Origin of the sequence: Pseudomonas sp. BF-RE-21, assembly GCF_019947305.1 — a bacterium.
Classification (GTDB): Bacteria; Pseudomonadota; Gammaproteobacteria; order Pseudomonadales; family Pseudomonadaceae; genus Aquipseudomonas; species Aquipseudomonas migulae.
The window spans coordinates 1-46960 of sequence record NZ_JAGYGF010000052.1; the positions used below are offsets into that span (position 1 = coordinate 1).

The 46960-nt window shown below is 61.9% G+C and carries 41 protein-coding genes; 18 read left to right on the forward strand and 23 right to left on the reverse strand.

Going from position 1 to position 46960, the window contains the following annotated elements; genetic code table 11:
* The 5 genes from KGB25_RS24615 to KGB25_RS24635 all read right to left on the reverse strand — a co-directional run.
* Positions 1-659, reverse strand: a 659-nt coding sequence (locus KGB25_RS24615) for a DUF2300 domain-containing protein (RefSeq protein ID WP_223437087.1), incomplete at its 3' end; no start/stop codon positions are given.
* A 1-nt stretch (position 660) separates the two neighbouring features.
* The gene (locus KGB25_RS24620; protein WP_223437089.1) at positions 661-5226 is read right to left on the reverse strand and encodes an alpha-2-macroglobulin family protein; all 4566 of its coding nucleotides are present in this window, start codon (positions 5224-5226) and stop codon (positions 661-663) included.
* The gene (locus KGB25_RS24625) at positions 5223-5873 is read right to left on the reverse strand and encodes a DUF1175 family protein (RefSeq protein WP_207285473.1); all 651 of its coding nucleotides are present in this window, start codon (positions 5871-5873) and stop codon (positions 5223-5225) included. The genes KGB25_RS24620 and KGB25_RS24625 overlap by 4 nt, the downstream gene beginning before the upstream one ends.
* The gene (locus tag KGB25_RS24630) at positions 5858-7570 is read right to left on the reverse strand and encodes a DUF2138 domain-containing protein (protein WP_223437091.1); all 1713 of its coding nucleotides are present in this window, start codon (positions 7568-7570) and stop codon (positions 5858-5860) included. The genes KGB25_RS24625 and KGB25_RS24630 overlap by 16 nt, the downstream gene beginning before the upstream one ends.
* A gap of 36 nt (positions 7571-7606) precedes the next feature.
* Positions 7607-8398, reverse strand: a complete 792-nt coding sequence (locus KGB25_RS24635) for a YfaP family protein (RefSeq protein ID WP_223437093.1) — start codon at positions 8396-8398, stop codon at positions 7607-7609.
* 1307 nt (positions 8399-9705) lie between these two features.
* On the opposite strand from KGB25_RS24635, the gene KGB25_RS24640 reads away from it, so the two are divergent.
* The 4 genes from KGB25_RS24640 (at position 9706) to KGB25_RS24655 (ending at position 14834) form a co-directional block, all read left to right on the forward strand.
* Positions 9706-9948, forward strand: a complete 243-nt coding sequence (locus tag KGB25_RS24640; RefSeq protein WP_007894317.1) for an exodeoxyribonuclease VII small subunit — start codon at positions 9706-9708, stop codon at positions 9946-9948.
* Positions 9945-10832, forward strand: a complete 888-nt coding sequence (ispA, locus tag KGB25_RS24645; RefSeq protein WP_008042967.1) for a (2E,6E)-farnesyl diphosphate synthase — start codon at positions 9945-9947, stop codon at positions 10830-10832. The genes KGB25_RS24640 and ispA overlap by 4 nt, the downstream gene beginning before the upstream one ends.
* 91 nt (positions 10833-10923) lie before the next feature.
* Entirely contained in the window at positions 10924-12822 is a 1899-nt protein-coding gene (gene dxs, locus KGB25_RS24650) for a 1-deoxy-D-xylulose-5-phosphate synthase (protein ID WP_008042966.1), read from the forward strand.
* 128 nt (positions 12823-12950) lie between these two features.
* Complete coding sequence (locus KGB25_RS24655; protein ID WP_223437095.1) at positions 12951-14834, forward strand: TonB-dependent receptor domain-containing protein; 1884 nt, start codon at positions 12951-12953, stop codon at positions 14832-14834.
* A gap of 111 nt (positions 14835-14945) precedes the next feature.
* Here the strand turns inward: KGB25_RS24655 and KGB25_RS24660 are convergent, their stop codons facing one another.
* The 12 genes from KGB25_RS24660 to nrdR form a co-directional block, all read right to left on the reverse strand.
* A complete protein-coding gene (locus KGB25_RS24660) occupies positions 14946-15746 on the reverse strand; it encodes a cobalamin-binding protein (protein ID WP_223437097.1) in 801 nt (266 codons plus the stop codon).
* Positions 15746-16165 carry a hypothetical protein gene (locus tag KGB25_RS24665; RefSeq protein ID WP_008033728.1) on the reverse strand — a complete coding sequence of 140 codons (420 nt, stop codon included), beginning with the start codon at positions 16163-16165 and terminating at the stop codon, positions 15746-15748. Before KGB25_RS24665 ends, KGB25_RS24660 begins: the two co-directional genes overlap by 1 nt.
* Positions 16162-16779: a GTP cyclohydrolase II gene (gene ribA / locus KGB25_RS24670; protein WP_008033730.1), complete on the reverse strand. Its 618-nt coding sequence runs from the start codon at positions 16777-16779 to the stop codon at positions 16162-16164. Before ribA ends, KGB25_RS24665 begins: the two co-directional genes overlap by 4 nt.
* 232 nt (positions 16780-17011) lie before the next feature.
* Complete coding sequence (locus tag KGB25_RS24675) at positions 17012-17749, reverse strand: substrate-binding periplasmic protein (protein ID WP_192228072.1); 738 nt, start codon at positions 17747-17749, stop codon at positions 17012-17014.
* A 21-nt stretch (positions 17750-17770) separates the two neighbouring features.
* Positions 17771-18274 carry a phosphatidylglycerophosphatase A gene (locus KGB25_RS24680; RefSeq protein WP_008033735.1) on the reverse strand — a complete coding sequence of 168 codons (504 nt, stop codon included), beginning with the start codon at positions 18272-18274 and terminating at the stop codon, positions 17771-17773.
* A complete protein-coding gene (gene thiL, locus KGB25_RS24685) occupies positions 18271-19236 on the reverse strand; it encodes a thiamine-phosphate kinase (RefSeq protein WP_223437099.1) in 966 nt (321 codons plus the stop codon). The genes KGB25_RS24680 and thiL overlap by 4 nt, the downstream gene beginning before the upstream one ends.
* A 27-nt stretch (positions 19237-19263) precedes the next feature.
* On the reverse strand, positions 19264-19764 hold the full coding sequence (gene nusB / locus KGB25_RS24690) for a transcription antitermination factor NusB (protein WP_008042952.1): 501 nt from the start codon (positions 19762-19764) through the stop codon (positions 19264-19266).
* Complete coding sequence (gene ribE, locus KGB25_RS24695) at positions 19761-20237, reverse strand: 6,7-dimethyl-8-ribityllumazine synthase (RefSeq protein WP_003228649.1); 477 nt, start codon at positions 20235-20237, stop codon at positions 19761-19763. The genes nusB and ribE overlap by 4 nt, the downstream gene beginning before the upstream one ends.
* A gap of 91 nt (positions 20238-20328) precedes the next feature.
* Complete coding sequence (gene ribBA / locus KGB25_RS24700) at positions 20329-21420, reverse strand: bifunctional 3,4-dihydroxy-2-butanone-4-phosphate synthase/GTP cyclohydrolase II (protein ID WP_008033745.1); 1092 nt, start codon at positions 21418-21420, stop codon at positions 20329-20331.
* A 16-nt stretch (positions 21421-21436) separates the two neighbouring features.
* A complete protein-coding gene (locus KGB25_RS24705) occupies positions 21437-22102 on the reverse strand; it encodes a riboflavin synthase (RefSeq protein ID WP_096514815.1) in 666 nt (221 codons plus the stop codon).
* Between the two features lie 46 nt (positions 22103-22148).
* Positions 22149-23282 carry a bifunctional diaminohydroxyphosphoribosylaminopyrimidine deaminase/5-amino-6-(5-phosphoribosylamino)uracil reductase RibD gene (gene ribD / locus KGB25_RS24710; RefSeq protein WP_008042947.1) on the reverse strand — a complete coding sequence of 378 codons (1134 nt, stop codon included), beginning with the start codon at positions 23280-23282 and terminating at the stop codon, positions 22149-22151.
* Entirely contained in the window at positions 23279-23743 is a 465-nt protein-coding gene (gene nrdR / locus KGB25_RS24715; protein WP_003228656.1) for a transcriptional regulator NrdR, read from the reverse strand. Before nrdR ends, ribD begins: the two co-directional genes overlap by 4 nt.
* A gap of 128 nt (positions 23744-23871) precedes the next feature.
* On the opposite strand from nrdR, the gene KGB25_RS24720 reads away from it, so the two are divergent.
* The 3 genes from KGB25_RS24720 to trxA all read left to right on the forward strand — a co-directional run bounded on the left by KGB25_RS24720 (position 23872) and on the right by trxA (position 26033).
* On the forward strand, positions 23872-24336 hold the full coding sequence (locus KGB25_RS24720) for a YbaY family lipoprotein (protein ID WP_032832770.1): 465 nt from the start codon (positions 23872-23874) through the stop codon (positions 24334-24336).
* The gene (locus tag KGB25_RS24725; protein WP_008042945.1) at positions 24333-24989 is read left to right on the forward strand and encodes a class I SAM-dependent methyltransferase; all 657 of its coding nucleotides are present in this window, start codon (positions 24333-24335) and stop codon (positions 24987-24989) included. Before KGB25_RS24720 ends, KGB25_RS24725 begins: the two co-directional genes overlap by 4 nt.
* A gap of 171 nt (positions 24990-25160) precedes the next feature.
* Positions 25161-26033: a thioredoxin gene (gene trxA, locus KGB25_RS24730; protein ID WP_223415638.1), complete on the forward strand. Its 873-nt coding sequence runs from the start codon at positions 25161-25163 to the stop codon at positions 26031-26033.
* Between the two features lie 105 nt (positions 26034-26138).
* Here the strand turns inward: trxA and KGB25_RS24735 are convergent, their stop codons facing one another.
* Positions 26139-26477 carry a hypothetical protein gene (locus KGB25_RS24735; RefSeq protein ID WP_008033753.1) on the reverse strand — a complete coding sequence of 113 codons (339 nt, stop codon included), beginning with the start codon at positions 26475-26477 and terminating at the stop codon, positions 26139-26141.
* 135 nt (positions 26478-26612) lie between these two features.
* Between KGB25_RS24735 and KGB25_RS24740 the strand changes: the two genes are divergently transcribed.
* The 5 genes from KGB25_RS24740 to KGB25_RS24760 all read left to right on the forward strand — a co-directional run bounded on the left by KGB25_RS24740 (position 26613) and on the right by KGB25_RS24760 (position 30783).
* Positions 26613-27197 (forward strand): DUF2796 domain-containing protein, encoded by a 585-nt coding sequence (locus tag KGB25_RS24740; protein ID WP_223437101.1) that lies wholly within the window; start codon positions 26613-26615, stop codon positions 27195-27197.
* A 157-nt stretch (positions 27198-27354) separates the two neighbouring features.
* Positions 27355-28065: an ABC transporter ATP-binding protein gene (locus KGB25_RS24745; RefSeq protein ID WP_008033756.1), complete on the forward strand. Its 711-nt coding sequence runs from the start codon at positions 27355-27357 to the stop codon at positions 28063-28065.
* Between the two features lies 1 nt (position 28066).
* Positions 28067-29332 carry an ABC transporter permease gene (locus KGB25_RS24750; protein WP_008033758.1) on the forward strand — a complete coding sequence of 422 codons (1266 nt, stop codon included), beginning with the start codon at positions 28067-28069 and terminating at the stop codon, positions 29330-29332.
* 11 nt (positions 29333-29343) lie between these two features.
* On the forward strand, positions 29344-29862 hold the full coding sequence (locus KGB25_RS24755) for a DUF3299 domain-containing protein (protein ID WP_032829112.1): 519 nt from the start codon (positions 29344-29346) through the stop codon (positions 29860-29862).
* A gap of 222 nt (positions 29863-30084) precedes the next feature.
* Positions 30085-30783, forward strand: a complete 699-nt coding sequence (locus KGB25_RS24760) for an OmpW/AlkL family protein (RefSeq protein ID WP_008042936.1) — start codon at positions 30085-30087, stop codon at positions 30781-30783.
* 74 nt (positions 30784-30857) lie between these two features.
* Here KGB25_RS24760 and KGB25_RS24765 read toward each other — a convergent pair whose 3' ends face one another.
* Together KGB25_RS24765 and KGB25_RS24770 are read right to left on the reverse strand one after the other, a co-directional pair.
* Positions 30858-31787 (reverse strand): NAD-dependent epimerase/dehydratase family protein, encoded by a 930-nt coding sequence (locus KGB25_RS24765; RefSeq protein ID WP_192228078.1) that lies wholly within the window; start codon positions 31785-31787, stop codon positions 30858-30860.
* Complete coding sequence (locus tag KGB25_RS24770) at positions 31780-32664, reverse strand: sugar nucleotide-binding protein (RefSeq protein WP_032829110.1); 885 nt, start codon at positions 32662-32664, stop codon at positions 31780-31782. The genes KGB25_RS24765 and KGB25_RS24770 overlap by 8 nt, the downstream gene beginning before the upstream one ends.
* Positions 32665-32965: 301 nt before the next feature.
* Here KGB25_RS24770 and KGB25_RS24775 point away from each other — a divergent pair, with 301 nt between their 5' ends.
* The 5 genes from KGB25_RS24775 to KGB25_RS24795 all read left to right on the forward strand — a co-directional run bounded on the left by KGB25_RS24775 (position 32966) and on the right by KGB25_RS24795 (position 42227).
* Positions 32966-37264: a DEAD/DEAH box helicase gene (locus KGB25_RS24775; RefSeq protein WP_223437103.1), complete on the forward strand. Its 4299-nt coding sequence runs from the start codon at positions 32966-32968 to the stop codon at positions 37262-37264.
* Positions 37265-37687: 423 nt separating this feature from the next.
* The gene (locus KGB25_RS24780) at positions 37688-38890 is read left to right on the forward strand and encodes an MFS transporter (protein ID WP_411740528.1); all 1203 of its coding nucleotides are present in this window, start codon (positions 37688-37690) and stop codon (positions 38888-38890) included.
* 274 nt (positions 38891-39164) lie between these two features.
* Positions 39165-39962 carry an endonuclease/exonuclease/phosphatase family protein gene (locus KGB25_RS24785; RefSeq protein WP_223437107.1) on the forward strand — a complete coding sequence of 266 codons (798 nt, stop codon included), beginning with the start codon at positions 39165-39167 and terminating at the stop codon, positions 39960-39962.
* A complete protein-coding gene (clsB, locus tag KGB25_RS24790) occupies positions 39959-41254 on the forward strand; it encodes a cardiolipin synthase ClsB (RefSeq protein ID WP_223437109.1) in 1296 nt (431 codons plus the stop codon). The genes KGB25_RS24785 and clsB overlap by 4 nt, the downstream gene beginning before the upstream one ends.
* Positions 41241-42227: a lysylphosphatidylglycerol synthase domain-containing protein gene (locus tag KGB25_RS24795; protein ID WP_008044045.1), complete on the forward strand. Its 987-nt coding sequence runs from the start codon at positions 41241-41243 to the stop codon at positions 42225-42227. The genes clsB and KGB25_RS24795 overlap by 14 nt, the downstream gene beginning before the upstream one ends.
* A gap of 104 nt (positions 42228-42331) precedes the next feature.
* On the opposite strand, the gene KGB25_RS24800 is transcribed toward KGB25_RS24795, so the two are convergent.
* From KGB25_RS24800 to KGB25_RS24810, 3 genes are all read right to left on the reverse strand, one after another.
* Positions 42332-43090, reverse strand: coding sequence for an alpha/beta hydrolase family protein (locus KGB25_RS24800; RefSeq protein WP_008044043.1), 759 nt, complete (start codon positions 43088-43090; stop codon positions 42332-42334).
* A complete protein-coding gene (locus KGB25_RS24805; protein ID WP_223437111.1) occupies positions 43080-44189 on the reverse strand; it encodes a DUF3182 family protein in 1110 nt (369 codons plus the stop codon). The genes KGB25_RS24800 and KGB25_RS24805 overlap by 11 nt, the downstream gene beginning before the upstream one ends.
* Positions 44190-44492: 303 nt before the next feature.
* Positions 44493-45485, reverse strand: coding sequence for a GlxA family transcriptional regulator (locus KGB25_RS24810; protein ID WP_223437113.1), 993 nt, complete (start codon positions 45483-45485; stop codon positions 44493-44495).
* A 101-nt stretch (positions 45486-45586) separates the two neighbouring features.
* Between KGB25_RS24810 and KGB25_RS24815 the strand changes: the two genes are divergently transcribed.
* A complete protein-coding gene (locus tag KGB25_RS24815; RefSeq protein ID WP_008044039.1) occupies positions 45587-46135 on the forward strand; it encodes a cysteine hydrolase family protein in 549 nt (182 codons plus the stop codon).
* Positions 46136-46960: the final 825 nt, after the last annotated feature.

The following is a 46960-nucleotide window of genomic DNA, read 5'->3' on the forward strand; positions in this document are numbered from 1 at the left end:
GCCCAGATCGGTGTGCCATCGGCCAGCCAACCGGCAAACCCACCTTGGCGCGACGATGGATCCTGATCTCCCAACCAGCTCCAGGTTTTCACCCGCAATCGGCCACCGAGTTCGCCCACGACATTGCCGTCGGCGGCATTCAACACCACGTCCAGCAACACTCGCCGAGCCTGATCCTGCGCGGGCATCACGGCCAGCACTTTAAGCAATTCAACCACCGACACTCGCGTGGATGGCTGCAATGAAGGCAAGTCCAGCAACCACTCCGGTGCCTGCCGTGCCTGCCAATACGTGCGCCAATCAGCGCCAGCAATGCCCAACCGCGCAGGTTCGAAGTACAAGCCGCAGGACTTCACCAGCGCCTGATCACGCTCGATCTTGCCGCCTGCGGTGCAGCAATAGACTTCTTCTTTCGACTGCCCGCGACACTCATACGCGGGCTCACGGGCGCCGGTATCCACCAGCCAGCCGTACACAAACAACTTCCACAGACTGCCCAATGGCGTTTGCAAATCCGAAGGCAACGGCTCGCGAGCAATCACCTGAGTCCGGCTCAGCGACAGCAATTCACCCTTGAAGCCCAGACGCAGCGGCTCGTCCTGCGCCGTCGCCAGCGCAGGGATCAAACACAGCAGCCACCAAAGCAAACGCCGGGTCATGTCAGTTGACCGTGACCTGACCAAGCGCCGGTTTCTGTTCCTGAGCCTGATGCTGCGGCGCGTAGACCTGAGTGAAACGCACCGACGGCAGGTTGAACTGGCCTTTCTGCGAGAAGCGCACCAAGTGACGCAAACGCAATTCGCCGCTCAAGGCATCTACCGGAATTGCGTAAGCCATCTGCCCCGGTTCGAAGCGCGCCTTCTCCAGCGCCGTCGGTTCAGTGCCGGCCTTGCCCATCAACTTGATGCCCCACGTGGTGCGCTCGACATCCGCGCCCGGTGGCAGCGGCACTTCGATCATGCCGTAGCGCAGCGGTTTCGCGGCTTTGCTGGTGATGATCACTTCGTCCAGATACAGGCTGTCGCTGGACAACGGCTTGGTGCCCACCGCTTCCAGTTTGAAGGTGAAGGCTTCATCACCCGGCACCAGACGCGACAAGCGACGGGTGATGGTCACCGCCATCGGATCAACCGGCGGTTGTTTGGTCTGGAAACTCAACGCGGCACGCAACGGGCGCTCTTGCGTCCCGCTCAGCGCCAGCACTGCCGGCACCGACGAAGCGCCCTGCCACGTCCAATACATCTCACCGGTATCACCGTATTTTTTCTTCCAGCCTTCACCCGGTGCCAGTGCGATGGTGGGCGAAGCCTGCTCGATGCTGCGTTGCAACCAGGTCAGCGCCAATGCGCGTTCCAGGGTCGATTGCTGTGGCAACAAACGTTGCAACAACGCTTGCGCATGAGCCTGATCGAAGCTTTGCAGCGACAGGTTCAAGGCTTCGGCAAACGGCTGCGAACTGACGGCCAGACGCTGCTGCGCGTCGGCCAGTTGTCGGTTGAAAGCATCCGGCAGATTGACCTTCGACTGCTTCGCCAAAGAAGCGGTCAACGCACGCGCCGCCGCCAGGCCCAACGCCGAATCCGGATCGCTCATGACAATGCTGTCTTCGCCATCCTCCATCAGCGTCGCGGCATTGCCCTCACCCGCTTTCGCCAGGTCATCCATCAAACCACTGAGCAACGTGTTGACCGGCAATTGCATCTGTTTGGCGAACGACAGGATCAACGCACGCTGCAACAGCGGCGTGTTTTTCGCCTGCTTCGAATAGACCTCCAGCACCCGCTGCCAATGCTCCGGCGGCAGGCTCAGTTCCAGCGCTTTGCTGGCGTGCCAGTCGGCGTAATAGGCGTACGCGGTGAGGAACGCGTCCGGCTCACCGTCCATGCCCCACCAGGTGAAACTCGCCGATGGCCCGGCCATTTGCACCAGGCGCAGACGGCTGTTCTGCATGATCAGGCGCAAGCGATCGCGGATCTGTGGGTTCGACGACAAAGTCGGGTAGGCAATGCTCAATGGCAACAAACGACTGGCCGTCTGCTCGACGCCGCCGTACGGATAACTGAGCAAATCATCCAGTGCCGAACGGAACAGCGCTTGCGGGCTGTCATCCAGACGCAGGCGAATGTCCGTTGCGTCTGCCGGCAAGGTCAGCGGCGTATCACCGCTGGCCACGTCCAGGCTTTGACTCTGCGTAACGAGCCAACCTTCGCCGGTCGCGGTCAGACGCACGGCCAGGGCGTCAGCGGTTTTGCCGTCCTGCACCAGCTCGGCGGTCCACTCGCCACTGGACAACGCAAACGCCGGCAGCGCGATGTAATTGATGCCGTTGTTCAGCGTCACGGGCACGCGCTGTTCGGCACCTGCGTAATGAATCACCAATTCAGCCTTGACCGGTTTTTCCGCCTGGCTGAAGGCGAACACGCCGAGGTCCGGTTTGTCGCCACTGCGGAATTTGGTCGGGCCGCTCCACTTCAGGTACAGCGGTTTTTCCGAGCGCAGGAATTGCTTTTTCTGCCCGACCTGACCGTCATCGGCGATGGCGCGAGCAGTGATGCGCCAGCGGGTCAGCGAGTCCGGCATTTTGAAGGTGAAGCGGGTTTTGCCGTTGGCGTCGGTGATCAATTCCGGCTGCCACGCGGCGGTGTCGACGTCTTCACGACGCGGCCGCTCCAGCACTTTCACACCACGCTCGCTGCGGTTGGCTTTGCCCGGCGCACCAGGGCTGCCCGGCAACGCGACGTCGTAGCTGATGAACGACAGACTGGCGCTGGTACGCACGTTGTTGCGGCGCGGGTGATAGAAGAACTGGTCGATGGTCGGCGCAACTTCCGGTTGCAGCGCGTAGACCATTTCGTCGACAACGCTGACCGTCAGGTGCGCCGGAATCGGCTTGCCGGCGAACTGCGTTGTCAGGTCAACGGACACCGTATCACCCGGCTGATACACCTCTTTATCGGTGACGATGGCGACGTCGATTTGCGGCGCAACCACCTTGATGCCGGCGTTCTGGAAGCTGTACTGGCCACCCTTGGTGTACAACACCGAGAACGTCAGGTTCGGCGCGAAATTATCCTTCACCGGAATGCGCGCGCGGTATTGGGTGTCGCTGAGTTTTTCCATTTTCAGCCAGTCGCCGCCCTTCGACATCAGCGCGGTGGCCTCGACCTTGTCGCGTTCCAGCGACAGCAAGGCATCGCTGACAGGCTCAGGGAAAGTGATCAGCGCGAGGGCTTCGTCGCCCGCCTTGTACTCGGGTTTATCGAGGACGATTTCCACGGTGCCGGGCACGGCTTTGACGCCATCGCCAGTGACCGAATGCCCGGTCGCACCGACCACGCGACCATGGTCATCCTTCAACGTCAGGTTGTAAGTCCCCGGACGTTCGAAGGCCAAGGTGAAGCCTTTATCGCTTGCTGCCAGTTTGCCTTCGCCCGTGGTCTGATCTTCCAGACGCACCCAGCTGTAGCCGCTCGGCGTGACCGCTTTGCTTTGCTCGCTGCCACCCTCATTCAGGTAGCTGAATGCAACCTTGTCGCCCACCGCACTGAAGCGCTGCGGTGCGTTCAAGCGGAAACTCGCGGCGCCACGGTCGATGAGGATTTCCTTGGTGGTCTTGACCCGATACGCCGCGCCATCGCTGGCGAAAACGGTGAGCATGTAACGGCTCGGTTTCTCGGCGGCGGGCAGGTCGAGGGTCGCGTTGCCTTTGGAGTCGGTGGTCAGTTCGGTACTGGTCAGCTCCACCGGGAACTGCCCCAGGTATTGCAGCTCGTTATCGACCATCGACAGTTGCTGGGCGCGCAGGCTCAGGCTCAACTTGGCATTCGCGACGGGTTTGCCGTCCGGGTACAACAGCACGAGACTGCCTTTCACCGGTTCGCCAGTGCGGTAATCCTGCTTGGCCAGGTTCAGCGAAATCTCGAAGTGCGGCTTGATGTATTCAGCCACGCGGAAGGCGCTGCTGTAGGCCTGATCCTTGTAGCTGAAACGCAGTTCATAACCGCCCGCGACCGCGTTGTCCGGCAGCTGAAAACGACCTTGTGTGCCGGCCTTGGAATCGAGTTTCAGCGCCAGCGTTTGCAGCGCGGTGCCGGTGGCATCGAGCACCGTGACATTCACATCAGCCGCCGTCGGCAACACCGAGTCACGGGCGTTCTTGAACTCGCGACCGACGATTTTCAGCGACACCCAATCCCCCGGCCGATACAGCGGCCGGTCCGTAAACGCATAGAGTTTGGTGTCGTAGATTTCGCTGTCGTAATAGAAGTTCTCGGAGACAAACACCCCGCCCTCTTCGTCCTCGCCGATCACGAACGAACGCTCCGGGCTGACGTGTTTCAGGCGCAGCAAACCATCAGCATCGGTGGCACCGCTGCTCATCACGCCGAGGCCATCGGTCCACAGCACATTAACCTTCGGCACCGAACTGCCTTCGTGTTTACGCGCCGCCCAGACCAGCAGTTCATCACCGGCAATCTTGCTCACGGCCACGGTGTTGGAAACAAAGACCATGGTGGTCGCACGGTACTTGCCGATCAGCGCTTCCACCAGGTACAGGCCCGGCTTCAGGTTGCCCAACGGGACGTACACATTGCCCGGCGCGACAGTGACGAACTCGCTGGACGAACCGGCGAGGTTCACGCCCTCAGGCGGCTGGATCGGTTTGGCTTGCCACAGTGGATAACGGAACTGACTGACCACTGGCAGGCCCGGGATCAGAGCGAATTGCGGCTGCGCGTCGTAAGGCGTTGGCGCGGCGATGGCAGTGCCCATCTTCAGTTCCGGCACTTCCTCGGTGACTTGTTTACGCGACTCGTAGGAAAACGCCCGCTGCATCACGCGACGGGATTTGCGGTACCAGTTGTCCCACAGGTACGCGAGGGTATTCGACAGGCCTTCACCCTTGAACTGACCGTCGCTGACCACGCGGTGCAGGTTCTTCTGGCGCTTGAGGAAATCCAGCGGTTTGTCGATGCGGTACACACGAATGTCCGCACCGCCGTAAGGCTCCATGCGGAAACGACGATAGTCACGGCCCGGTGCTTCGAGGCGCACCATCGCCTGTTCGTCGCTGGCAAAACTGCTGTCCGCCAGCAGGAAAAAGCTTTCACCGGCCACCGGCGTGTAGCCGCTCGGTTCGACGGTGTCTTCGGCATTCACTGCCGAAAAAGGCAGGACCAATACCAACAGTAGAGACAGAAAACGCAGCATGCGGGCACCGGTCATTGGGAGAGAAAGTTCAGTCGATAGACGCCGATGAAGTTGGGGTTGGCTGCGTCGGGTATCCATCGGGTGTCCTTCCATGTCATGAGTTGCTGCAGGCTCGCGGAACGCATGCCGTTGTCAGTGGGGGTGGTGGTGCCGGTGTGATAGGCGATGTAGCGGCCCATCCAGATCATCAGGTGCTGGTCGTCGCCCTGATCGAAAAACATCAGGTCGCCGGGCCGGGCTTGCGCCAGGTCGCGGCCAACCAGATGGCTGTTGAACTGAATCAGTTTGATCGCGTTGACGTACGGCCCGACCTTGCCGCCGCCCTGCTGCCATTGCTGGGCGAGGCCACGCTGGGCATCACTCAATTGCAGCTCCGGCGGCAGGTAGCGGTTGGACAGGCCATTGCTGCGCAGCCATTTGTCGTCATGGACTTTCAGCGCTTCGTTGGCGGCAAAACGCACCAGCCCCGCGCAGTCCTGCTGATACCAGCGCGGGCTCGGGCCCTGGGTCAGTTGTTCCTGGGCGATGCGCACGAACCAGGCGCGGAACACCTGGGATTGCTGCACGTCGAGCGGCGCGGCGTCACTGGCAAATGCCCGACTGCCCAGCAACATCGCCAGCAGGCCGAGGCCTCGGATAAGTGCGGTCACAGCGCTTTCCATTCCAGCGGCAGCCATTGCCAATGGCCGTCGGGCTCGCTGCCTTCCGGCAACGTCAGCGCGTATTTGCCGTAGCCGCCGAGCTTGCGCAGTTTAGGGATCAGGTAGGTTTGCGCGGCGTTGTAGAACACCGGCTCCATGTCCTGCGGCAGGCTGTCGAGGGTTTCCTGTTGCATCAGCTGCGCCATGGAATCCGGGCCGAAGTAGACCGGCATCAACAGGTCTTTCGGCACCACGTCGGCCATCGGCGGGAAGCGTTTGTCGAGGGTGCCGAGGGCTTTGTCCACGAGCTTGTCGTCGAGGGAGAACAGCAGCGTCGAACCGTGGCGCGCCAGGCTCACGCGCATGAAGGCCTTGCCGGTGATCGCGTTCGGGTCCTCGGCGTCCTTGGCTTTGTAAGGGCCGAAATTGGAACTGACCTGACGCTGCCACTGGCGGTTTTCACCCTCCTGTTTCTCGACCACCGGGAACGCGTGCTCTTCGACGTTGCCTTCGTAGGCGCCGACCATCGAGCTGAACAGGTTGCCCAGGTCACCGTCGAGTTTGGCGCTGTCGTCGTCATTCAGACTGGCCACCAGCAGCGGCGTGTAAAGCCGCGAATCGGCGTACCAGCACAGGCCGGCGGCACCGGCCATGTGCTCGGTCAGCGCCTGGGCCACGGTTTCTTCGGCACCGAGTTTCACCAGCAACGGCTTCTGTTGTTCGGCGGCGAGCGGCAAGGCCACGCAAGCGCTGGCGCCCATCGGCATGGCTTGCCAGATCGGTTTGAAATCGAAGTCCGGCTGGTTTTCCAGTTCGTCCATGGCGAGGAAGCTGTGCCAGCCCTTGTCGTCCATGTCGAAACGCAGGCCGGCGAAGTTCGGGATGAACCGCTGGTAACCCATGGCCAGCACGCTGGAATTGACCGACAGGCGCTGTTTCACTTCCGGCGCGCGCAGTGGCAGACCGAAGGCTTCGGGGAAGAGTTTCTGACCGCCGAGCAATGCTTCCAGCGATTGAGTCGAAACCATCCCAGGCTCATCGATCGGGCCATTACTGTTGTCGTACAGTTTCGAAGGATTGGACAGCACCACCAGCTTGTCGCCATGAGAGGCAAACAGCAGCGCCTTGCTGTTGTTGTAGGTGAGCTGATACAGCGGCACCGTCTCGCCGGCGACCTTGATGTCACCGAGTTGCGTCAGCTGCGAATCATCCAGCGCTACTTTGACCAGCGGCTCCAGCACCTTGGCCAGACCACCGCGATCCATCACCAACAAAAAGTCTTTCAGGCGACCATCCGCCCCGCGCCACAACGCGACATCCGCCGGTTGATCGAAAAGCTGCTCGATCAGGCTGTCCTGCAACTTCAGGTCATGTTCGTAGATGATCCGCCGCAGACTGCCGATCAAGCCGAGGCGATCGGCATGGGCTTCGTAATAGAAGACGAAATCTTCGGTCAGGGTTTCCTTGAGGAACGGCACCGCCAGCAAGTCCTTGGGCAATTGGCTCAAGGAGCGGGTTTCAAGCAGACCGTCCGGGCGGCTCATGCCCAGTTTGTCACTGGCCAATTGCGCCGCCGGCGCCTTGGGTTTGTGCATGAACCAGCCAAGTCCGGCCGCCACGCCAGCCACCAGGATCAGCCCGCCCAACAGCAACGGCCAGCGCCGGGAAGGTTTGGCAGCAGGTGCGTCAGCAGCCGGGGTAACAGTGTTATCGCTCATGTTCACAACGCCCAGTTCATCCGTGGTGCGGGATGCTTAATAGTTGAAAGTCTTGACCAGCAGCAGGTCACCGATCGCGCGCAGGGGCACGATGAAGGTCTCGCGTTTTTCGTCGACGGTGTTTTCGTTCAGCACCAGGTTGATCTGCGAGGTGATCACCTCGTTCTGGTTGCTGGTCTCATCGAAGTTATAGCCGCCGCTGCCGAAGTTGCCCCAATAGTTCACGTAAACCAGATAGGTGCCATGCAGTGGCGCGGTCATGGTGAACATTTCCGGGCCGGGGCCGTCGACGCCGTCCGGGTCGAGGCCGCCGCCGTTGCTCATCGCCGGGCGAGCCCAGAACGCATGTTGGCCGTCGGGGGTAATGATGTGCAGGTCGAGTTCGGCTTTCGGATCGTCCCAACCCAGCACCACGCGAATCCGCGCCGGGGTACGCAGGTTGTTGGCTTCATAGAATTGGACACGCTTGAGGGACTGGCCTTCGGCGCTGCGCACTTCGACGCTGTTGGAGCCTGCGCCAAACGCATACGGCCGGGCGAAACGCCCCTGGTCGTCGGTGTACAGGTTCAGAGGATTGCCGTTGACCGCCAGCGTGTGCGGCCCGCGCTGAGTGCCGATGGCCTTGAGCTGGCCTTCGATCATCGTGCGATTGCGCTGCACGCCCCGGTCGATGGGCGGCGTCGGGTAGGCGACTTGCGGGTTTTCGCTGCGATCGAGCAGGCCGTTGTAGCGCCAGCCGCCCACCGGTTCCGACAGTTCGGCTGTCGGCTCGGCCCAGGCTGCGGTCGCGCAGACCCACCCCATCAGCAATAGAAGAAATGAACGCATGTGATGCCTCCTGCCATGCATAACGAAACCTTGCGCCTGATCCTCGGCGCGTTACAGATCCAAATACTGCGTTTCGTCAGAAAGACCCGTGACTATTGGGTCGTAGAAGGCGCGAAGGTTAGCCATTTGGCGGGTTTTTAACAATCGGATACATCTTGAATTGCGGTAGGGATCACGGTGTTTGTTGGATGTGGGCTGAATAATCCTCGTCATTGCAGTAGTGCTGTTACCTGAGAACGCAGTTAGCGGGGGTGGTCCTGCGGGTGTATCCGGCACCTTGTGGGAGCGGGCTTGCTCGCGAAGGCTGTGTGTCTGGTGACGAGTTTTTTGCTGGTGTACATATCCATTACTGGGGTAACGGCGGCTATTGGTTCCGCCCTTACGGCGGGTTACTTGGAAAAGCGCCAAGTAACCAAGCGCCTGCGCCCCTGACGTACGGTGCCTCGCCTAGGCTCGGCATACCCTCGCTCCGGTCCTGCTCCGTGGGCCCGCCGCCATCGGCCATCCATGGCCGGGGGCGGCTAACCCGGCATCCATGCCGGGTTGCCCACTGCGCAGAACCTCCACTCGGCCTTCCGACGGGGCAGATCAAGATCAAAAGCCAAGCAAAAGCCAAAGCGAGGCGGCCTGCCAGCCGACCTGGCTCTTTGTTCGTACGCATCCCCCTGTAGGAGCCGGCTTGCCGGCGATGGCGTCCGTTCAGTCACGCACTCATTGCCTGACCCACCGCTATCGCCAGCAAGCTGGCTCCTACAAGGGAAATGCACATGCGTTTGGATAAATACGATCAACTGTAGGAGCCGGCTTGCTGGCGATAGCGTCCGTCCAGTCAATACACACGTTGACTGACCCACCGCCATCGCCAGCAAGCCGGCTCCTACAGGGGGCGCGTACGCTTTTGACTCTCACCACTCATCAGGCCGAGCGTTAGCTCGCCTTCAGCTTTTGATCTTGAGGTACACGCCCCCTCGAGAGGCCGAGCGCAGGTTCTGCGCAGTGGGCAACCCGGCATGGATGCCGGGTTAGCCGCGCACGGCCAAGGATGGCCGATCGCGGCGGGCCCACGGAGCAGGACCGGAGCGAGGGCATGCCGAGCCACAGCGAGGCACCGAACGAAAGGGGCAAAAGCGCTTGGTTACTTGGCGCTTCTCCAAGTGACCCGCCGTAAGGGCGGAACCAATAGAAGCCGTTACCGCAAAAACGGATATCCCCCCAACCAACCGCACAACAAACAATGCCCTCATTTGCCCATAACCCCCATGTCTGCTAGTGTCGCGCCGGTTTAACGTCAACCGGAAATCGCCGCCATGGCCCGCAAAAAAGCTGCACTGGATTTCGAACAATCCCTCGCCGACCTGCAAACGCTGGTAGAGCGACTGGAGAACGGCGAACTGTCGCTGGAAGACTCGCTGACGGCTTTCGAGCAAGGCATCGGTCTGACCCGTGATTGCCAGGCAGCGCTGGCCCAGGCCGAGCAGAAGGTTCAAGTGCTGCTCGAACGTGATGGCGAGCTCGCCGAGGAACCCTTCGACGCGGATCAACCAGAATGATTGCAGCGTATTCGGCGACGAGCCAGGCCCGCGTCAACGCGGCACTGGAAACCCTGTTCAACGCACCAAGCCCGGAACTCGCGCGGCTCTACGAAGCCATGCGCTACAGCGTGATGAACGGCGGCAAGCGCGTGCGCCCTCTGCTGGCCTACGCAGCGTGCGAAGCGCTGGGCGGCAAGCCCGAGCAAGCCAACGGCGCTGCCTGCGCGGTGGAACTGATCCACGCTTATTCGCTGGTGCACGACGATTTGCCGGCGATGGACGACGACGATCTGCGTCGCGGCCAGCCGACCACCCACAAAAAATTCGATGAAGCCTGCGCGATTCTCGCCGGTGACGGTTTGCAGAGCCTGGCCTTCAGCGCCCTGCTCGACCCGCGCCTGAGCTCGTCGGACGCTGAGATCCGCCTGCAAATGGTCAGCGCATTGGCATTGGCAGCAGGGCCGGCCGGCATGGTCGGCGGTCAAGCCATCGACCTCGGTTCGGTCGGCTTGAAGCTCGATCAGAAAGCCCTCGAATACATGCATCGGCACAAGACCGGCGCGCTGATTGAGGCCAGCGTCAAACTCGGCGCCCTCGCCAGCGGCCGGGCCGAGAAAGACGAACTGAAGTCCTTGCAGACTTATGCACAGGCCATCGGCCTGGCCTTCCAGGTGCAGGACGACATTCTCGACGTCGAAAGCGATACCGAAACCCTCGGCAAACGCCAGGGCGCCGACATCGCGCGCGACAAACCGACCTACCCGGCCCTGCTCGGCCTCGATGCGGCCAAAGCCTACGCGCTGGAACTGCGCGATCAGGCCCTGCACGCGCTGCGACCGTTTGACGCGGCCGCCGAGCCATTGCGCGATTTGGCCCGGTATATCGTCGAACGGCGCAGCTGACAGCGTATCCGCCAAAAAAGAGCAACGCGTGGGCAGGGGCCGATGCATCAGGTAAACTGCCGCCTCTTCTATACCTATAACGATTCGCCTGATGCCCACGACGTTTCATGAGATTCCCCGCAAGCGCCCGACCACGCCCCTGCTCGACCGTGCCAACACGCCGGACGGCCTGCGCCGGTTAGGCGAAGCCGAGCTGGAAACCCTGGCCGATGAGTTGCGCCTGGAATTGCTCTACACGGTCGGTCAGACCGGCGGGCATTTCGGTGCCGGCCTGGGCGTCATCGAGCTGACCATCGCGTTGCATTACGTCTTCGACACCCCGGACGACCGGCTGGTGTGGGACGTGGGTCATCAGGCCTATCCGCACAAGATCCTCACCGGCCGTCGCGAGCGCATGGGCACCCTGCGCCAGAAGGATGGCGTCGCCGCCTTCCCGCGCCGCTCCGAAAGCGAGTACGACACCTTTGGCGTCGGCCACTCCAGCACCTCGATCAGCGCAGCGCTGGGCATGGCCATTGCCGCCCGCCTGCAAAACAGTGATCGCAAGGCGATTGCCGTGATCGGCGACGGCGCGTTGACCGCCGGCATGGCGTTCGAGGCGCTGAACCACGCGCCGGAAGTGGACGCCAACATGCTGGTGATCCTCAACGACAACGACATGTCGATCTCGCGCAACGTCGGCGGCTTGTCGAATTACCTGGCGAAAATCCTTTCCAGCCGCACCTACGCGAGCATGCGTGAAGGCAGCAAAAAGGTCCTGTCGCGCCTGCCCGGCGCCTGGGAAATCGCCCGTCGCACCGAAGAATACGCCAAAGGCATGCTGGTTCCCGGCACGCTGTTCGAAGAGCTGGGCTGGAACTACATCGGCCCGATCGATGGCCACGACCTGCCGACCCTGATCGCCACTCTGCGCAACATGCGCGATCTCAAAGGCCCGCAGTTCCTGCACATCGTCACCAAGAAAGGCAAAGGCTTCGCCCCGGCGGAAGTCGACCCGATCGGTTACCACGCCATCACCAAACTCGAACCGCTGGACGCGCCGGCCGCTGCGCCGAAAAAAGCCAGCGGTCCGAAGTATTCCGGTGTGTTCGGCGAATGGCTGTGCGACATGGCCGCGACCGACCCACGCTTGGTGGGCATCACCCCGGCGATGAAAGAAGGCTCCGACCTGGTGGCCTTCAGCGAGCGTTTCCCGCTGCGCTATTTCGACGTGGCGATTGCCGAACAGCACGCCGTCACCTTCGCGGCGGGTATGGCCTGTGAAGGCGCGAAACCGGTAGTGGCGATCTACTCGACGTTCCTGCAACGTGGCTACGATCAGCTTGTTCACGATGTGGCGGTGCAAAACCTCGACGTCCTGTTCGCCATCGACCGCGCCGGTCTGGTCGGCGAAGACGGCCCGACGCACGCCGGCAGTTTCGACCTGTCGTTCCTGCGCTGCATCCCCGGCATGCTGGTGATGACCCCGAGCGACGAAAACGAACTGCGCAAAATGCTCACCACGGGCCATCTGTACAACGGCCCGGCGGCGGTGCGTTACCCACGCGGCAACGGCCCGAACGCAACGATCGAGAAAGACCTGCAGCCAATCGAAATCGGCAAAGGCGTGGTTCGCCGTCAGGGCAGCAAAGTCGCCCTGCTGGTGTTCGGCGTGCAATTGGCCGAGGCGCTGAAAGTCGCCGAGACGCTGGATGCCACCGTGGTCGACATGCGTTTCGTCAAACCGCTGGATGAAGAGCTGGTTCGCGAAATCGCCGGCAGCCATGAGTTGCTGGTGACCATCGAAGAGAACGCAATCATGGGCGGTGCCGGTGGCGCGGTCAGCGAATTCCTCGCCCGCGAGAACATCCTCAAGTCGGTGCTGCACCTGGGCTTGCCGGACCTTTACGTCGAACACGCCAAGCCCGCGCAAATGCTGGCCGAATGTGGACTGGATGAGGCCGGGATCGAGGCCTCGATCCGCGAACGCCTGCAACTGCTAGCTCAGTAACCCCTCCCCCTGTAGGAGCGAGGCTTGCCCGCGAAGACGATCTAACGGTCAACATAAATGTTGAGTGTTATGGCCTCTTCGCGGGCAAGCCTCGCTCCTACAAGTCCCGTGTTTGCTACGGATTACCCATGAAACTCTCCCGCCTCGCCCTGACGCTGACCCTTCTGCCGTCCGGCCCGCTCCTGGCCGACACCTTCGAACGCGATCAAGCCCTGAAACTGCCCGACGTGCTGATCAGCGCCAACCGCCAGGTCGAAGCGCGCAACGACAGCAGCGCCGCCAACACCGTGTTCACCCGCGACGACATCGACCGCCTGCAACCGGGCAGCGTCACCGACCTGCTGCGTCGCGTGCCGGGCGTGCAAGTCGGGCAAACCGGTGGGCGCGGCAGCTTGCCGGGGGTTTACATTCGCGGCACCAAATCCGCTCAGAGCCTGGTGCTGGTGGACGGTCAACGCATCGGCAACTCGACTTCCGGCGACAGCAACCTGCAACACATCAACATCGAGCAAGTCGAGCGCGTGGAAGTGCTGCGCGGCTCCCGCTCGGTGATTTATGGCAGCGATGCGATTGGTGGGGTGATCCAGATTTTCACCCGTCGTGGCGCCGAACAAGGCCTGCAACCGCGCCTGCACATGGGTTTTGGCAGCAACCAGTCGTGGGAGCGCAGCCTTGGCGTGTCCGGTGGCGATGAGCAAACCCGCTTCAACCTGGGCGCCAGTCTCGATGAGACCGCCGGGATCAATCGCACCCACGCGTCGTATCCCAGCGATGGTGATCACGATGAGTATCGCAACAAGTCGGTGAGCCTGAGCCTGAGTCACGCCCTCACCGATGACCTCGAAATCGGCGCCAACTTGCTGGATAACCGTGGAAAAAGCGCGTTCGACAACCCGTTCGGCCGCTTCGATACCAGCACCTTCGAATCGGTCCAGCAGCAGCCTTACAACGAATTCACGGTGAGCAGCCTCAGCAGTTACCTCGATGCGCGCATCAACGACCGGTGGAAAACCCGCGTTGAGTTCGGCCACAGCGAAAACCGCGAGCAGACCTTCGACAAGCTCAGCGATGAACGCAGCGTGTTCAACACCTACCGAGACTCGGTGAACTGGCAAAACGACCTGACGCTCGACGCGCGCAACAGCCTGATCCTCGGCGGTGATTGGTACGAAGACCGCATCAACAGCAGCACCGCATTCGACGAGGACAGCCGCTGGAACCGAGCGGCATTTATCCAGCATCGCTATCAGGCCGACAGCTTTTCCACGGAACTGGGCCTGCGCCGCGACCAGAACCAGCAGTTCGGCAGCCAGAACAGCTGGAGCGGCACCTTCACCCTGCCGTTGAACCCGGATAACGATGTACTGCTGACCTACAGCGAAGGCTTTCGCGCACCGACGTTCAATGACTTGTATTACCCGGATTTCAGCAATCCGGGCCTGAAGCCTGAAACCTCGAAAAGCTACGAGCTGCAATGGCGCAGTCAGCTAACCGAAAACAGCCGCCTCGAAGCCTCGCTGTATCGCACCGATCTCAAGGACGCGATTATCTTCGGCAGCAACGACCGCCCGCAGAACGTCGCCTCGGCACGGATCAACGGGTTTGAAGCGGCTTTGAAGCAGGAGCTGTTCGGTTGGCAGAGCAACCTTGGCGTGGCGTTCATCGACCCGCGGGATCGCGACAGTGGGCACACCCTGGCCCGTCGTGCACGGCGGACCTTGAGCCTGGATCTGGATCGACAGTTTGATCGACTGGGTCTCGGCGCCAGTTGGCAAGCGGTGAGCAGCAGCTTTGACGATGAGGACAATCGGCAGCCGCTGGGCGGGTATGCGCTGCTGGGACTGCGCAGCAGTTGGGAGCTGAATCGTGAGATCAAGCTTGAGCTGAAGGTCGATAACCTGCTGGACAAGGGTTACAGCCGGGCGTTGTACAGCCATGAGGGCAGTCAGTATGGGTATCGCGAAGAAGGTCGGGCGTGGATGTTTGGGGTGACCTGGACGCCGGAGATCTGATCTGACATTTGCGGTGTTCGGGCGGGCCTCTTCGCGGGCAAGCCTCGCTCCTACAAAGCACCGTGATCCTCTGTAGGAGCGAGGCTTGCCCGCGATGAATGCGCCTCGGTCTCAGCGATCGGGCGCAATCAATTGGCAGAGTTTGGCCGTCGCCTCGATCATCTGCCCACTCGGCCGCTCCAGCCCTTTATCCGTCACCAACCGCAATCGCCCCTGCGCCACCGCCGTCACTTGCGGCCACGCCTTCCACGCCTCCAGCTGCGCCTGATCACTGGCCAGAATCACCTCGGGATTGCGCTGCAACACAGCCTCCACGCTGACTTGCGGCGCCGGCAATGTCAGCTCGGCAAACACATTGCGCGCGCCGCATACGTCCAGCGCATCGCTGATGATCTGCCCGCCACCGACGGTGTACAGCGGACGATCCCAGACCTGATAAAACACCCGCAGCGGTTCATCCCGTCGATAGCGCTGGCGCAGTGCATCGAGACGCTGACGCAGGTCGCCGGCCAATGCCACACCTCGCTCGGGCCGGCCAAGCTGCGTGGCAATTGCCTCGATTTGCGTGGTCAGTTGGTCAAGAGTGTGGGGGTCGGCGACGTACGTGGGGATGTTCAGGCGCTTGAGTTGTTCACGCTGGGCCGAGCCGACACTACCGGGCCAGAGCAGCAACAAATCGGGTTGGAGGCTGAGCAGCCGCTCCATGTCCAACTGGCCGTAACGGCCAACGGAAGGCAGGTCTTTGAGTTCAGCAGGACGATCGCCGGCATCCAGTACGCCGACCAGAAGATCAGCCGAACCCAGCTCAACGACGATTTCAGAGAGAGACGGTGCAAGGCTGACGACGCGCTCGACCGCAGAGGTCAGGCTGCTGACGGCCAGCAGCAAAACCGCCAGCCCGATGTGGCGCATCAGCCGAGTTGACGCGGGATACGGTAGAGGTAGAACAGCACCGTGGTCGACAGCGCCAACAGCACCAACGGCACCGCTTCAAGACCGACGAATACGGCCAACGCACCGATCCAGGCCGGTAAACCGGCGGCCAGAAACGCAGTACGGCGCTTGGCAGCCAGGACAATCCACGCGGCGGGCTCTTCAGGGGTATCGAGGGCTTTCTGGGTGGCGATCAGTGCGTGTTTGTAGCCACCGAAAAACTTCAGGCTGACAAACATCGAGGCCACACCGGCGATGAACAGCGGCATCGCCAGCACCGGCAGGATCGCCTCGCCCTGGCCAAACACGCCGTTGATCACGAACAGCGGCAGCAGGGCCAGCGCCAGGTATTGCCACCAGCTGACGGACAGTCGGCGCCGCACTTGACCGCGGGTCACGCCCGGTCTACCTCACCCTGATGCTCGTTGCCCATCATGTGGTCGAGCTTGCTGGCCTTGGTGGCCAGGTAGAGTTTGTTGTGCGGATTGTGGCCAGTGTGCAGCGGCACGCGCTCGGCGACGACGATACCCATGTCGGTCAAGGCTTTGACCTTGCGCGGGTTGTTGGTCATCAGGCGCAGGGATTTCACCCCCAGGTGCTCAAGCATCGGCAGACACATGGCGTAGTCGCGCTGATCGGCGGCGAAGCCCAGACGCTCGTTGGCTTCAACGGTGTCGGCGCCGCCGTCCTGCAATTCATAGGCGCGGATTTTGTTCAGCAGGCCAATGCCACGGCCTTCCTGACGCAAATACAGCAACACGCCACGGCCTTCGCGGGCGATGGCCTGCAAGGCAGCCTCGAGTTGCGAGCCGCAGTCGCAGCGCTGGCTGAACAAGGCATCGCCGGTCAGGCATTCAGAGTGCAAGCGGCCGAGTACCGGGGCACCGTCGTCGAACTCACCGAGGCTCAGTACAACGTGCTCGCGCCCGTTCTCTTCATCGAGAAAGCCATGCATGGTGAATTGCGCAAAAGGCGTTGGCAGCTTGGAAGCGGCGACAAAAACGACAGGCACCGGTGTGCTCCTGATCAATAAGTACTGGAGATTCGCAGACGCGGCATTGTAACAGCAGGTTCCTACAGACGCTTAGGCTGAATTATGGAGCATAACGATCTAAAAGTTTGATCACAGCCCCGCATCAGAACCTGTAGGAGCCGGCTTGCCGGCGATAGCGGTGGGTCAGACGATTAATTTAGTGACTGGACGGACGCCATCGCCGGCAAGCCGGCTCCTACAAAGGCCGTGTTCAATTCGGGTCGAACGGATACGGCTGTTTCCAGCGTTCGAAAATCGGTTTCAACTGGCCGTTTTTGACCAGTACGTCCATTCGCTGGTCGAACAGCGCCATCAGTTTTCGTGCCTTGGGCGTATTGGCAAAGCACAGGTACAGCGGCAATTCCGCGATGTGCGTGCGCCGGAACTGGGACGGATCCTTGGTCCAGCGGAGCACGTAATCCACCTCGGTCAGCGCGTCGATGTAGTAGTCGGCACGGTTGTGGGTCAGCATCGACAGAATGCCGGTGCGCCGCATCACCTCGTTATAGCGACGTACGTTGGGCAGGTAGTTCTGGAAGCTGTAACCCCGGACCCAGGCCAGCCGGTAGTTGCCCAGCGTCTGCGGCGTCGGCACCGGATTGCTGGCCAGCCCCAGGGCGTAAATGTGATCGGTGTCGTAATTCCAGCGCGGATACAGCAAGTCGCTGACGTCATCCCGATAACCACCGACACAGGCGTCCACTTCGCCACGCTGCGCCAGGCCGATGGCGCGAATGTAGGGTTCGGTCCTGATGTCCAGTTTGACGCCGACCGGTTCGAAGACTTCGCGCAACACGTCCCAACCCAGGCCATGGCCATCGGCGGCGGTGTAGTCTTCCCAGTCTTCGCTGGCCAGATGAATCACCGATGGCGTTGTCACTGCCTCCCCCGCCTGGGCGAGCGAAGCAAACAGTGCGAAACCCATCACAGCCAACCAGCGTCGAGCCATCCTAGTTCCCTGTTCCGCCACTCAGGCGAAAATCCATACCAGCCCCTGCATCGCCAGCCACGCGAACACTCCGGCCAATACGTCGTCGAGCATGATCCCGACACCGCCGTGCACATGCCGGTCAATCCAGTGAATCGGCCACGGCTTGAGGATGTCGAAGAAGCGGAACACCAGAAAACCCGCGAGCAACCAGTACCAGCCTTCCGGCACCAGCCACAGGGTGATCCACATCCCGACCATTTCGTCCCAGACGATGCCTTCGTGGTCGTGCACCCGCAGATCGTCGGCCACTTTGCCGCACAGCCAGAAGCCGAACAGCATGGTGATGCCCAGCATCAGCCAGTAACCCCAGTCGGGCAGCATCTGCCACAACGGAATAAAGGGTAGCGCAACTAACGAACCCCAGGTGCCCGGTGCCTTTGGCAAGGTGCCCGAGCCGAAGCCGAACGCCAGGAAATGCCAGGGATTGCGCCAGACCGACGGCGGTACGAATTCCGCCGGAACCTGTTTGGGATGATCTGTCACGGTGTCTCCCGAAAATGTTGATAGCCCCGTGCTTGCGGGGTGATGTCTTGTCCGGCGGCATCCAGCAGCACAACGCCCTGCCCCGTGACCACGCGCCCGATCACATGGATTGGCCAGCCATCTGCCAGCAACCCCGGCAGCTCGACGGACGGTAAGGTGAAGGCCAGTACGTAATCGTCACCACCGCTCTGGGCGGCGTGTTCGGCGCCCGATTGACCGAGGAGGGCCACTAGGGCCTTCGACAGCGGCAAGCGGTCCCGCTCAACCTGAATGCCGACCCTCGACGCGAGCGCGATGTGCCCGCAGTCGGCGAGCAAGCCATCGGAGATGTCCAGCGCCGAAGTGGCTTTACCGCGCAACGCCTGGCCCAGCGCGAGTTGCGGCTGTGGCGACCAGTAATGCGCCAGCAGCGGATCGGCGATGGCGGCTTCAGCCGTGCGCTGACCGAGCACCAGCGGCAAGGCACCGGCGGCGTTGCCCAGCTCACCGCCGACACACAGCAGGTCGCCTGGTTGCGCACCGCTGCGGGTCAATGCCAAACCACTTGGCACACGCCCGAACACGGTCATGGTCAGGCTCAACGGCCCACGGGTAGTGTCGCCCCCCACCAGCGCAACGCCGCAGTTCTGCGCCATGCGGTTCAAACCACGGGCATAGGCGTCCAGCCAATCGGCGGTTACCGTCGGCAAGGTCAGGGCAAGGGTAAAGGCAACGGGAGTGGCGCCCATGGCCGCCAGATCGCTGACGGCCACGGCCAGCGAACGCTGACCGAGCAGAAACGGGTCGCAGGGGTCTGCGAAATGCACACCGGCCACGAGCGTGTCGGTGGAAATCGCCAGCTGCTCCCCGGGGGGAACAGCGAGCAAGGCGCAGTCATCGCCGATCCCCAGGGCAACGCCTTCGCCGCCCTGCGCACAAGGCGCGGCGGCGAAGAAATTGCGGATCAGCTCAAACTCGCCCATGGCTGAGACAAAGAGTTCAAGCGCCAATCAGCGCTTGAACGCCTTCACTTCAGCTTCACGCAGACGCGGGGCCAGCTTGTCGAGTACACCGTTGACGAACTTGTGGCCGTCGGTGGAACCGAAGACCTTCGCCAGTTCGATACCTTCGTTGATCACAACGCGGTAAGGCACGTCGACACGCTCGAGCAGTTCCCAGGTGGACAGGCGCAATACCGCCAGTTCAACCGGGTCCAGCTCTTCGATGGTCAGGTCCAGGCAAGGTGTCAGTGCGGCGTCGATACGGTCTTTCTGCGCGGGAACCCCATGCAGGATTTCACGGAAGTAGGCGCCGTCGACATCGCTGAAATCGTTATCGACCCGGAACTGCGCTTCGATCTCGTTCAGCGATTGCCTGGCCATGTGCCATTGGTACAGCGCCTGAGTCGCGAGCTGACGGGCTTCGCGACGCTTGACGCTTTTCGATGGCTTGCCGGCATCCGCAGGCTTTGGATCGCGCGGGTTGAAACGATCGCTTTCGTCGCTAATCACTTGGCCTCCAACTGCGCCAGCAGGCTGACCATTTCCAGAGCGGACAGGGCAGCTTCGGCACCTTTGTTACCGGCCTTGGTGCCGGAACGTTCGATGGCTTGCTCGATGGAATCAACGGTCAGGACGCCGAAGGCAACCGGAACGCCGAACTCCATGGACACCTGGGCCAGGCCCTTGGTGCATTCGCCCGCCACGTATTCGAAGTGCGGAGTACCGCCACGAATGACCGCGCCCAGAGCGATGATGGCTGCGAACTCGCCCTTCTGAGCGACTTTCTGCGCAACCAGCGGGATTTCGAAGGCGCCAGGTGCGCGGATGATGGTGATGTCGCTTTCGCTCACGCCATGGCGAACCAGGGCATCAACTGCACCGCTGACCAAGCTTTCAACAACGAAGCTGTTGAAACGGCCCACTACCAAAGCGTAGCGGCCTTTAGGGGCGATGAAGGTACCTTCGATGGTCTTCAGGGTCATTCGTTAGTTCTCTTAAAGAGCCGGGACGCGTCTTCTACGCGTCCCTCAGTGATATTTGAACCGCGAATACAGGGCCGGGAACAACCGGTCATTATTCGGAGGGCACGTATTCTACAACTTCCAGATCGAAACCGGATATCGCATTAAATTTCATTGGCGCAGACATCAGGCGCATTTTGCGCACGCCCAGGTCCCGAAGGATCTGCGAACCGGCACCGACGATGCTGTAGGTGGTCGGTTTTTTCACCGCGGCGTGATCGGCGGTTTCGCGGATGTGCGCCAGCAACACGTCGCCATCGAGCGGGTGACCAAGCAACAGCACCACGCCGCTGCCAGCCTCGGCAACCGCGGCCATGGCGGCGCGCAGGCTCCATCGGCCCGGTTGCTTGACCATCAACAGGTCGCGCAGCGGGTCCATGTTGTGCACGCGAACCAGGGTCGGTTCTTCGGCGCACACGGTGCCCAGGGTCAGTGCCATGTGCACGTCGCCTTCCACGGAATCACGATAGGTCACCAGGTTGAATTGGCCCAGTTCGCTGTCCAGCGGCTGCTCGGCAATCCGCTGAACGGTACGTTCGTGGATCATCCGGTAGTGAATCAGGTCGGCGATGGTGCCGATCTTGATGTTGTGCTCGGCGGCGAAAGCTTCCAGTTCGGCGCGACGGGACATGGTGCCGTCGTCGTTCATCACTTCGCAGATCACGCCGCTCGGCTCGAAACCGGCCATGCGCGCGAGGTCGCAGGCGGCTTCAGTGTGGCCGGCGCGAGCCAGGGTGCCACCGGCCTGGGCCATCAGCGGGAAGATGTGGCCGGGGCTGACGATGTCTTCAGCCTTGGCGTCTTTCGCGGCAGCGGCCTGCACGGTGCGCGCACGGTCGGCGGCGGAGATGCCGGTGGTCACGCCGGTGGCCGCTTCGATGGACACGGTGAACTTGGTGCCGAAACCGGAACCGTTACGTGGTGCCATCAACGGCAGCTTCAGCGTTTCGCAGCGCTCGCGGCTCATCGGCATGCAGATCAGGCCACGGGCGTGCTTGGCCATGAAATTGATGTGTTCGGCCTGGCAGCACTCGGCGGCCATGATCAGGTCGCCTTCGTTCTCGCGGTCTTCGTCATCCATGAGGATGACCATCTTGCCTTGGCGGATGTCTTCAACCAGTTCTTCGATGCTATTGAGCGCCACAAGGCACCCCCTTGGGTCAGGATTTGAGGTAGCCGTTGGCGGCCAGAAAGCTTTCAGTAATGGTGCTGCCGGCAGTTGACTCTGCGGCCTTGTCGCCCAGCAACAGACGCTCCAGATAACGGGCCAGCAAGTCCACTTCCAGATTCACCCGGCGACCCGGCTGGTACGACGCCATGATGGTTTCGCTCAGGGTGTGCGGAATGATCGTCAGCAGGAACTCGGCACCATCGACCGCGTTCACGGTCAGGCTGGTGCCGTCGACGGTGATCGAGCCTTTGTGGGCGATGTACTTGGCCAGTTCTTTCGGTGCACGGATGCGGAATTCCACGGCACGTGCGTTCTCGGTGCGGGCAACCACTTCGCCCACGCCATCGACATGACCGCTGACCAGGTGCCCGCCGAGGCGAGTAGTCGGGGTCAGGGCTTTTTCCAGATTGACCGGGCTGCCGCTTTTCAGGTCGTTCATGGCGGTGCAGTCGAGGGTTTCGCGACTGACGTCCGCGGCAAAACCGTTGCCTGGCAGCTCAACGGCCGTCAGGCACACGCCGTTGACCGCGATGCTGTCGCCCAGTTTGACGTCGCTCAGATCGAGCTTGCCGGTTTCTACATGGACCCGCACATCTCCGCCTTTTGGGGTCAATGCACGAATACTGCCGATGGATTCGATGATGCCGGTAAACATGAAGTCCTCCTCGAGAACAGGGCCGTCGCGTGGCGCAGGCCCGGAATTATACGCTCGCCGATGGCGCAGGAATGGCAATGACTCGCCAGTCATCGCCAACCGCGCGGATTTCAGTGATTTTGAGCTCGGGCGCGTCTTTCATCTGCGCCAGCGGCCAGTCGAGCAATGGTCGGGCCGAAGAGCCAAGGAACTTGCCGGCGATGAAAATCTGGAATTCGTCCACCAGTCCTTGCTGGGCAAAGGCCCCGGCCAGACGTGGACCGGCCTCGACCAGCACTTCGTTGACGCCGCGATTGGCCAGTTCGACCAGCAACTTGCGCAGGTCAACCAAGCCATCGTCGCCGGCCACGATCAGGCATTCCGGGCCGTTGGCGTATTGTTCTTCAATCGCCATGCAGGTGGCGACCAGCGCCGGGCCGGCCTTGAAGAATGGCGCATCCAGCGGCACGCGCAGGCGGCCATCGATTAAAACGCGCAGCGGCGGACGGCTCATTGCCAATGCGGTTTGCTCGGCGTCCAGCCCCAACTCGTCAGCGCGCACGGTCAAACGGGCGTTATCCGCCAGCACCGTGTCGGCGCCGGTCAGCACCACGCTGGCCTGGGCGCGCAGGCGTTGAACCGCCGAACGTGCGGCCGGGCCGGTGATCCATTGGCTTTCGCCGCTTTCCATCGCTGTGCGACCGTCGAGGCTCATGGCCAACTTGACCCGCACGAACGGCAAGCCATGTTCCATGCGTTTAAGGAAGCCTTGATTGAGCTTGCGTGCCTCGCCTTCCAGCACACCGCTTTCGATGGCAATGCCGGCCTGAGCCAGGCGCTGCATGCCACGACCGGCCACCGACGGGTTCGGGTCCTGCATCGCCGCGACGACGCGTGCGAGGCCGGCATTCACCAGCGCATCGGCGCAAGGCGGCGTGCGGCCGTGGTGGCTGCACGGTTCGAGGGTCACGTAAGCGGTGGCTCCACGGGCCTTTTCGCCCGCAGCGCGCAGCGCGTGGACTTCGGCGTGGGGTTCGCCGGTGCGCTCGTGCCAGCCTTCGCCGACAATCTGCCCGTCCTTCACGATCACGCAGCCAACACGCGGGTTGGGATGCGTCGTGTAATGGCCTTTGCGCGCCAGTTCCAGGGCGCGCGCCATGTAATGGGCGTCGAGGATGGCAAGCTCTGTGGAGGTGGTCATTCTTTCACCGGCTCACGGGCCAGGCGATCGATCTCTTCGCGGAACTCGTTGAGGTCCTGGAAGCGCCGATACACGGAGGCGAAACGAATGTAGGCGACTTCATCGAGCTTTTGCAGCTCGGCCATCACCAGTTCACCGACCACGAGGGACTTGACCTCGCGCTCGCCGGTGGCGCGCAGCTTGTGTTTGATGTGCACCAGCGACGATTCGAGGCGCTCGACACTCACCGGGCGCTTCTCCAGCGCACGCTGCATGCCGGCGCGGAGTTTTTCTTCGTCGAACGGCTGGCGGCTGCCGTCGGTTTTGATCAGGCGCGGCAACACCAGTTCAGCGGTTTCGAACGTCGTGAAACGCTCGCCGCAGGCCAGGCATTCGCGCCGGCGGCGCACCTGTTCGCCCTCGGCGACCAGACGCGAGTCGATGACCTTGGTGTCGTTGGCACCGCAGAAGGGACAGTGCATGGTGGCAGGCAACAAAAAAAGGGAGGGCCATGGTAGCGCATCCCGGTGGCAAGACAAGCCATAGGGTTTGCGGTATACAGACTGGCTATAGAGAATGATCCATGGATTTCACCTTGCTGGAGCCGCAAATGTCACTCAGACCGCTCGTATTGCTCAGCCTTTTCAGCCTGTTGGTGGCCTGCAGCAGCGATGCACCCAAGCCCCAGCCGCCTACGCCCGGCCCCGCTCCACAGGCGGCGCAGAAAAAAGCCCGCGAGTCCGCCAACCTCGGTCCGCTGCCCGCTTATCAGCGTGAATTGAGCGGCACCTTGCAAGGCGTGCCGGCCGGTGCCGAAGTCGAATTGGCGCTGCTGGTGATCGATGAAAAGGATCGCCCGCAACAATTGCTCGCCAGCTCCAGCCTGATCGGCACCAATCAGGTATTGCCGTTTCACCTGCGCTTCAACCCGGATTCGTTTCCGGCCGGTGCCCGCGTGGAACTGCGAGGCCGCGCCAGCCAGTCCGGCCAGCTGATTTTGCACCTGCCGTCGCAAGTCATCACCCAGCCGACGACCCAGGCCCTGGGTCAACTGCAATTCGTCAAAGCGCCATGATTGCACCGCTCGACCTGCAACAGGCGTTGGGGGAGTTACTGGGCGATGCACAACTTGTCCCGGTCGCCCTGCCCGATACCGCCCTGAAACTCTGGCTGATCGACGGTGACAACATGGACCGCGCCTTCAGCCCGGAAGAAACCCGGCGGATTCTGCATGAGCCGCCGTACTGGAGTTTCTGCTGGGCCAGCGGGTTGTCGATGGCCCGTTATCTCGCTGAATTCCCCGAGTGGGTCAAAGGCAAACGCGTGCTGGATTTTGGTGCCGGTTCCGGCGTCGCGGGGATTGCCGCGGTAAAGGCCGGGGCGCTGGAAGTGGTGGCGTGTGACCTGGACCCGCTGGCGATTGCCGCCTGCCGGGCGAATGCCGAACTCAATGAAGTGGAGCTGAGTTACTCGACGGACTTTTTCGCCGAGGCGGATCGCTTTGATCTGATCCTGGTGGCCGATGTGCTGTACGACCGGGAGAATCTGCCGCTGCTCGATGAGTTTTTGAGTCGCGGCCGGGAAGCGCTGGTGGCGGATTCGCGGGTGAGGGATTTTCGTCATCCGTTGTATCAACGCATCGAAATGCTCGAAGCGATGACCTTGCCGGATCTGGCCGAGCCTGAAGAGTTTCGGTATGTGAGCCTGTATCACGCGCGGCGCGCTTAAAAGCTTCGCGGGCAAGCCTCGCTCCTACAGGTTTAGTGCCGCTCTTAATAACGACGCGGACCTGTAGGAGCGAGGCTTGCCCGCGAAGGCCATCTGTCAGACTGCGCACACTTTCAGCTACCCCCCGCCAAGCCGTATAGTTGCCCCATTCACGCTTTTACGAGATCCCCCATGAGTCAGCAAACGCCGTACATCTTCGACGCCACGACTGCCGATTTCGACCAGTCGGTGATCGAGAACTCTTTCCACAAACCGGTGCTGGTGGATTTCTGGGCCGAATGGTGTGCGCCCTGCAAAGTGCTGATGCCGATGCTGCAGACCATCGCCGAGAGCTATCAGGGCGAGTTGTTGCTGGCCAAGGTCAACTGCGATCTGGAACAAGACATCGTCGCTCGCTTCGGCATCCGCAGCTTGCCGACCGTGGTGTTGTTCAAGGATGGCCAGCCAGTGGACGGTTTTGCCGGTGCGCAGCCGGAATCCGCCGTCCGCACCATGCTGGAGCCTCACGTACAAATGCCGCCACCGGCGGCGGCTGATCCGTTCGAACAGGCTCAGGCGCTGTTTGACGAGAGCCGTTTCGCTGACGCAGAAGCCATTCTCAAAGTGCTGCTGGGCGAAGACAACACCAACGCCAAAGCGCTGATTCTGTATGCCCGTTGCCTGACTGAACGGGGTGAGCTGGGTGAAGCGCAAACCGTGCTCGACGCGGTGAAAAGCGATGAACACAAGGCCGCATTGGCCGGTGCAAAAGCGCAGATCCAGTTTCTCGGCCAGGCCAAGGACTTGCCGGATGCCGCCGACTTGAAGGCGCGCCTGGCGAAGAATCCGCAGGACGATGAAGCGGTGTATCAACTGGCGATCCAGCAACTGGCCCGTCAGCAGTACGATGCGGCGCTGGATGCGCTGCTCAAGCTGTTCGTGCGCAACCGCAGCTACAGCGAAGGCTTGCCGCACAAGACGTTGCTGCAAGTGTTCGAATTGCTGGGCAATGATCACCCGCTGGTGACCACGTATCGCCGCAAGTTGTTTGCTGCGTTGTACTGATAGACCGCGTTTTCGTTCATCGCCAGCAAGCTGGCTCCTACAGGATTTGCACGGACCTGTAGGAGCCGGCTTGCCGGCGATGGCGGCCGCACAAACAACGCATTTCTACAGCCAGCGATACAGCGGCGTATCACCGCCACTCTCCACCTTCACCTCCGCGCTATGCCGCAACCGCACCAGCAGACGCTTGCCCGACGCTGCACTGCCAGTCAAACCTTCCAGTTGCTCCAGCAAATCCGGCCCGCTCAGTTGCCCGGCCTTGCGCAGCAGATCCTTTGCGACCTGCCACTGCGCATCATCCTGATTCACCGGTTTGGCCGGCGCTGCACTGACCTCTGGCTTGACCACCTGCACCTGCGCGCCGAGCCGCGCCCAGTCAGCGTCGTCCATCTCCAGGGTCAAATCCACCGGCCAGTCGCCGATGCTTCCGCGTATACGCAACATGGTTTCGCTCCCGCACATTTCTGACCTGCATGCTCCCATGGGACTTGTGCAACGCCAAGTAGCCGGTCAAACTCCTCGCACTTACGTTATAAGATTACATAACAAATTCTTCATTTTACTTTTCGGAGACCCGCCATGCGCCGTCTGCTGCTCGCTTTGCCGTTTGCCCTGTTGCCGCTGGCCATCGCCCATGCCGCTGATGAACACGACCATGAACACGGCAGCCTCGGTGCCCACGAGCATGGTGTCGGTCGCCTGAACGCAGCGCTGGACGGTCAGACCCTGGAGCTGGAACTGGAAAGCCCGGCGATGAACCTGGTGGGTTTCGAACACGCGGCCACCACTGACGCCGACAAAGCCAAAGTCGCCGCCGCCCGTGCGCAACTTGAAAAACCGCTGACCCTGTTCAACCTGCCGAAAGCGGCGGGTTGCGTGGTCGCGACTCAGGAACTGGAAAGCCCGCTGTTCGGTGACAAGCCGGATGCCGATGATGATCATGATCATGACGACGATGCCAAAGACGAGCATCACCACGACCACAGCGAAATCCACGCTCACTACCAGTTCACCTGCGCAACGCCGGGCGCACTGAAAACCCTGGATCTGGCAAACCTCTTCAACACGTTCCCGGCGACCCAGAAAATTCAGGTACAACTGATCAGCCCGAGCGGGCAGCAAGGGGTAGAAGTGACGGCCAAGGCGGCCGCCCTGAAATTCTGATCCACCACCACCCCCTGTAGGAGCGAGGCTTGCCCGCGAAGAGGTCGTCACATTCAACATTGATGTCGACTGGCAGTATGCCTTCGCGGGCAAGCCTCGCTCCTACAAGGGATTGGTGTTGCATGTGAAATTGAGACAACCCAATGAAACCGGTGTTATGACCCAAGCACTCATCGAACTGTCCGACCTGGGCTTCAGCTGGCCCGGTCACCCGCCGCTGCTGGACATCCCGGCCTTTCGCCTGGAACCGGGTGAAACCCTGTTCCTCAAAGGCCCCAGCGGCAGCGGCAAGACCACCCTGCTCGGCCTGCTCGGTGGCGTGCAAAAGCCCGATCGCGGCAGCATTCGCCTGCTCGGCCAGGAACTGACCGAACTCGGCGCCGGGGCGCGTGATCGCTTTCGCGTCGATCACACCGGCTACATCTTCCAGCAGTTCAACCTGCTGCCGTTTCTCTCGGTGCGCGAGAACGTCGAACTGCCCTGCCACTTCTCCAGGCTGCGCGCCGAACGGGCGATCCAGCGCCATGGCAGCGTCGATCAGGCGGCGGCAACCTTGCTCGCTCATTTGGGTTTGAAAGATGAAAGCATCCTCGGCCGCCGCGCCGACTCGCTGTCCATCGGCCAACAGCAACGCGTCGCCGCCGCCCGTGCGTTGATCGGTCAGCCGGAACTGGTGATCGCCGACGAACCGACTTCTGCTCTGGATTACGACGCCCGCGAAAACTTCATTCGCCTGTTGTTCGCCGAATGCCGCGAAGCCGGGTCGAGCCTGTTGTTCGTCAGCCACGACCAAAGCCTTGCGCCGCTGTTCGATCGCAACCTGTCGCTGGCCGAACTCAATCGCGCCGCCACGCCTGCAGAGGTTTGAGATGTATTTGTTTCGTCTAGCCATGGCCAGCCTGGCTAACCGCCGCTTCACCGCGATCCTGACCGCGTTCGCCATCGCCCTGTCGGTCTGCCTGCTGTTGGCCGTGGAGCGCGTGCGCACCGAAGCCAAGGCCAGTTTTGCCAGCACCATCAGCGGCACCGACCTGATCGTCGGCGCCCGCTCCGGTTCAGTGAACCTGCTGCTGTACTCGGTGTTCCGCATCGGCAATGCCACCAACAACATCCGCTGGGACAGCTTCGAGCACTTCGCCAACAACCCGAAAGTGAAGTGGGCGATCCCGATGTCGCTGGGCGATTCCCATCGCGGTTATCGGGTGATGGGCACCACCGAGGCGTACTTCGAGCATTACCAGTACGGTCATCAACAACACCTGGAACTGGCTGACGGTCGCGCCTTCGCCACCGATCCGTTCGAAGTGGTGCTCGGCGCCGAAGTGGCCGATGCACTGCACTACAAACTCGGCGACAAACTGGTGCTGGCCCACGGCGTGGCGGTGATCAGCCTGGTCAAGCACGACGACAAACCGTTCACCGTGGTCGGCATTCTCAAACGCACCGGCACCCCGGTGGACCGCACGTTGCACATCAGCCTCGGAGGTATGGAAGCGATTCACATCGACTGGCACAACGGCGTGCCGGCGCGCGGCAACGGTCGGATCAGTGCTGATCAGGCACGCAACATGGACCTGACGCCGCAAGCGATCACCGCGTTCATGCTCGGCCTCAACAGCAAGATTTCGACCTTTGCCCTGCAGCGCGAAATCAACGAATTCCGTGGCGAACCGATGCTGGCGATCCTGCCGGGCGTGGCGCTGCAAGAGTTGTGGAGTTTGATGAGCACCGCAGAAAAAGCCTTGTTCGTGGTCTCGCTGTTTGTGGTACTGACCGGGTTGATCGGCATGCTCACGGCGATTCTCACCAGCCTCAATGAACGTCGGCGCGAGATGGCGATTCTGCGTTCGGTGGGCGCGCGGCCGTGGCACATCGCGACGTTGCTGGTGCTGGAGGCGTTTGCCCTGGCGCTGTCGGGCGTGATCGCTGGCGTGGCCCTGCTTTATGTGGGCATCGCCGCTGCTCAAGGCTACGTGCAGGCCAATTACGGTCTGTTTCTGCCGCTGGCGTGGCCCAGCGAATATGAATGGACGCTGCTCGGTGGCATCCTGATCGCCGCGCTGCTGATGGGCAGCGTGCCGGCGTGGCGCGCGTATCGCCAATCCCTGGCCGATGGCCTGTCGATCCGACTATGAGGACGTTAATGATGCCCCGCGCTTTGCTTGCGCTGTTGATGCTGGTTGCCTTGCCGCTGTGGGCCGCCGAGCCGAAAGAGCTGACCTGGTCGGAAATGATCCCGCCGGACGCCGCGCCGGAAGTGCCGAACATGACACCCCTGCACGACCTCTCGCAGATGGGCAGCGCGCTGTCCGCCGAGTCGGCGCCAGCCGCGAAACAGGACATGCCCAATGCACCGGTGGTGAAGAGCCTCGACGGTCAGAGCATCCGCCTGCCGGGCTACATCGTGCCGCTGGAAGTGAGTGAAGAAGGCCGCACTACGGAGTTTCTGCTGGTGCCGTATTTCGGCGCCTGCATCCATGTACCGCCACCGCCGTCGAACCAGATCGTGCATGTGAAAAGCGAAGTCGGCGTGAAGCTGGACGAGCTGTATCAGCCTTATTGGATTGAGGGGGCGTTGCAGGTTAAAGCGTCGACCAGTGAGTTGGCGGATGCGGGGTATCAGATGGAGGCGGACAAGATTTATATCTATGAATTGCCGGAGTGAATCTGGTGTTCGCGTGTTGATTTGAAGGACGCCTTCGCGGGCAAGCCTCGCTCCTACGGGTTAGCGCCACACCTGTAGGAGCGAGGCTTGTCCGCGAAGGCGTCCTCAAAGGTTCCGCAAAAAAACAGGCCATCACCGTTTCATTGAGCTGAGTCAAAAGACCGGACCAGACCGCTCCGTACCATTGGACATCGAACATTTTTAACGTCCTCTGGAGCCTCCATGCACAAGTCCTTGCTCAGCGCCTCGCTGTTTGCCCTCGCGCTCGCAGCCCCGCTCGCCCACGCCCACGAAGCCGGCGACATCCTCCTTCGTGCCGGTGCAATCACCGTCAACCCGAAAGCCGACAGCTCCGACGTCAAAGTCGATCAAGGCCCGCTGGCAGGCACCAATCTGGGTGGCAAGGCCACCATGAGCAGCGACACCCAACTGGGTCTGAACTTCGCTTACATGCTCAACAGCCACTGGGGCATCGAGCTGCTCGCGGCCACGCCATTCGAACATGACGTGAAGCTCAAAGGCACCGTCCTGGGTGCGGCCAACGGCAAACTCGGCAGCCTGAAACACCTGCCGCCGACCTTGAGCGTCGTCTACTACCCACTGGACGGCAAGTCTGCATTCCAACCGTACGTTGGCGCCGGTATCAACTACACCTGGATCTACGACGAGCACGTCGGCAGCGAGGCCAGCGCCAATGGCTTCAGCAACTTCAAGGCAGACAACTCCTGGGGCATGGCGTTTCAGGTCGGTGCCGACTACATGATCACCGACAACATCATGCTCAACGCCCAAGTGCGTTACATCGACATCGATACCACCGCCACCGTGGAAAACAACGCCGTGGCACAGGGCACCCGTGCCAAGGTCGATGTCGACGTGGACCCGTTCATCTACATGGTGGGCCTGGGTTACAAGTTCTAAAATCGTTCACGTGGTGGGAACGAGCTGCAAAAAAAGGCGCCTTCACAGGCGCCTTTTTCTTGCTGGCGAAAAACTCAGCGCCCCAACAACCGCGCCAGACCGACACTCATCGGCGTCTGAGCCGGGCAGGAAAACCGCTCCAGCAGTCGCTGATTGTTCGCCCGCGAATGGCGGATATCACCCGAACGCGCCGGGCCGTAGCTCACTGGCGGCAGTTCACCGACCGCCACTTTCAACGCTTCCAGCATTTGCTTGAGCGTGGTCGCCTGGTTCCAGCCGACATTGACCGCACCGACTTCAACCTGCGGTTTTTCGATGGCTTGCACCAGCACATCGACCAGATCTTCGACGTAAACAAAATCCCGCGTCTGCTCGCCATCGCCAAACACGGTGATCGGCAGGCCGTTTTGCGCGCGCTCGCTGAAAATGCTGATCACCCCGGAGTACGGCGAGGACGGATCCTGGCGCGGGCCGAAGATGTTGAAGAAGCGGAAAATCACCGGCTCCAGCGCATGCTGGCGACGGTAGAAATCGAAGTAATGTTCACTGGCCAACTTGTCCGACGCATACGGCGTCAGCGGTTCCTTGGGCGTGTCTTCGTCGATCGACTGGCCTTCGCCATTGTTGCCGTAGACCGCTGCGCTGGAGGCAAACAGCACACGTTTGACGCCGCTCTGGCGCATGGCTTCGCAGACATTCAGCGAACCGATGAAATTGCTCTGGTGAGTCTTCACCGGATCATCCACCGAAGCCTGCACCGACGCCACGGCTGCCAGATGCGCGACCGCACTGCAACCGACCATTGCGCGAGCGACCAGGGCGGCATCGGCGACGTCGCCGACTATCAGCTCGACGCGAGGATTATCCAGCGCCAGGTTGCTGCGCTTGCCGGTGGACAGGTCGTCGAGAATCCGTACCGAATGGCCCTTGGCGAGCAAGGCGTCGGTCAGGTGCGAGCCGATGAAACCCGCGCCGCCGGTGATTAAAACAGGGCCGTCAGCCATGGCGATAGAACCTGTCCAGTAAGCCAGGGAGTGCCGCACGCCAGGCGCGGGGCTTGATCCCGAAGGTGTGAAGGATTTTCTTGCAGGCCAGCACCGCGTGTTGTGGCTCTTCGGCAGCGTCCGGGCGTGCGGCGTGAGCCTGGGCGGTCGGCGCTTCGATGGCCAGCGGATGCAGTGCGCGGGCTTCGGTGAGAATCGCCTGCCCCAGCGCCAGCGGCGTGGTCGCCTCGTGCCCGGCGTAGTGGTAGGTGCCCCACAGTGGCGCCGCGCAATCGAGTTGCTTGAGCACCGAAATGATCACCCGGGCCGCGTCGTCGACCGGCGTCGGGTTGCCGCGACGGTCATCGGCCATCAACAGTTCTTCCGGTTTTTCGGCACGGGACAGGAAACGCCCGAGGGTACCGTCGGGGCTGTCGTCGAGCAGCCAGCCGAACCGCAGCAGCACATGCTGCGGGCAGGTCGCGCGCACGCTTTGCTCGATGCGCCACAAGGCCTGACCACGCAGGCCCAGCGGCACCGGCTCGTCTTTTTCGCTGTAGGCGGTCGCCCGCGAGCCGTCGAACACCCGATAGCTCGAGGGTTGCAGCAGAACGATGTTGTGATGCTGGCACAGTTCGGCCAGACGCTCGATTGCACGCTCTTGCCCGGCCAGACGCGATTCACTGACCGTCTCCGCCTGGAACCAGTCGAAGTAGTAGGCGAGGTTGATCAACGCGTCCGGGCGCGTGTCGTCGAGCAGTTGCGTCAGGCTCGCGGCATCCCAGCCGTCTTGCGGTGGGCGGGGGGCGAGGAAACCGATGTCTTCCTCCGCACCGAGGCGAATCAGCGCCTGCCCAAGGGCATTTCCGCCGCCCAGTAACATAAGGCGCATTCGCATAGAGTCAGCAGGCCCAGTCTGATTGGATCAATGGCTTTATCGGCACCGCTCGCGGGCGGTGCCGTCGATAGTTGCCGGAATCGTTGCATTTTGCGGGTTTAGTGCGCAACCGTCATCCGTAAAGTGTAGATCTCCGGGATTTGTGGTGCTGCTTCGGGCCTCTTCGCGGGCAAGCCTCGCTCCTACAGAACTCGCGCACGCTCTTGTAGGAGCGAGGCTTGCCCGCGAAGAGGTCCTGAAGGCCAGCAGAGATCCCGAGCGGTACTTGCAACTTCCTCACCCCACCCGCATAAATTACTCTATGAATCTGCCCATCCCCACGGACGCGGCCATGGCAGGCTTCCACCCCGCCGTCAGCGCCTGGTTCAGCAGTACCTTCCCGACGGTCACCGCCGCCCAGGCCCGGGCGTGGCCGCTGATCCGTCAGCACCGCTCGACCCTGATCGCCGCGCCCACCGGCTCCGGCAAAACCCTCACCGCGTTTCTCGCCGTCATCGACGATCTGGTTCACCGTGGCCTGGAAACCGCAGACGGGTTGCCCAACGAAACACTGGTGGTCTACGTCTCGCCGCTCAAAGCCTTGTCCAACGACATCCAGATCAACCTGCAAAACCCGCTGGCCGGCATCACTGAACAGTTACGTGCGATGGGCCTGCCCAAGTTGCAAATCAACACCGCCGTGCGCACCGGCGACACGCCGCAAAAAGAACGCTCGGCGATGCGCAAGACCGCGCCGCACATTCTGGTGACCACTCCGGAATCCCTTTACGTGCTGCTCGGCTCCGACTCCGGCCGGCAAATGCTCGGCACCACGCGCACGGTGATCGTCGATGAGATCCATGCCATCGCCGCCAGCAAACGCGGCAGCCATCTGGCCCTGAGCCTGGAGCGTTTGCAGGCGTTATGCGCAGCACCGTTGATGCGCATCGGCCTGTCCGCCACGCAAAAACCCATCGAAGCGGTCTCACGCTTTCTGGTGGGACGTGATCGCGCATGCGAAATCATCGACATCGGCCACGCCCGTCCACGAGATTTAGGCATCGAAGTACCGCCGGTGCCGCTGTCGGCGGTGATGGCCAACGATGTGTGGGAATTGGTCTACGACCGCCTCGCCGTCCTCGCCCGCGAACACCGCACCACGCTGATTTTCGTCAACACCCGACGCTTGGCCGAACGCTTGAGCCGGCATTTGAGCGAACGTCTCGGCAAGGAAGCAGTCGCAGCCCACCACGGCAGCCTGGCCAAGGAGTTTCGCCTCGATGCCGAACAACGACTCAAGTGCGGCGACCTGCAAGTACTGATCGCCACGGCGTCGCTGGAACTGGGGATCGATATCGGCGATGTCGACCTGGTCTGCCAGATTGCCTCGCCGCGCTCGATTGCCGGGTTTCTGCAACGGGTCGGCCGCTCCGGCCACCAGGTCGGCGGCACGCCCAAGGGCCGATTGTTCGCCACCACCCGCGACGATTTGATCGAATGCACCGCCCTGCTCGACTGCGTGCGCCGGGGTGAACTCGATACTTTGCAGATTCCTCAAGCGCCGCTGGACGTACTGGCCCAGCAGATCATCGCCGAGGTCAGTTGCCAGGAATGGCCGGAGCACGCGCTGCTGGAGATGTTCCGCAATGCTTCGCCCTACGCTGACCTCGACGAAACACATTATCAGGCGCTGCTGCAGATGCTCGCCGAAGGCTACAACGGTCGCCAGGGCATCCGCAGCGCGTACCTGCACCGCGACGCCGTGACGCGTACGTTGCGCGGTCGGCGCGGCAGCAAACTGACCGCCGTGACCAGCGGCGGCACCATCCCGGACAACGCCGACTACAGCGTGCTGCTGGAACCGCAAGGGCTGAACATCGGCAGCGTCAACGAAGACTTCGCCGTGGAAAGCATCGCCGGCGATGTCTTTCAGTTGGGCAATACCTCGTACCGAATCCTGCGGGTCGAAACCGGCAAGGTCCGGGTCGAAGATGCGCACGGCCAGCCGCCGACCATTCCGTTCTGGCTCGGTGAAGCGCCGGGGCGCAGCGCGGAGTTGTCCTTCGCCGTGGCGCGCCTGCAAGCGCAACTCGACGACCTGCTCGGCGCCACGCCCGGCAACTTGCAACCGGCCCTCGACTGGCTGACCGAGACCCTCGGCCTGAACCTCGACAGCGCCGGACAACTGGTGGATTACCTCGCCCGCGCACGCCTGACATTGGGCGCCCTGCCCTCGCAGGACACGCTGCTGATGGAGCGCTTTTTCGATGAGTCCGGCGGCACGCAACTGATCATCCACACGCCCTTCGGCAGCCGCATCAACCGCGCCTGGGGCCTGGCCCTGCGCAAGCGTTTCTGCCGTACCTTCAACTTCGAATTGCAGGCCGCCGCCAGCGAAGATGCGATTGTGTTGTCGCTCTCTACCAGCCACAGTTTTGAGCTCGATGAGGTCTGGCGCTACCTGCACAGCAACAGCGCCGAACACCTGCTGATTCAAGCGGTGCTCGATGCGCCGCTGTTCGGTGTGCGCTGGCGCTGGAATGCCGGCGTCGCATTGGCGTTGCCGCGCTACAGCGGCGGGCGCAAAGTCCCCCCGCAGATTCAGCGGATGAAAAGCGAAGACCTGATCGCCAGCGTGTTTCCCGACCAGATCGCCTGCGTGGAAAACCTCGCTGGCGAACGGGAGATTCCCGATCATCCACTGGTGGAACAGACCCTCGACGATTGCCTCCACGAAGCCATGGACTGCGAAGGCTGGCTGACGTTGTTGCGGCGCATGGAACGCGGCGACGTTCGCCTGATCAGTCGCGACCTGCCGGCGCCCTCGCCGCTGGCCGCCGAAATTCTCAGCGCCCGGCCTTACACCTTTCTCGACGACGCGCCGCTGGAAGAGCGCCGCACCCAAGCCGTGGTCAACCGGCGCTGGACCGACCCGCAGTCCACCGACGACCTCGGCGCGCTGGATGCCGAGGCCATTCAAGCGGTGCGCGATGAGGCCTGGCCGACGCCGACCAATGCCGATGAAATGCACGAGACGTTAATGAGCCTCGCGTGCATTGCCGATGCCGAGGCGCAGGCCAATGCGCAGTGGATTGATTGGTTGAATGCCCTTGCCGAGAGCGGTCGCGCCAGTCGTTTGCAGATCGATGCCGGGCAATCGCTGTGGCTGGCGGTGGAACGGCTGACATGCCTGCGCGCCATTTATCCACAGGCAAATTTGTCGCCACCGCTGGAGGCGCTACCGGGGTTCGATGACGCCTGGGAAGCAGACGAAGCGGTGCTGGAAGTTATCCGCGCACGGCTCAGCGCTTTTGGTCCGTTGCCGCTGAGCGCGATTGCCGAACCTCTGGGATTACCTGCGACTCACGTCACCCAGGCACTCGCGCAACTGGAACGCGAAGGGTATGTGCTGCGCGGTCACTTCACCCCCGGCGCCGATCAGGAAGAATGGTGCGAGCGGCATCTGCTGGCGCGAATTCATCGCTACACGGTCAAGCGTCTGCGGCGAGAAATCGAGCCGGTGGCGTTGCAGGATTTCATGCGATTCCTGTTCGACTGGCAGCATCTTTCTGCCTCGACTCAAGGCCAGGGCAATGCGGTGCTGCCCGCCATCGTCGCTCAGTTCGAAGGCTATCCCGCCGCCGCTTCAGCCTGGGACAGCGACATTCTTGCGGCACGGATCAAAGGCTATTCGGCGAGTTGGCTGGATGACCTGTGCCGCAGCGGCAAACTGGTCTGGACCCGCCTGACCGCACACAACAAAAGCGCCAGCACGGCGCTGCGCAGCACACCAATCGTATTGCTGCCGCGCAGCCAGGTCGGGTTGTGGAGCGGTCTGACCGAACAGACGCCGGTGAGCGACCTGTCGCCCAAAACCCAAAAGGTTTACCAAGCCCTCAGCCAACATGGCGCGCTGTTTTTCGATGAGCTGATTCACGAGGCGCATCTGCTGCGCTCGGAGCTGGAAATCGCCTTGCAGGAACTGGTCGGCGCCGGGCTGGTGAACGCCGACAGTTTTGCCGGTTTGCGGGCGCTGATCACGCCGGCCAGTAAACGGCAGAATCGCAGCAGCCGACGCGGGCGCGGAGCGTTTATCGGAGGCATGGATGACGCCGGACGCTGGGCCTTGCTTCGACGCGGGGCGCCATCGCCAGCGATGGACAACAAACATCCAACGCCGAGCGACACTCTGGAACACATCGTCATGACCTTGCTGCGCCGCTACGGCGTGGTGTTCTGGCGCCTGCTGGAACGCGAAGCAGACTGGTTGCCGAACTGGCGCGAATTGCTGCGCACGTTCCATCGGCTGGAGGCTCGCGGTGAGATTCGCGGCGGGCGGTTTGTCAGTGGTTTGGCCGGTGAACAGTTCGCCTTGCCCGAGGCGATTCCGTTGCTGCGCGAAGTGCGGCGGCGGGCGCATGACGGGAGCCTGATTGCCGTGTGCGGGGTTGATCCGCTGAACCTCGCCGGCACGCTGCTACCCGGTGCGAAAGTGCCGGCGCTGACGAGTAATCGGTTGGTGTACCGCGATGGTTTGCCGGTGGCTGCCGAGATCGCTGGCCAGCAGGTTTTCTGGGTGGAATCGACGAGTGAAATACGCAACAAACTGATCCGGCATTGATGCTGTCCGGGCCGGCCTCTTCGCTGGCAAGCCAGCTCCTACAGGTCCGGTGCCACATAAAAAGCCTGGATTACACGCAACCCTTGTAGGAGCCGGCTTGCCGGCGATGAGGCCCTCAAAAACGGCGGCGCATATGAGGCCGCCATCGCTGGCAAGCCAGCGCCTACAGGTCCGGTGCCACATAAAAACCCCGGACTACACACAACCCCTGTAGGAGCCGGCTTGCCGGCGATGAGGCCCTCAAAAACGGCGGCGTATATGAGGCCGCCTTCGCCAGCAAGCCAGCTCCTACAGGGGACCGTGTGTTTCTGTGGGAGTGATATTTGCGTTCAGGGCAAATATCAAATGCCGATACCTCTATTTTTCCGCACAACCCAATCCCCGACACTGCGCTCCATCAATCAACCCACCGGAGTTGCAGCCATGCCCATTGCCTTGCTCGCGCTGACCCTCAGCGCCTTCGCCATCGGGACGACCGAGTTCGTCATCGTTGGCCTGTTACCCACTATCGGCACCGACCTCGGCGTCAGCCTGCCGTCCGCCGGCCTGCTGGTCAGCCTCTATGCCCTGGGCGTTGCCATCGGTGCCCCGGTGCTGACCGCCCTCACCGGCAAAGTCCCGCGCAAAATGCTGCTGTTGTCGCTGATGGTGCTGTTCACCCTTGGCAACCTGCTGGCGTGGAAAGCACCGAGCTACGAATCGCTGATCATTGCGCGAATCGTCACCGGCCTGGCCCACGGGGTGTTTTTCTCGATTGGCTCGACCATAGCCACCAGCCTCGTGCCGAAGGAAAAAGCCGCCAGCGCGATTGCGATCATGTTCACCGGCCTGACGGTGGCGCTGGTCACCGGCGTACCGTTGGGGACGTTCATCGGTCAGCATTTCGGCTGGCGTGAAACCTTCCTCGCTGTCTCTGCTTTGGGTGTGATTGCGTTCATCGGCAGCCTGCTCTACGTGCCGAAAAACATCACCCACAGCAAACCCGCTTCGCTGCTGGAACAGTTGCAGGTCCTCAAGCAACCGCGCCTGCTGCTGGTGTATGCCATGACGGCAGTCGGTTACGGCGGTTCGTTCATCGCCTTCACGTTCCTAGCGCCGATTCTTCAAGACATTTCTGGTTTCAGCGCCGGCACCGTCAGCCTGGTGTTGCTGGTGTACGGCATCTCGGTGGCCGTCGGTAACATCTGGGGCGGCAAACTGGCCGACAAACGCGGCCCGATCAAAGCCCTGAAAATCATCTTCGCCCTGCTCGCTGCTGTGTTGTTCGTGTTGACCTTCACCGCCGGCAACCCGTGGCTGGCGCTGGCCACCGTGCTGGTCTGGGGCGCGGTCGCTTTCGGCAACGTGCCGGGCTTGCAGGTGTATGTGGTGCGTCAGGCCGAACATCACACGCCGAATGCGGTGGACGTGGCTTCCGGCCTGAACATCGCGGCGTTCAACCTCGGCATTGCCGGTGGCGCGTGGGGCGGTGGTTTGATCGTCGCCCACATGGGCCTGATCCATACCGCGTGGATCGGTGGTCTGGTGGTGTTGGTGGCGCTGGCGCTGACTGCATGGAGCGGTCGCCTCGATCGCCTCGGCCCGGTGTACGCCGCGAGTTCAACCCGCATAGTCGCCGGTCACTGATCCCCCTGTAGGAGCCAGCTTGCTGGCGATAGCGGCGGCACATTCAACATTGATGTGACTGACACACCGCTATCGCCGGCAAGCCGGCTCCTACAGGTTTAGCCCTCCTACCGTCTGTAGTCCCGTCGAAACTTTCTCGCTTGCCCCGCAGTCATCAAAAGACAGGGGCAACCGGGGACCCTCAGACGGGAGGCGACATGGCGGCGATTCACAGCGGTATTTCAGCTTGGCGCTTCTTTGCCTCCGGCGAGCCTGCGGCACAAGGCGTGCTGCCATGAACCGCGCCGAGCAGTTCAACCCCGACGATGACTCGTCAGGAACCGTGAACGCCGTACGCCGCTTCACCGTGCTGACGGTCAACACGCACAAGGGTTTCACCGCGCTCAACCGGCGTTTCATCCTGCCGGAATTGCGCGAAGCAGTGCGCAGCGTGTCCGCCGACGTGGTGTTTTTGCAGGAAGTCCACGGCACCCACGAGCACCATCTCCAGCGTTACAGCAATTGGCCGACGATGCCGCAGTACGAATTCCTCGCCGACACGCTGTGGCCGCAATTCGCCTACGGACGCAACGCGGTGTACCCGGCAGGCGATCACGGCAATGCACTGTTGTCGAAATTCCAGATCATTCGCCACGACAACCTCGACGTGTCCATCAGCGGACACGAAAACCGCGGCATCCTGCATTGCGTATTGCGCTTGCCCGTCGATGGCCCGGAGGTGCACGCGATTTGCGTCCATTTGGGGCTGCGTGAAACCCATCGCAATGAACAGCTGAAGCTGCTGACCCAACGCCTCGCAGAATTGCCGAGCGACGCGCCGGTGATTGTCGCCGGTGACTTCAACGACTGGCGTCAGCGCGCCGACGCAATGCTCAAGCCCTGTGGTTTGCGCGAGGTTTTCGCCGAACTCCACGGCAAACCGGCGCGCAGTTTTCCGGCGCGCTTGCCTGCCTTGCGCCTGGACCGCATCTACGTGCGCAACCTCAAGGCCAGCCATCCGCAAGTCCTGGCGGCGCGGCCCTGGTCCCACCTTTCCGACCACGCACCACTATCGGTGGAGATCGAGCTATGAGCAGCGCACCGATGGAAAAAACCACCGTGGATCACGTACCCACCAACCCGCCGGTGCGCGAACCCGGCGTGGTCGACGTTGAATACGGTTGGCAGGGCAACAACCGGGTGGAACTGCTGGAAAACGGCGAAGAATATTTCCCGCGGGTGTTCGAAGCCATGCGCCAGGCCAAGACTGAAATCCTCCTGGAAACCTTCATCGTTTTCGAGGACAAGGTCGGCGAAGAGCTGCAGCACGTGCTGATCGACGCGGCTCAACGCGGCGTGCGGGTGACCGCCAGTCTCGACGGGTTTGGTTGTGGCGAGTTGAGCACCGATTACCTCACCGCGTTGAGCGAGGCCGGCGTGCACCTGCAAATATTTGACCCGGCACCGAAGCGTCTGGGTATCCGCACCAACTGGTTCCGGCGCCTGCACCGCAAGATCGTGGTGGTCGACGGCACGATTGCGTTCATCGGCGGGATCAACTTTTCCGCCGACCATCTGGCCGACTTCGGCCCCGAGGCCAAACAGGATTACTCGGTTGAAGTGCAAGGCCCGGCGGTGACCGACATTCATCATTTCGCCCTGCTGCAAAGCGGTCGCCCGGCCCGCGCCAAATACTGGTGGCAACGCCGGCGGCAGCGGCGCTCGGAACTGGCGTTCAACGATCACGATGGCCAGGTCCGTTTGGTGTACCGCGACAACGGAGATCATCAATCCGATATCGAAGAGGTTTATCGACATGTCCTGCGCAGCGCCCAGCGTCGCGTGGTGATTGCCAACGCCTATTTCTTTCCCGGTTATCGCTTGCTGCGCGAGATACGCAACGCCGCGCGGCGAGGCGTCGAGGTGCGACTGATCCTGCAAGGCCAGCCGGACATGAGGGTGGCCAAACTGGCCGCGCGCATGACCTATGACTACCTGCTCAAATCCGGGGTGCAGATTCACGAATATTGCGAGCGCCCGCTGCACGGCAAAGTCGCGCTGGTGGACGAAGACTGGAGCACCGTCGGCTCGAGCAACCTCGACCCGCTGAGCCTGGCGATGAACCTGGAAGCCAATGTGCTGATCCGCGATCGCGCCTTCAACCGCGATTTGTTCGAACGCCTCGAGAGGCTGAGCGACAACCACTGCAAAGCCATGTGTGCGGACACATCCCCACGCGGACGGGTCTGGCACATGACCGTCGGCTTTCTGGTGTTTCACTTCCTGCGGCACTTCCCGGCGTGGGCCGGTTGGCTGCCGGCACACAAGCCACGCCTGAAGCCCTTCACCCACCTCGCCGGGGGCGATCACCATGAACCGCGCTGAAACCCATTCGGCGCCTCACGCCGACAGCCCGCACAAGTCGCATTGGAGTCGCTGGAAAAAACCGCTGACGATGCTGTTTTTCCTGGCGCTGATTGTCCTGTTCACGATGCTGGCCCAACGCATCGAATGGAACGAGGTGTTCGACACCCTCGCCGATTTCAAGGTGCGCACGCTGATCATCGCCTCCGGGCTGACGCTGGTGAGTTTTCTGGTGTACGCCTGTTTCGACCTGATTGGCCGCACCTATATTCGTCAGGACCTGACCTGGAAACAGATCCTGCCAGTGGGGATCATCAGCTACGCATTCAACCTCAACCTGAGTGCCTGGGTCGGCGGCATTGCCATGCGCTATCGGCTTTACTCGCGGCTCGGCGTGAGCAAAAGCAACATCGCAAAAATCCTCGGCCTGAGCCTGGCGACCAACTGGTTCGGCTACATGGTGATTGCCGGCGCGATGTTCAGCAGCGGGCTGGTGCGCATGCCTCCGGGCTGGAAACTCAGCAGTGGTGCGTTGCAGGGCGTGGGGGTTCTGTTGCTGTTGGTGAGCGCGGGTTACCTGGCAGCCTGTCAGTATTCCAAGCGGCGGGAGTGGGCGATTCGCGGCGTCGAAATCAACCTGCCGTCCCTGCGCATGGCGGTGTTGCAACTGGCGCTCGGGGCGCTGAACTGGTCGCTGATGGCGGCGGTGATCTTCACCCTTCTGCCGAGCAAGCTGGATTATCCGCTGGTGCTTGGCGTGTTGTTGATCAGCGCGATTGCCGGGGTGATCACGCACATTCCGGCGGGGCTCGGTGTATTGGAGGCGGTGTTTGTGGCGTTGCTGCAGCATGAGGCTTCGCGGGGGAGCCTGGTGGCGGGGTTGCTGGCGTATCGGGCGATTTATTTCATCTTGCCGTTGTTGATTACGTTGGTGATGTATTTGATTGTGGAGGCCAAGGCCAAGTCGTTGCGGATTGCGAAGAAACCCAAATGATCGGGGTGATAGTGAGGACGCCTTCGCGGGCAAGCCTCGCTCCTACGGGGTTCGCGCGCTTCCTGTAGGAGCGAGGCTTGCCCGCGAAGAATCCACCGCCGCTCTTACGTCGACTGGATAATGCTCAACCGCTCACCCACCACCATCTCGGTAATCCAGTCCACCAGGATCGAGGTATACGCCTGCTGCGAAACCGGCTCGCTCAATGCGTGATCGGCGCCGTCGATGATGCGGTGGGTCAGCGAGTGCGTCTGCTGACACGCCGCCCGGTAACTCATGATGGTCGCGTGGGGCACATAGTCGTCCGTCTCGGACTCCACCAGCAGCACATCCCCGGTAAATTGCGAACAGGCATGCAACGCGCGATTGCTGTCGGCGCGCACCAGCGTGCTGCGGTAATCACGCAAATCGAGCTTGTCCAGTTCGCGCTTGGGCGCGTGCCATTGCTCATCGCGATACAACGCCGGCACCCGCAGCGCCAGCCAGCGCACGGGGCGCAATGAGGTCAGAATCGCAGCCAGATAGCCGCCATAACTGGTGCCGACCACGGCAATCGCCGAGGTGTCGAGCGCCGGATGCGCGAGCAATCGATCGTACGCCGCCAGCAGGTCTCGCAGATTGTCTTCGCGGGAAACCCGCGTCAGTGGAATGCCGGTGCCGCCGGTGTGCCCGCGCAAGTCGAACGTCAGGCACACGCAGCCCAGACCTGCGATGCCTTTGGCCCGTTCAAGATCACGCTCCTGACTGCCGCCCCAACCGTGCACGAAGAGCACGCCGGGGACCTTCGATTTGGGGCTGAGAAAAGTCCCGCTCATCTGTTCATCGTCGATGTCGATCTGAATGGTTTCGCTTCTAGCCGTCATAGGATTTGACCGTTACGTACTTGAGGAGAAATTCACTGTTGTGCGCCGGCCCGCGGTACACCTCGATGGCGTCCGCCGGCAGCGCTTGATCGATGTAGGTTTCTACCGAGGACACACGAATCGCGCTCATCTGCGGGTCGTTGACGAAGCTCTGCAACGCCGCCACTTCGGCGCTGCTGGCACCGCCCATGCGCCAGGACTGTTCAAGCACGCCGCTGCGCTGTGTGCCGTTACTGTCCAGGCCTTGCGCGATGTCATAGTTGCGCCGCGAGGCATAGAAACCGGGATAGGCCTCGTCCGCCGCACGGTCGAACACCTGCGCTTGCCGGATGGCCAGCCGCACGTCGTCGGGCAGTTGCAGTTCGAGCAGCTCGTCGTAGCCGCCCTGCACCACGAGCAGATTGGAACCGCCATAAACCTGCTCGCCATGACCGTCTGCGGTCAGGTACTGATCACCGCAGTAACTCAACACTGTGCCGCCGATGAAGCTTTGGCCGACGCTGTGGGTCACCACCTCGGTCAGGTCTTGCTCCAACACCACACCTTCGGTGAATAGTACCTTGGCATCGGGTCTGCCGAGGATCGCATCGAATTGGTCGAGGTTCTGGATCACCTCCTGACCGCGTCCGGCGCAGGCATGGATCGGTTTCAGGCGAATCGGTCCGCTATCGAGCAAATGCTCCGCCGCAGGCCGAGCATCGCCGAGGGAGAACACGCTGAGACCCTCGAGCACCACGTTGCGCACCCGTTCGCAAAACAACGGCGACCAGCCGTACGGGGCAAAAGCGTTTTTGTTGCGCAAGCCGTGGCTGATGGCTTTGGTGCAGATGAAATCATGCTCGACATAGCCGCCCCACAAATCCTCCGGACCCTTGACGCCCAATTGCCGCGCGGCCGCAGCGCCGACAATGGTTTGTGTCGGCAGCAGATAAAGATCGCGACCGCTGTGGTGTTCGGGGTCGTAGCTGCCGCCGAATTTGAACCCGAGAACCTGCGCCAGCCAACGGGCCAATGCGTGATTGGTTTCGACTTCGTGCTGTGGTGCGTCGGGCCGCACCGAATGGGCGACCACCAGTTTCTTGCGGTTTGTTGGGGTCATGCGTCCCCCTTCAATCGGCGCTTGATGAATGTAGTTGTAGGGGTGCAGAGATCAGGCCAACGGCGGCTGATTTGAAATAATCGGCAATTCAATCAGTTGCCGAATCGGTGATGGCACTGAGCCTGTCTCATTCTGCACGACGGCCATTTCGCTCCCGGCATTTTGCACGACCCAAGCCTTGCAAAGATCAAACTGTGGGAGCGAGCCTGCTCGCGAAAGCGACCTTTCAGGCGACATAGATGCTGACCGTCACGGCCTCTTCGCGAGCAGGCTCGCTCCCACAGGGGATTTCTGGCGTTGCGACTATCGGGCTGCGGCGGTCGGCGAAACTCCAAACCGCGTCCGATAATCACTCGGCGCCAGCCCGGTAATTTTCTTGAACGTCGCACGGAAGGCACTCGGGTCCTGATAACCGACGGTCCAGGCAATGTGGTCGATGGTGCCGTTGGTGAATTCAAGCATTTCCCGGGCCTTGCCGACCCGCAGGTGCTGGCAATACTCGGTGGGTTTAAGCCCGGTTGCAGCACGAAATCTGCGCAGGAAGGTGCGTTCTTCCAGCCCTGCCCGTTCAGCCATGGTCGCCAGCGACACATCGGTCGCGCCGGTGCTTTGCAGCCAATGCTGTACCTTGAGAATCGAGGCGTCGCCGTGGCTGAGAATCGGTGAAAAGTTGCTGCCACATTCACTCGCACTGTCGCTGTGTTCCACCACCAGAAACCGCGCAGTGCCGGTGGCGATGCTCGGCCCCAGCAATCGGTCGACCAGACGCAAACCCAGCTCGGACCAGGCCATCAACCCGGCGGTGGTGATCAAGTCGCCGTCATCGACGATCGGCGTATCGGCCTTGAGCTTGATCGCCGGATAACGCTCGGCGAACGCCTTGGCCGACGTCCAGTGGGTGGTGGCGCTGCGGCCGTCGAGCAGGCCGCTCTCAGCCAATAGAATCGAGCCCACACAAACGCCGCCGAGGGTCGCGCCTTGTGCGTGCTGCTGACGAATCCAGCGCAGCAAGCCTTGCGGCGCCTGGCCTTCGGAAAAACCGCCAATCGACGGCGGGATCAACACCGCCACCAATGCACCGTCCGGCGCGGGATGGCTGTCGTAGACACGTTTGGGGGGCTGATCGCCATCGACCTGCCAATGGCTGACCCGCAACAGCGGCAACTGCGCCGCTTGATAGTCAGCGGCAATCCGGTTCGCCACCCCGAACAAGTCGGTCAGCCCGTGCACCGCCGCCATCTGCGCGCCGGGATAAATCAGCACACCCAGCTCGGCGATTGCCCTTTGTGCGTCCATTGTCAGTTTTCCCCCTTCTATTGTCGGTGCGGCCAATCCTCGGACGGTCCGCCAGAGCCAATACTTCATTCCACACCAACACACACTTCGAGGAAACAGTCATGGCCAAGCAAGCACTCATCGTAGTTGATATCCAAAACGACTACTTCCCCCAGGGCAAGTGGCCGCTGGTTGGCGCGGACGCGGCTGCGGATAACGCCGTACGCCTGCTCAAAGCCTTTCGCGATGCCGGTGATTCGGTGGTGCACATTCGCCACGAGTTCACTTCCGACGAAGCGCCCTTCTTCACCCCGGGCTCCGAGGGCGCGAAGCTGCACCCCAAAGTCCTGAACCGCGCCGACGAGCCGGTGGTGCTCAAGCACTTCGTCAACTCGTTCCGCGAAACTGAACTGCAGTCAATTCTCGACGAGCAAGGTATCAAGGAGTTGGTGGTGGTTGGCAGCATGAGCCACATGTGCGTCGACGGCATTACCCGTGCGGCCGCCGACATGGGTTACGCCGTCACTGTCATTCATGACGCCTGTGCCTCGCGGGATCTGGAGTTCAACGGACTTACGGTTCCGGCGGCCCATGTTCATGCCGCGTTCATGTCGGCGTTGGGTTTTGCCTATGCTCGTGTGGTGTCTACTGGCGAGTTTCTGGCTGGGTGAGGTGAGGTGAGCTGAGCTGAGCTGAGCTGAGTACATATCCGTTGCTGCGGTAACGGCTGCTATTGGTTTCGCTCTTACAGCGAGTCACTTTCGAAAAGCGCGAAAGTAACCAAAGCGCTTCTGCCCCTTTCGTTCGGTGCCTCGCTAAGGCTCGGCATACCCTCGCTCCGGTCCTGCTCCGCGGGCCCGCCGCCATCGGCCATCCCTGGCCGGGGGCGGCTAACCCGGCATCCATGCCGGGTTGCCCACTACGCAGAACCTCCACTCGGCCTCTCGAGGGGGCGACTACCGCCACAGCCGCCGAGGCGGCCTGAAAGCCGACCTGGCTCTTCAGTTGTCCGCGTTGTCCTTCTTTGATGCGTTCACTCATTCCGGACATGTGCACCACTCCCCTGTAGGAGCCGGCTTGCTGGCGATGGCGTCCGTCCAGCCAATACAAACGTCGACTGATCCACCGCTATCGCCAGCAAGCCGGCTCCTACACGGGGATTGGGTTCACACGATTCAAAATTGTAGGAGCTGGCTTGCCGGCGATGGACGTCAACGATAACACGGGCTGCCTGAATGAACGCGGTGTCCGGGCGTTTTTCGCCGGCAAGCCGGCTCCTACAGGGAATCGCGTGTGCTTTTGATTTCCACCACTCATCAGGCCGAGCGTTAGCTCGCCTTCAGCTTTTGATCTGGACGCACCGCCCCCTCGAGAGGCCGAGCGCAGGTTCTGCGCAGTGGGCAACCCGGCATGGATGCCGGGTTAGCCGCGCACGGCCAGGGATGGCCGATCGCGGCGGGCCCACGGAGCAGGACCGGAGCGAGGGCATGGCGAGC

What these genes read in the sequence shown, in the direction of transcription:
- KGB25_RS24640 (WP_007894317.1), top strand. Translation starts at nt 9,706, where the DNA reads ATGGCCCGCAAAAAAGCTGCACTGGATTTCGAACAATCCCTCGCCGAC.
- KGB25_RS24760 (WP_008042936.1), top strand. Translation starts at nt 30,085, where the DNA reads ATGCACAAGTCCTTGCTCAGCGCCTCGCTGTTTGCCCTCGCGCTCGCA.
- KGB25_RS24675 (WP_192228072.1), bottom strand. Translation starts at nt 17,749, where the DNA reads ATGGCTCGACGCTGGTTGGCTGTGATGGGTTTCGCACTGTTTGCTTCG.
- KGB25_RS24795 (WP_008044045.1), top strand. Translation starts at nt 41,241, where the DNA reads ATGAACCGCGCTGAAACCCATTCGGCGCCTCACGCCGACAGCCCGCAC.
- KGB25_RS24660 (WP_223437097.1), bottom strand. Translation starts at nt 15,746, where the DNA reads ATGCGCCACATCGGGCTGGCGGTTTTGCTGCTGGCCGTCAGCAGCCTG.
- KGB25_RS24765 (WP_192228078.1), bottom strand. Translation starts at nt 31,787, where the DNA reads ATGGCTGACGGCCCTGTTTTAATCACCGGCGGCGCGGGTTTCATCGGC.
- KGB25_RS24785 (WP_223437107.1), top strand. Translation starts at nt 39,165, where the DNA reads ATGAACCGCGCCGAGCAGTTCAACCCCGACGATGACTCGTCAGGAACC.
- nrdR (WP_003228656.1), bottom strand. Translation starts at nt 23,743, where the DNA reads ATGCACTGTCCCTTCTGCGGTGCCAACGACACCAAGGTCATCGACTCG.
- KGB25_RS24780 (WP_411740528.1), top strand. Translation starts at nt 37,688, where the DNA reads ATGCCCATTGCCTTGCTCGCGCTGACCCTCAGCGCCTTCGCCATCGGG.
- KGB25_RS24720 (WP_032832770.1), top strand. Translation starts at nt 23,872, where the DNA reads ATGTCACTCAGACCGCTCGTATTGCTCAGCCTTTTCAGCCTGTTGGTG.
- KGB25_RS24705 (WP_096514815.1), bottom strand. Translation starts at nt 22,102, where the DNA reads ATGTTTACCGGCATCATCGAATCCATCGGCAGTATTCGTGCATTGACC.
- KGB25_RS24800 (WP_008044043.1), bottom strand. Translation starts at nt 43,090, where the DNA reads ATGACGGCTAGAAGCGAAACCATTCAGATCGACATCGACGATGAACAG.
- KGB25_RS24740 (WP_223437101.1), top strand. Translation starts at nt 26,613, where the DNA reads ATGCGCCGTCTGCTGCTCGCTTTGCCGTTTGCCCTGTTGCCGCTGGCC.
- clsB (WP_223437109.1), top strand. Translation starts at nt 39,959, where the DNA reads ATGAGCAGCGCACCGATGGAAAAAACCACCGTGGATCACGTACCCACC.
- KGB25_RS24745 (WP_008033756.1), top strand. Translation starts at nt 27,355, where the DNA reads ATGACCCAAGCACTCATCGAACTGTCCGACCTGGGCTTCAGCTGGCCC.
- KGB25_RS24625 (WP_207285473.1), bottom strand. Translation starts at nt 5,873, where the DNA reads ATGGAAAGCGCTGTGACCGCACTTATCCGAGGCCTCGGCCTGCTGGCG.
- ribE (WP_003228649.1), bottom strand. Translation starts at nt 20,237, where the DNA reads ATGACCCTGAAGACCATCGAAGGTACCTTCATCGCCCCTAAAGGCCGC.
- KGB25_RS24635 (WP_223437093.1), bottom strand. Translation starts at nt 8,398, where the DNA reads ATGCGTTCATTTCTTCTATTGCTGATGGGGTGGGTCTGCGCGACCGCA.
- thiL (WP_223437099.1), bottom strand. Translation starts at nt 19,236, where the DNA reads ATGGGCGAGTTTGAGCTGATCCGCAATTTCTTCGCCGCCGCGCCTTGT.
- KGB25_RS24630 (WP_223437091.1), bottom strand. Translation starts at nt 7,570, where the DNA reads ATGAGCGATAACACTGTTACCCCGGCTGCTGACGCACCTGCTGCCAAA.
- ribD (WP_008042947.1), bottom strand. Translation starts at nt 23,282, where the DNA reads ATGACCACCTCCACAGAGCTTGCCATCCTCGACGCCCATTACATGGCG.
- KGB25_RS24755 (WP_032829112.1), top strand. Translation starts at nt 29,344, where the DNA reads ATGCCCCGCGCTTTGCTTGCGCTGTTGATGCTGGTTGCCTTGCCGCTG.
- ispA (WP_008042967.1), top strand. Translation starts at nt 9,945, where the DNA reads ATGATTGCAGCGTATTCGGCGACGAGCCAGGCCCGCGTCAACGCGGCA.
- dxs (WP_008042966.1), top strand. Translation starts at nt 10,924, where the DNA reads ATGCCCACGACGTTTCATGAGATTCCCCGCAAGCGCCCGACCACGCCC.
- KGB25_RS24750 (WP_008033758.1), top strand. Translation starts at nt 28,067, where the DNA reads ATGTATTTGTTTCGTCTAGCCATGGCCAGCCTGGCTAACCGCCGCTTC.
- KGB25_RS24815 (WP_008044039.1), top strand. Translation starts at nt 45,587, where the DNA reads ATGGCCAAGCAAGCACTCATCGTAGTTGATATCCAAAACGACTACTTC.
- KGB25_RS24735 (WP_008033753.1), bottom strand. Translation starts at nt 26,477, where the DNA reads ATGTTGCGTATACGCGGAAGCATCGGCGACTGGCCGGTGGATTTGACC.
- KGB25_RS24655 (WP_223437095.1), top strand. Translation starts at nt 12,951, where the DNA reads ATGAAACTCTCCCGCCTCGCCCTGACGCTGACCCTTCTGCCGTCCGGC.
- KGB25_RS24770 (WP_032829110.1), bottom strand. Translation starts at nt 32,664, where the DNA reads ATGCGAATGCGCCTTATGTTACTGGGCGGCGGAAATGCCCTTGGGCAG.
- KGB25_RS24775 (WP_223437103.1), top strand. Translation starts at nt 32,966, where the DNA reads ATGAATCTGCCCATCCCCACGGACGCGGCCATGGCAGGCTTCCACCCC.
- KGB25_RS24805 (WP_223437111.1), bottom strand. Translation starts at nt 44,189, where the DNA reads ATGACCCCAACAAACCGCAAGAAACTGGTGGTCGCCCATTCGGTGCGG.
- trxA (WP_223415638.1), top strand. Translation starts at nt 25,161, where the DNA reads ATGAGTCAGCAAACGCCGTACATCTTCGACGCCACGACTGCCGATTTC.
- KGB25_RS24810 (WP_223437113.1), bottom strand. Translation starts at nt 45,485, where the DNA reads ATGGACGCACAAAGGGCAATCGCCGAGCTGGGTGTGCTGATTTATCCC.
- KGB25_RS24620 (WP_223437089.1), bottom strand. Translation starts at nt 5,226, where the DNA reads ATGACCGGTGCCCGCATGCTGCGTTTTCTGTCTCTACTGTTGGTATTG.
- KGB25_RS24725 (WP_008042945.1), top strand. Translation starts at nt 24,333, where the DNA reads ATGATTGCACCGCTCGACCTGCAACAGGCGTTGGGGGAGTTACTGGGC.